Origin of the sequence: Marinobacter sp. HL-58 (genome assembly GCF_001314605.1) — a bacterium.
Taxonomy (GTDB): Bacteria; Pseudomonadota; Gammaproteobacteria; order Pseudomonadales; family Oleiphilaceae; genus Marinobacter.
Map to the genome: position 1 here is coordinate 227,758 of NZ_LIHP01000004.1, position 56,391 is coordinate 284,148.

General features: G+C 56.1%; 53 protein-coding genes, 1 tRNA gene and 1 pseudogene (2 of these 55 cut by a window edge). 28 read left to right on the forward strand and 27 right to left on the reverse strand.

The annotated features are described in order from the left end of the window. Positions 1 to 197: the end of a peptidylprolyl isomerase gene (locus HLUCCO03_RS04820; protein ID WP_027832075.1), read on the forward strand. Its footprint begins 265 nt before the window's first position; 197 of the gene's 462 nt are visible here — the last part of the coding sequence; its start codon lies beyond the left edge, outside the window; its stop codon occupies positions 195 to 197. Between the two features lie 98 nt (positions 198 to 295). On the opposite strand, the gene HLUCCO03_RS04825 is transcribed toward HLUCCO03_RS04820, so the two are convergent. Continuing rightward, the gene (locus HLUCCO03_RS04825; protein ID WP_027832074.1) at positions 296 to 1,948 is read right to left on the reverse strand and encodes an electron transfer flavoprotein-ubiquinone oxidoreductase; all 1,653 of its coding nucleotides are present in this window, start codon (positions 1,946 to 1,948) and stop codon (positions 296 to 298) included. Positions 1,949 to 2,363: 415 nt separating this feature from the next. Here HLUCCO03_RS04825 and HLUCCO03_RS04830 point away from each other — a divergent pair, with 415 nt between their 5' ends. Both HLUCCO03_RS04830 and HLUCCO03_RS04835 read left to right on the forward strand, forming a co-directional pair. After that, on the forward strand, positions 2,364 to 3,113 hold the full coding sequence (locus HLUCCO03_RS04830) for an electron transfer flavoprotein subunit beta/FixA family protein (RefSeq protein WP_027832073.1): 750 nt from the start codon (positions 2,364 to 2,366) through the stop codon (positions 3,111 to 3,113). Beyond that, positions 3,114 to 4,055, forward strand: a complete 942-nt coding sequence (locus tag HLUCCO03_RS04835; RefSeq protein WP_027832072.1) for an FAD-binding protein — start codon at positions 3,114 to 3,116, stop codon at positions 4,053 to 4,055. A gap of 56 nt (positions 4,056 to 4,111) precedes the next feature. Here HLUCCO03_RS04835 and HLUCCO03_RS04840 read toward each other — a convergent pair whose 3' ends face one another. After that, positions 4,112 to 4,573, reverse strand: a complete 462-nt coding sequence (locus HLUCCO03_RS04840; RefSeq protein ID WP_027832071.1) for a hypothetical protein — start codon at positions 4,571 to 4,573, stop codon at positions 4,112 to 4,114. Between the two features lie 8 nt (positions 4,574 to 4,581). Beyond that, positions 4,582 to 4,911, reverse strand: coding sequence for a hypothetical protein (locus HLUCCO03_RS04845; RefSeq protein WP_027832070.1), 330 nt, complete (start codon positions 4,909 to 4,911; stop codon positions 4,582 to 4,584). Positions 4,912 to 5,037: 126 nt separating this feature from the next. On the opposite strand from HLUCCO03_RS04845, the gene HLUCCO03_RS04850 reads away from it, so the two are divergent. Beyond that, positions 5,038 to 5,463: a hypothetical protein gene (locus HLUCCO03_RS04850; protein ID WP_027832069.1), complete on the forward strand. Its 426-nt coding sequence runs from the start codon at positions 5,038 to 5,040 to the stop codon at positions 5,461 to 5,463. Between the two features lie 16 nt (positions 5,464 to 5,479). Then, positions 5,480 to 6,721, forward strand: a complete 1,242-nt coding sequence (locus tag HLUCCO03_RS04855; RefSeq protein ID WP_027832068.1) for a saccharopine dehydrogenase NADP-binding domain-containing protein — start codon at positions 5,480 to 5,482, stop codon at positions 6,719 to 6,721. 7 nt (positions 6,722 to 6,728) lie between these two features. Here HLUCCO03_RS04855 and cydC read toward each other — a convergent pair whose 3' ends face one another. The 4 genes from cydC to HLUCCO03_RS04875 are packed head-to-tail and all read right to left on the reverse strand — an operon-like array spanning position 6,729 to position 12,442. Beyond that, a complete protein-coding gene (gene cydC / locus HLUCCO03_RS04860) occupies positions 6,729 to 8,345 on the reverse strand; it encodes a thiol reductant ABC exporter subunit CydC (protein WP_027832067.1) in 1,617 nt (538 codons plus the stop codon). Then, positions 8,338 to 10,008 (reverse strand): thiol reductant ABC exporter subunit CydD, encoded by a 1,671-nt coding sequence (cydD, locus tag HLUCCO03_RS04865; protein ID WP_027832066.1) that lies wholly within the window; start codon positions 10,006 to 10,008, stop codon positions 8,338 to 8,340. The genes cydC and cydD overlap by 8 nt, the downstream gene beginning before the upstream one ends. Continuing rightward, positions 10,009 to 11,010 carry a cytochrome d ubiquinol oxidase subunit II gene (cydB, locus tag HLUCCO03_RS04870; RefSeq protein ID WP_027832065.1) on the reverse strand — a complete coding sequence of 334 codons (1,002 nt, stop codon included), beginning with the start codon at positions 11,008 to 11,010 and terminating at the stop codon, positions 10,009 to 10,011. A 1-nt stretch (position 11,011) separates the two neighbouring features. Beyond that, the gene (locus HLUCCO03_RS04875) at positions 11,012 to 12,442 is read right to left on the reverse strand and encodes a cytochrome ubiquinol oxidase subunit I (protein WP_027832064.1); all 1,431 of its coding nucleotides are present in this window, start codon (positions 12,440 to 12,442) and stop codon (positions 11,012 to 11,014) included. A gap of 183 nt (positions 12,443 to 12,625) precedes the next feature. Here HLUCCO03_RS04875 and HLUCCO03_RS04880 point away from each other — a divergent pair, with 183 nt between their 5' ends. From HLUCCO03_RS04880 to HLUCCO03_RS04900, 5 genes are all read left to right on the forward strand, one after another. Further along, positions 12,626 to 13,255 carry a class I SAM-dependent methyltransferase gene (locus HLUCCO03_RS04880; protein ID WP_027832063.1) on the forward strand — a complete coding sequence of 210 codons (630 nt, stop codon included), beginning with the start codon at positions 12,626 to 12,628 and terminating at the stop codon, positions 13,253 to 13,255. A gap of 87 nt (positions 13,256 to 13,342) precedes the next feature. Beyond that, positions 13,343 to 13,429: transfer RNA gene (locus HLUCCO03_RS04885), tRNA-Leu, on the forward strand. A gap of 202 nt (positions 13,430 to 13,631) precedes the next feature. Beyond that, positions 13,632 to 14,531 (forward strand): sce7726 family protein, encoded by a 900-nt coding sequence (locus HLUCCO03_RS04890; protein WP_197025678.1) that lies wholly within the window; start codon positions 13,632 to 13,634, stop codon positions 14,529 to 14,531. A 2-nt stretch (positions 14,532 to 14,533) separates the two neighbouring features. After that, positions 14,534 to 15,478 (forward strand): sce7725 family protein, encoded by a 945-nt coding sequence (locus HLUCCO03_RS04895; protein ID WP_027832061.1) that lies wholly within the window; start codon positions 14,534 to 14,536, stop codon positions 15,476 to 15,478. Next, positions 15,478 to 16,500, forward strand: a complete 1,023-nt coding sequence (locus tag HLUCCO03_RS04900; protein ID WP_081813549.1) for an RES family NAD+ phosphorylase — start codon at positions 15,478 to 15,480, stop codon at positions 16,498 to 16,500. The genes HLUCCO03_RS04895 and HLUCCO03_RS04900 overlap by 1 nt, the downstream gene beginning before the upstream one ends. Before the next feature lie 14 nt (positions 16,501 to 16,514). Here the strand turns inward: HLUCCO03_RS04900 and HLUCCO03_RS04905 are convergent, their stop codons facing one another. After that, the gene (locus HLUCCO03_RS04905) at positions 16,515 to 17,432 is read right to left on the reverse strand and encodes a replication endonuclease (RefSeq protein ID WP_081813548.1); all 918 of its coding nucleotides are present in this window, start codon (positions 17,430 to 17,432) and stop codon (positions 16,515 to 16,517) included. A gap of 137 nt (positions 17,433 to 17,569) precedes the next feature. Between HLUCCO03_RS04905 and HLUCCO03_RS04910 the strand changes: the two genes are divergently transcribed. From HLUCCO03_RS04910 to HLUCCO03_RS04950, 9 genes are all read left to right on the forward strand, one after another. After that, positions 17,570 to 18,508 carry a LysR family transcriptional regulator gene (locus tag HLUCCO03_RS04910; RefSeq protein ID WP_027832058.1) on the forward strand — a complete coding sequence of 313 codons (939 nt, stop codon included), beginning with the start codon at positions 17,570 to 17,572 and terminating at the stop codon, positions 18,506 to 18,508. Positions 18,509 to 18,644: 136 nt separating this feature from the next. Then, positions 18,645 to 19,637: an ABC transporter substrate-binding protein gene (locus tag HLUCCO03_RS04915; protein ID WP_051603863.1), complete on the forward strand. Its 993-nt coding sequence runs from the start codon at positions 18,645 to 18,647 to the stop codon at positions 19,635 to 19,637. A gap of 2 nt (positions 19,638 to 19,639) precedes the next feature. After that, entirely contained in the window at positions 19,640 to 20,428 is a 789-nt protein-coding gene (locus HLUCCO03_RS04920; RefSeq protein WP_197025677.1) for an ABC transporter permease, read from the forward strand. Next, positions 20,428 to 21,231 (forward strand): ABC transporter ATP-binding protein, encoded by an 804-nt coding sequence (locus HLUCCO03_RS04925; protein ID WP_081813546.1) that lies wholly within the window; start codon positions 20,428 to 20,430, stop codon positions 21,229 to 21,231. The genes HLUCCO03_RS04920 and HLUCCO03_RS04925 overlap by 1 nt, the downstream gene beginning before the upstream one ends. Positions 21,232 to 21,243: 12 nt before the next feature. Further along, positions 21,244 to 21,939 carry a nitrile hydratase subunit beta gene (gene nthB / locus HLUCCO03_RS04930; RefSeq protein ID WP_027832057.1) on the forward strand — a complete coding sequence of 232 codons (696 nt, stop codon included), beginning with the start codon at positions 21,244 to 21,246 and terminating at the stop codon, positions 21,937 to 21,939. Further along, entirely contained in the window at positions 21,939 to 22,544 is a 606-nt protein-coding gene (gene nthA, locus HLUCCO03_RS04935; RefSeq protein WP_027832056.1) for a nitrile hydratase subunit alpha, read from the forward strand. The genes nthB and nthA overlap by 1 nt, the downstream gene beginning before the upstream one ends. 10 nt (positions 22,545 to 22,554) lie before the next feature. After that, the gene (locus HLUCCO03_RS04940; protein ID WP_051603862.1) at positions 22,555 to 22,926 is read left to right on the forward strand and encodes a nitrile hydratase accessory protein; all 372 of its coding nucleotides are present in this window, start codon (positions 22,555 to 22,557) and stop codon (positions 22,924 to 22,926) included. Continuing rightward, positions 22,923 to 23,651, forward strand: coding sequence for a cysteine hydrolase family protein (locus HLUCCO03_RS04945; RefSeq protein WP_027832055.1), 729 nt, complete (start codon positions 22,923 to 22,925; stop codon positions 23,649 to 23,651). Before HLUCCO03_RS04940 ends, HLUCCO03_RS04945 begins: the two co-directional genes overlap by 4 nt. After that, entirely contained in the window at positions 23,648 to 24,244 is a 597-nt protein-coding gene (locus HLUCCO03_RS04950) for a HupE/UreJ family protein (RefSeq protein WP_051603861.1), read from the forward strand. Before HLUCCO03_RS04945 ends, HLUCCO03_RS04950 begins: the two co-directional genes overlap by 4 nt. A gap of 122 nt (positions 24,245 to 24,366) precedes the next feature. Here the strand turns inward: HLUCCO03_RS04950 and HLUCCO03_RS04955 are convergent, their stop codons facing one another. From HLUCCO03_RS04955 to HLUCCO03_RS04965, 3 genes are read right to left on the reverse strand one after another with little or no spacing between them, the layout of a single operon-like run. Next, positions 24,367 to 25,239: a DMT family transporter gene (locus HLUCCO03_RS04955; protein WP_027832054.1), complete on the reverse strand. Its 873-nt coding sequence runs from the start codon at positions 25,237 to 25,239 to the stop codon at positions 24,367 to 24,369. Positions 25,240 to 25,241: 2 nt separating this feature from the next. Then, positions 25,242 to 26,708 (reverse strand): patatin-like phospholipase family protein, encoded by a 1,467-nt coding sequence (locus HLUCCO03_RS04960; protein ID WP_036197488.1) that lies wholly within the window; start codon positions 26,706 to 26,708, stop codon positions 25,242 to 25,244. A gap of 35 nt (positions 26,709 to 26,743) precedes the next feature. After that, entirely contained in the window at positions 26,744 to 29,341 is a 2,598-nt protein-coding gene (locus tag HLUCCO03_RS04965) for a DUF6351 family protein (protein WP_027832052.1), read from the reverse strand. 195 nt (positions 29,342 to 29,536) lie between these two features. Here HLUCCO03_RS04965 and HLUCCO03_RS04970 point away from each other — a divergent pair, with 195 nt between their 5' ends. Next, the gene (locus HLUCCO03_RS04970; RefSeq protein ID WP_155939944.1) at positions 29,537 to 30,322 is read left to right on the forward strand and encodes an enoyl-CoA hydratase; all 786 of its coding nucleotides are present in this window, start codon (positions 29,537 to 29,539) and stop codon (positions 30,320 to 30,322) included. A gap of 6 nt (positions 30,323 to 30,328) precedes the next feature. Here HLUCCO03_RS04970 and HLUCCO03_RS04975 read toward each other — a convergent pair whose 3' ends face one another. From HLUCCO03_RS04975 to HLUCCO03_RS04985, 3 genes are read right to left on the reverse strand one after another with little or no spacing between them, the layout of a single operon-like run. Beyond that, positions 30,329 to 30,832: a DUF192 domain-containing protein gene (locus HLUCCO03_RS04975; protein ID WP_051603860.1), complete on the reverse strand. Its 504-nt coding sequence runs from the start codon at positions 30,830 to 30,832 to the stop codon at positions 30,329 to 30,331. After that, positions 30,832 to 31,593: an ABC transporter permease gene (locus tag HLUCCO03_RS04980; RefSeq protein WP_027832049.1), complete on the reverse strand. Its 762-nt coding sequence runs from the start codon at positions 31,591 to 31,593 to the stop codon at positions 30,832 to 30,834. Before HLUCCO03_RS04980 ends, HLUCCO03_RS04975 begins: the two co-directional genes overlap by 1 nt. Positions 31,594 to 31,608: 15 nt before the next feature. Then, positions 31,609 to 32,529 carry an ABC transporter ATP-binding protein gene (locus tag HLUCCO03_RS04985; RefSeq protein WP_027832048.1) on the reverse strand — a complete coding sequence of 307 codons (921 nt, stop codon included), beginning with the start codon at positions 32,527 to 32,529 and terminating at the stop codon, positions 31,609 to 31,611. A gap of 122 nt (positions 32,530 to 32,651) precedes the next feature. Between HLUCCO03_RS04985 and HLUCCO03_RS04990 the strand changes: the two genes are divergently transcribed. Next, positions 32,652 to 33,134, forward strand: a complete 483-nt coding sequence (locus HLUCCO03_RS04990) for a hypothetical protein (protein WP_027832047.1) — start codon at positions 32,652 to 32,654, stop codon at positions 33,132 to 33,134. A 69-nt stretch (positions 33,135 to 33,203) separates the two neighbouring features. Then, entirely contained in the window at positions 33,204 to 33,521 is a 318-nt protein-coding gene (locus HLUCCO03_RS04995; RefSeq protein WP_027832046.1) for a hypothetical protein, read from the forward strand. A 20-nt stretch (positions 33,522 to 33,541) separates the two neighbouring features. On the opposite strand, the gene HLUCCO03_RS05000 is transcribed toward HLUCCO03_RS04995, so the two are convergent. From HLUCCO03_RS05000 to HLUCCO03_RS05015, 4 genes are all read right to left on the reverse strand, one after another. Continuing rightward, the gene (locus HLUCCO03_RS05000) at positions 33,542 to 34,132 is read right to left on the reverse strand and encodes a hypothetical protein (protein ID WP_027832045.1); all 591 of its coding nucleotides are present in this window, start codon (positions 34,130 to 34,132) and stop codon (positions 33,542 to 33,544) included. A 142-nt stretch (positions 34,133 to 34,274) separates the two neighbouring features. Beyond that, the gene (locus tag HLUCCO03_RS05005; protein WP_027832044.1) at positions 34,275 to 35,741 is read right to left on the reverse strand and encodes an ABC transporter permease; all 1,467 of its coding nucleotides are present in this window, start codon (positions 35,739 to 35,741) and stop codon (positions 34,275 to 34,277) included. Between the two features lie 15 nt (positions 35,742 to 35,756). Next, on the reverse strand, positions 35,757 to 36,407 hold the full coding sequence (locus HLUCCO03_RS05010; protein WP_027832043.1) for an ATP-binding cassette domain-containing protein: 651 nt from the start codon (positions 36,405 to 36,407) through the stop codon (positions 35,757 to 35,759). Then, positions 36,407 to 37,276, reverse strand: coding sequence for a putative selenate ABC transporter substrate-binding protein (locus tag HLUCCO03_RS05015; protein ID WP_027832042.1), 870 nt, complete (start codon positions 37,274 to 37,276; stop codon positions 36,407 to 36,409). The genes HLUCCO03_RS05010 and HLUCCO03_RS05015 overlap by 1 nt, the downstream gene beginning before the upstream one ends. A gap of 174 nt (positions 37,277 to 37,450) precedes the next feature. Between HLUCCO03_RS05015 and senB the strand changes: the two genes are divergently transcribed. Next, positions 37,451 to 38,425, forward strand: coding sequence for a selenoneine biosynthesis selenosugar synthase SenB (gene senB / locus HLUCCO03_RS05020; RefSeq protein WP_027832041.1), 975 nt, complete (start codon positions 37,451 to 37,453; stop codon positions 38,423 to 38,425). On the opposite strand, the gene selD is transcribed toward senB, so the two are convergent. From selD to HLUCCO03_RS05040, 4 genes are all read right to left on the reverse strand, one after another. After that, on the reverse strand, positions 38,415 to 40,691 hold the full coding sequence (selD, locus tag HLUCCO03_RS05025; protein WP_027832040.1) for a selenide, water dikinase SelD: 2,277 nt from the start codon (positions 40,689 to 40,691) through the stop codon (positions 38,415 to 38,417). The two genes, senB and selD, sit on opposite strands and share 11 nt — an antisense overlap. Further along, positions 40,691 to 41,407 (reverse strand): helix-hairpin-helix domain-containing protein, encoded by a 717-nt coding sequence (locus HLUCCO03_RS05030; protein WP_027832039.1) that lies wholly within the window; start codon positions 41,405 to 41,407, stop codon positions 40,691 to 40,693. The genes selD and HLUCCO03_RS05030 overlap by 1 nt, the downstream gene beginning before the upstream one ends. 48 nt (positions 41,408 to 41,455) lie before the next feature. Beyond that, a complete protein-coding gene (locus tag HLUCCO03_RS05035) occupies positions 41,456 to 41,854 on the reverse strand; it encodes a hypothetical protein (protein WP_027832038.1) in 399 nt (132 codons plus the stop codon). A 121-nt stretch (positions 41,855 to 41,975) separates the two neighbouring features. Next, positions 41,976 to 43,523 (reverse strand): bifunctional GNAT family N-acetyltransferase/carbon-nitrogen hydrolase family protein, encoded by a 1,548-nt coding sequence (locus HLUCCO03_RS05040; protein ID WP_027832037.1) that lies wholly within the window; start codon positions 43,521 to 43,523, stop codon positions 41,976 to 41,978. 330 nt (positions 43,524 to 43,853) lie between these two features. On the opposite strand from HLUCCO03_RS05040, the pseudogene HLUCCO03_RS05045 reads away from it, so the two are divergent. Both HLUCCO03_RS05045 and HLUCCO03_RS05050 read left to right on the forward strand, forming a co-directional pair. Further along, positions 43,854 to 44,732: pseudogene (locus HLUCCO03_RS05045) on the forward strand (cache domain-containing protein); the annotation flags it as partial. Between the two features lie 153 nt (positions 44,733 to 44,885). After that, complete coding sequence (locus HLUCCO03_RS05050; RefSeq protein WP_292016631.1) at positions 44,886 to 45,590, forward strand: methyl-accepting chemotaxis protein; 705 nt, start codon at positions 44,886 to 44,888, stop codon at positions 45,588 to 45,590. Here HLUCCO03_RS05050 and HLUCCO03_RS05055 read toward each other — a convergent pair. Beyond that, entirely contained in the window at positions 45,573 to 46,529 is a 957-nt protein-coding gene (locus HLUCCO03_RS05055; RefSeq protein WP_027832036.1) for a hypothetical protein, read from the reverse strand. The two genes, HLUCCO03_RS05050 and HLUCCO03_RS05055, sit on opposite strands and share 18 nt — an antisense overlap. 204 nt (positions 46,530 to 46,733) lie before the next feature. On the opposite strand from HLUCCO03_RS05055, the gene HLUCCO03_RS05060 reads away from it, so the two are divergent. Next, positions 46,734 to 47,282, forward strand: coding sequence for a DUF4442 domain-containing protein (locus HLUCCO03_RS05060; RefSeq protein WP_051603858.1), 549 nt, complete (start codon positions 46,734 to 46,736; stop codon positions 47,280 to 47,282). Between the two features lie 12 nt (positions 47,283 to 47,294). On the opposite strand, the gene recQ is transcribed toward HLUCCO03_RS05060, so the two are convergent. Then, positions 47,295 to 49,154: a DNA helicase RecQ gene (gene recQ / locus HLUCCO03_RS05065; protein WP_051603857.1), complete on the reverse strand. Its 1,860-nt coding sequence runs from the start codon at positions 49,152 to 49,154 to the stop codon at positions 47,295 to 47,297. Between the two features lie 152 nt (positions 49,155 to 49,306). Here recQ and HLUCCO03_RS05070 point away from each other — a divergent pair, with 152 nt between their 5' ends. Together HLUCCO03_RS05070 and HLUCCO03_RS05075 are read left to right on the forward strand one after the other, a co-directional pair. Continuing rightward, positions 49,307 to 50,512, forward strand: coding sequence for a 1-acyl-sn-glycerol-3-phosphate acyltransferase (locus HLUCCO03_RS05070; protein ID WP_027832033.1), 1,206 nt, complete (start codon positions 49,307 to 49,309; stop codon positions 50,510 to 50,512). Between the two features lie 15 nt (positions 50,513 to 50,527). Then, complete coding sequence (locus tag HLUCCO03_RS05075) at positions 50,528 to 51,187, forward strand: alpha/beta hydrolase (protein ID WP_027832032.1); 660 nt, start codon at positions 50,528 to 50,530, stop codon at positions 51,185 to 51,187. Positions 51,188 to 51,206: 19 nt separating this feature from the next. Here the strand turns inward: HLUCCO03_RS05075 and glgP are convergent, their stop codons facing one another. The 3 genes in view from glgP to glgB are tightly spaced (at most 32 nt apart) and all read right to left on the reverse strand, a layout consistent with a single transcriptional unit that may run on beyond the window. Continuing rightward, entirely contained in the window at positions 51,207 to 53,759 is a 2,553-nt protein-coding gene (gene glgP, locus HLUCCO03_RS05080) for an alpha-glucan family phosphorylase (RefSeq protein ID WP_027832031.1), read from the reverse strand. Positions 53,760 to 53,791: 32 nt separating this feature from the next. Next, positions 53,792 to 55,255: a glycogen synthase GlgA gene (glgA, locus tag HLUCCO03_RS05085; RefSeq protein WP_027832030.1), complete on the reverse strand. Its 1,464-nt coding sequence runs from the start codon at positions 55,253 to 55,255 to the stop codon at positions 53,792 to 53,794. Beyond that, positions 55,252 to 56,391: the 3' portion of a 1,4-alpha-glucan branching protein GlgB gene (gene glgB / locus HLUCCO03_RS05090; RefSeq protein ID WP_027832029.1), read on the reverse strand. It continues 747 nt past the right edge of the window; 1,140 of the gene's 1,887 nt are visible here — the last part of the coding sequence; its start codon lies off the right edge, out of view; it ends in the stop codon at positions 55,252 to 55,254. The genes glgA and glgB overlap by 4 nt, the downstream gene beginning before the upstream one ends.

Below are 56,391 nucleotides of genomic sequence, written 5' to 3' on the forward strand. Positions count from 1 at the left end.
CCATCGAGCCGGGCATGCAATTCCAGGCACAGACTCCGGGTGGCCCCCAGGTAGTCCGTGTTGTGGAAGTAGGCGACGAAACTGTCACCATCGATGCCAACCACCCGCTGGCAGGCCAGACCCTGCACTTTGACGTGGAAGTGGTTGAAGCTCGCGAAGCAACCGACGAAGAACAAGAGCACGGTCACGCTCACTGATTTCGTCCGAGTTGTTCGAAAACGGCCCCTTGCGGGCCGTTTTTTTTGGCTGGATGAAAAACGGCCCTGAAAAGGGCCGTTTTTGACAAGCTTCCGAATTACATGTTCGGATAATTCGGACCACCACCGCCTTCCGGCGTCACCCAGGTGATGTTCTGGGACGGGTCCTTGATGTCGCAGGTCTTGCAGTGAACGCAGTTCTGGGCGTTGATCTGGAACTTCTTGCCGCTGCCGTCCTCGGCATCAATCACTTCGTACACACCAGCAGGACAGTAGCGCTGTGCCGGCTCATTGTACTTAGGCAGATTCTCCTTGATGGGAATCTCCGGGTCCGTCAGCTTCAGGTGAATCGGCTGGTCTTCCTCGTGGTTGGTGTTGGAAATAAACACCGAGGACAGTTTATCGAAGGTCAGCTTGTTATCCGGCTTGGGATAATCAATCTTCTTCGCCTGGTCAGCCGGCTTAAGCGTTGCATAGTCCGGTGTAGTGTCGTGGAACGTAAACGGCAGACTGCCCCGAAGGATATTCTGCTCGAAATAGGCGATGGCACCGCCCACGATATTGCCGAACTTGTGCATGGCAGGGCCGAAATTGCGCTCGGCGTATAGTTCTTTGTACAGCCAGCTGTCCTTGAAACGATCCTCGAAGCTGGTGATTTCCTCACCGCTTTTGCCTTCCTTCAGTGCTTCAAACACGGCTTCGGCGCCCAGCAGTCCGGATTTCATGGCAGTGTGGGAACCCTTGATCTTGGATCCGTTCAGCGTGCCGGCGTCACAGCCAAGCAGCAGACCACCGGGAAAGCTCATTTTGGGCAGGCAATTAAAACCGCCCTTGGTAATGGCGCGGGCGCCGTAGGCCACTCGCTTGCCACCTTCCAGATGCTTCTTGATTTCCGGATGCAGCTTCAGGCGCTGGAACTCATCGAACGGGCTCAGATGTGGGTTGCTGTAGGACAGATCTGCAATCAGGCCGACGTATACCTGGCCACCCTCAAGGTGATAAAGGAAGGAGCCGCCGGTAGACCCGGATTCATTCAGGGGCCAGCCGGTGGTGTGAACAACAAGGCCTGGCTCGTGTTTGGCCGGGTCGATGTCCCACAGTTCCTTGATGCCGATGCCGTAGTGCTGTGGATCCTTGCCTTCGTCCAGTTTGAAGTCGTTGATCAGGCGCTTGCCCAGGTGACCACGGCAGCCTTCGGTGAACAGGGTATACTTGGCGCGCAGTTCCATACCGGGCATGTAGCCGTCTTTTTCGGAACCGTCGCGGGCAACGCCCATGTCGCCGGTGATGATGCCCTTTACCTGACCGTCTTCAACAATGGTTTCAGATGCGGCAAAGCCGGGATAGACCTCAACACCCAGGCCTTCGGCCTGTTCGGCGAGCCAGCGGCACAGGTTGCCCAGGCTGATAATGTAGTTGCCGTGGTTGTGCATGTTCTTCGGCACAAAGGCATTGGGGATCTTGCTGGCGTTTTCCTGGTTTTTCAGCAGGAAAATGTCATCACGGGTGACCGGAGTGTTCAGCGGAGCGCCTTTCTCTTTCCAGTCCGGGAACAGTTCGTTGAGGGCAGTGGGCTCAAACACGGTACCCGCCAGTATATGAGCGCCGATTTCGGAACCCTTTTCAACGACACAGACGGTCAGTTCCTGTTCGGCTTCCTTGGCCATCTGCATGATGCGACAGGCTGCCGAGAGGCCAGCTGGGCCACCGCCGACGATCAGAACATCAAACTCCATCGATTCGCGTTCCACGTTGGTCTCCTCATCTTTTTTAGTGATGCCAACAGGCAATTTCTCAGGGGCGCCATCATACCGGTAAAACGGCCTGCAGACGACTCCCCCAAAGCGAAAGCCCCTGTTCTGTTAAATGAAAGGATACCGCAATTTAATAATCAAACAAACGTTTGTTTGAAATTTGGCGTCACCTTTGGCATTGTTTAACGGCGCTGGGCCAAAACGTGTATTTTGAGTCGTTTTCTAGTATCGTCTCACGCTCAGGTGGAGTCAACTGGCGTTCATTGGCCGCAAACGCGGTTGGGTAACGGCTGGCGGGGCTATTGACCCCGGTGTGCTTTGCCTGCAGTATTATGACGCCCTGACAGACAGCAGGTCCCGCAAGCATGTGCTGTTCTCAAATGTAAACTCATCGTAGAAGAACGAGGAATCTATGAAGGTTCTGGTCGCTGTAAAACGAGTTATCGACTACAACGTAAAGGTGCGCGTCAAGCCGGACAACACCGGCGTTGATCTCGCCAACGTCAAAATGGCAATGAACCCGTTCTGCGAAATCGCTGTTGAAGAAGCGGTTCGCCTGAAAGAGAAGGGTGTTGCCAGCGAAATCGTGGTGGTTTCCATCGGCCCGAAGGCCTGCCAGGAGCAAATCCGTACTGCTCTGGCCCTGGGTGCCGACCGTGGTATCCACGTCGAAACAGACGAAGAGGTTCAGTCTCTCGAAGCGGCCAAGCTGCTCAAGAGCGTGGTTGAGAAAGAAGAGCCCAAGCTGGTTATTCTTGGCAAACAGTCCATCGATTCTGACAACAACCAGACCGGCCAGATGCTCGCAGCACTGACTGGCATGGGGCAGGGTACTTTCGCCTCTGAAGTGGTTGTTGAAGGCGACAAGGTCAATGTTACCCGTGAGGTTGACGGCGGCCTGATGACCGTTGCCCTGAACCTGCCTGCGGTTGTTACCACGGACCTTCGCCTGAACGAGCCGCGTTACGCATCCCTGCCTAACATCATGAAGGCCAAGAAGAAGCCGCTGGATTCAATGACCCCGGCTGACCTGGGTGTTGAGCTCGCTCCGCGTCTTTCCACGCTGAAAGTTGAAGCGCCGGCTTCCCGCCAGGCGGGTGTGAAGGTGGCTGACGTAGCTGAGCTGGTCGACAAACTGAAGAATGAAGCGAAGGTGATCTAAATGAGCATCCTTGTAATTGCTGAACACGACAACAGCAGCCTCAAGCAGGCTACCCTGAATGTTGTAGCTGCTGCCAAGGCCATCGGCGGCGACATCGACGTGCTGGTTGCCGGCGAGAACTGTGGCGCTGTTGCTGAAGCCGCGGCCAAGGCCGAAGGCGTTAACAAGGTACTGGTTGCCGACAACGCCGTTTACGGCCACTTCCTGGGCGAGAACCTGGGTGAGCTGGTCGCTGAAGTTGGTAAAGGCTACAGCCATATCCTGGCTGCCGCCGGCACCGTCGGCAAGGATTTCATGCCACGGGTTGCCGCGCTGCTGGACGTAGCCCAGGTTTCCGACATCATGCGTGTGGAGTCTGAAGATACCTTCGTTCGTCCGATCTACGCCGGTAACGCCATTGCGACGGTCAAATCCACCGACAGCATCAAGGTCGTTACGGTTCGCCCGACGGCCTTTGATCCTGTTGCCGCTGAAGGTGGCTCTGCCGCCGTGGAAGCCCTGGATATCGTTAAAGACGCAGGCCTGTCCTCCTTCGTTAGCGAAGAACTGGCCAAGTCTGATCGCCCTGATCTGGCAAGTGCCGGCATCGTGGTTTCCGGTGGTCGTGGCATGCAGAATGGCGAAAACTTCAAGATGCTGGAGCAGGTCGCCGATCTGCTGGGTGCTGCAGTTGGTGCGTCCCGCGCTGCGGTAGACGCCGGCTTCGTTCCCAACGACATGCAGGTTGGCCAGACCGGCAAGATTGTTGCGCCGCAACTGTACATTGCTGTTGGTATCTCCGGTGCCATCCAGCACCTGGCCGGCATGTCTGATTCCAAGGTGATCGTTGCGATCAACAAGGATGAAGAAGCGCCGATTTTCCAGGTTGCCGATTACGGCCTGGTAGCGGACCTGTTTGAAGCGGTTCCGCAACTTGAGGAAGAGTTGAAGAAAGTTCTGTAACTTTCTGGTTCTTCTTTAAAAGGCACCTACGGGTGCCTTTTTTGTTGGCCTGTATTCTATTTTTTCTTCTGTTCTTTCCGGGCAGTCAGTTTCTTTTCTTTCTTACCGATAAACAGCGTATCCGCCAGTATATGCAGTGCCTTGTTGGTGGTGTGAACGGTACGGTAGATCTGATCGCTGGTGTAATCATGGCTGTCCCGGGCCTTCCGGGCATTTTCACGGAATTCCTCGCTGGTGGAAAAGCGATCGATCAGGCTGAAGGTTGTGGTGGTTATGGCCTTGTGAACTTTCTCGACCGCGCTGGTGCCATTCTTGACAGTCTCCTCCAGCAAGCGGGCACGATTGCGGGTTTCCATCAGGTCCATACGGGATTTCTGGATATGGCTGTTGGCGGAAATCTGCCGGGCTCTGAGCCGCCGCAGGTCCCGCGTGTTATGGATGTGCTGCCTGATGGCTACAGACATAACCCCGGCACTGGTACAGGTAACAAGCAGGCTGATCAGGGCTGTTGCGTCCATGAGGGCTCCTAGCGATACTCCAGCTTCATTTCCACATCGATTTCCCGTTCCGCCAACTCCATTTCCAGCTCTTTCATTACTTCCTGGTAGACCAGCCGTTTCACCATTACCGGCAGCCGGTCTGCCAGCATGCGCGCCGATTTGGACTCCCGCTTGGCCAAGGCAATCGGATCCCGCACCTGCAGCGTAAGTAACATTTCCGGATCCCGAGTATTATCAGGGCCATAGGATTCAGCCAGCGCTTCCTTGATCATTTTCTGCTGAAGGGTTATGCGCCAGAATAACCAGCCACTGACGATGGCAAGTATGAGGCTCAGTACCAGAAGCAGTGTGTTCAATGGGGTAACCTCCGGGATTCGGGTTTATCAATCCTGACAGAGTGTGCAGCATCGGCCAGGTAATGCGATTGGCCGGTGCGACGTTTTTGTCGCAATTTCCAGAGCACCAACCGTAAGGATAATGACATGATCTGGTTAAAAGCGTTTGTCAGTGGCTTTCTGGCAACCCTGATTTTTCATCAGGGCCTGTTCACCGTGTTCTACCTCGTGGGCATGGTGCCATCTGCGCCGTTCAACATGAATCCGGTACCACCTATGGGCGTTCCCGCCGTGTTTTCACTGGCTTTTTTTGGCGGCCTCTGGGGGCTGGTACTCTGGGCGGCTCTGAGACGACTGAATGGCTTTAAGTTCTGGTTGGGTAATGTAATAGTAGGCGCCATCGGGCCAACCGCCGTTGCGATGCTGGTTGTCTTCCCGCTCAAGGGACTGGCGGTGTCTGCCCAGACCGTGATCGGCGGGCTGATGCTCAACGGCTTCTGGGGACTTGGCGTAGCGCTTTTCCTGGTAATAATGGGCGCGAAAACGGCCCGGCCCGCCACCGGCAATTCTTAATGGACAAGGATAACCAATGAGCAAAAAAACTGACGCCACCTATGACATCGTGGTATTCGGTGCCACCAGTTTCGTGGGGCAGATCCTCACCAACTACCTGCTTGAAAGCTACGGCTCTGGCAAAGAGGTTCGCTGGGCCATTGCGGGGCGCTCCGAAAGCAAACTGAACGCCCTGAAACAAAGCCTGGGCAAAGGCGCAGCGGAACTGCCGGTGATAGTGGCGGACGCCAGCGACGAAGGCGCCCTGAAGGCCATGTGCGACCAGACCCGGGTGGTGATCTCAACAGTGGGGCCTTACGCCCTGTATGGCGAGCCGCTCGTCAAAATCTGTGCCGAAACCGGCACGGACTACTGCGACCTGACCGGTGAGGTCCAGTGGATCCGCCGGATGGTGGAAACCTACGAGGACAAAGCCAAGGCCTCTGGTGCTCGCATTGTGCATTGCTGCGGATTCGACTCGATTCCGTCAGACATGGGTGTCTGGTTTCTCCAACAGCAGGCAGAAGCAACCTTTGGTGCGCCCTGCCAGGACGTACGCATGCGGGTAAAGGTCGCCAAGGGCGAGTTTTCCGGCGGCACCGTGGCCAGCATGATGAACGTAGCCAAAGAAGCAGCGGCTGACTCGAAGCTGCGCAAGGAGCTGGCCAATCCGTTTTCCATCTGCCCGCCGGAGCATCGCTCCAAAACCCGTCAGCCCAGCCTGAAAGGGGCGGAGTTTGACAGGGACTTCGGTGTCTGGCTGGCGCCCTTTGTAATGGGGGCCATCAATACCCGGATTGTTCACCGCTCCAATGCCTTGCAGAACGCGCGCTATGGCCGGGAGTTTACGTACGATGAGGCCATGATGACCGGGCGTGGCCTGAAGGGCCGCCTGGCCGCTTACGCCATCACCGGCGCCCTGGGTGGTTTCTTTACGGCCTCTGCGTTCAAGCCGTCCCGCTGGGTGGTTGAAAAGTTTGTCCCCAAGCCGGGTGAGGGCCCGGGCCCGGAAGCGCAGAGAAACGGCTTCTACGATCTGCGCTTCGTGGGCAAGACCACCGACGGCAGAACCATCAAAACCAGGGTGACCGGTGACCGTGACCCGGGTTATGGTTCTACCGCCAAGATGCTGGGCGAAGCCGGCATGAGCCTGGCGTTTGATGTGGAAGACGACAAGCAGGGCGGCTTCTGGACACCGTCGTCCCTGCTGGACGGCAAGCTCTTTGACCGCCTGACCAGCAAGGCAGGCCTGACCTTTGAATTGCTGGAAACCAGCTGAAGGGATATCAGCTTAGCCTGAGGGTACGGTCGGAGGCTGGCAAGGCCTCCGGCGCGTGCCCCAGCGATACAACCGTTTTTCCCGCCAGCCACTGTTTCATTGCGGCTGCAATCCGGTCTCTGGTTTGCGCATCCACACCGGTAAACGGCTCATCGAGAATCAGCAACGGTGATTCGTTCAGCATTACGCGAGCAAGGGCAATTCGCCGGGCCTCGCCCCCGGATAGCTGGCTGCCCATTGAGCCTAGCCAGGTATTCAGCTGTGCCGGTTCATGAGTAAAACGATCCGCCATGGCCACCAGCTCCAGAACCCGCCAGAGCTCGCCATCAGAGGCATCCGGCCTGCCAATCAGCAGGTTGGCTTTCAGGGTATCCTCGAACAGTACCGTCTGCTGCGTGAGATAGGCCGCAGGCAGATGCCGGGCATTACCAGAGGCAGGTTTTTCCAGACCCGCCATTACCTCGGCGATGGAGGATTTACCAGCGCCGGAGCTGCCGATAATACCGACCCATTCTCCGGTACCGACTGTCAGGTCGAACCGGCTGATAACGGGGGAATGATCGCCGAAGCGGATGGTTACCTGCTCCAGTTCCAATGCATTGTGACTGTCCAGTGGTACCTGACGGACATCGGATTCAGGGCTTGTGTCTGGCGCACAATCGCGATTGAGCCTGGCTGCTGAAGCGAGGGTTCCGCCCAGCCTGGCAAACGCATCCGGGAGCATTGAATAAACCTCCAGCAAACCCAGCAGTGCCACTGGCAGCAGGACCACCACCGGCCCGGTAATGACACCCTGCTGAAACAGCTGCAATCCCATCCAGAGGGCAAGCACTACAGCCAGATTGACCATGACCTGTGCCAGGCCCAGGTTCCAACCAGTGCGGGTATCTGCACGGGAATCGTTACTGGTGATCTGGTCTGCCTGGCGCAGGCAGAGAGCGGCGTGTTTGCCGGTACGCCCTGCCGCAGTCAGCTCCGCAAAACCTTCGACATGCTCGATAACATCGGTTCGCAACCGTTCCCGGGCATCTGTCTGCCGGTAAACCAGGTGACGGGTGCGCAGGTAAACCACAAGTGTCGCGATCAGGAAGCCAGGCAGCAGGGTAACCAGAAGGCCAATGGCAAGATCCTGGCTATAGAAAACCCCGGCAGCAATGACAAGCATGGCCGTGACCAGTGCGGCAAGTGCTGCGGGAGCGATCAGGCGCAGGTACAGCGTGTCCAGGGCATCCACGTCATTGGTCAGCCGGGACAGCCATTGGGGGCCCTGTAAGGCGCTTCTCTGGCGTCGTGCCGAAAGAGAAAGCTGACGGAACAGCGTAACCCGTATATCGGTCAACAACCGCAGGACGGTGTCGTGGTTATAAACCCGCTCTGCATATCGGGCCACTGTGCGGGCCACGGCAAAGAAGCGTATACCACCGCCGGGAACATACAGGTTGAGCGACGCCTGCACACCGGCGGCCAGCAGCAGGCCGGTGAGGGCAGTGGCGGTAATAAACCACCCGGACAATGCCAGCAACCCCATGCCCGACAGCAGGGTGGCCAGGATCAGCAAGCCTCCCACCGTCAGCCGGACCGGCCGCCTGAATATGAGTGTCAGCCAGGGCCAGAGTTCACGCATCGCGCACACCCCCTTCGGTTACCAGCAAGGTCCTGTTCGCCAGAGTAAGCAGCGCCTGATGGTGGGTCGCAAAGACAAGCGTCTTGCCGGCCCGGGCGAGCTTGTGAAGGGCTTCGAGAATGTAGATTTCACTGTCGCTGTCTAGCCCTGCGGTGGGCTCGTCAAGCAGAATCAGGTCATAGTTGGCCACGAACACCCGTGCCAGGCTCAGCCTGCGGGCCTGGCCACCGGACAGTCCCTGGCCGTCCTCGGTGATCTTGCTGTAGATACCTTGCTCCCTGCTGTTGAGCAGGCTGCCAAGGCCAACTTGTCGCAGGGCCGTTTCTATGGCGACATCGGTGGCATCCGGCGTGGTCAGTCGGAGATTGTCGGCCCAGGTACCATGGACCAGAAACGGAGACTGACCAAGCCAGCCGAAAGGCTTCTCTCCGGCCGGCGCACCAAACACCGAAATATGGCCCTGATCCGGTTGCATGAAGCCTGCCATCAGGTACAGCAAGGACGATTTGCCACCGCCGGAGGGGCCGGTAAGGGCGATGACATCGCCTTTTTTTATCTCCAGTGAAATGTGGTCCAGCACCGGCCGTTCGGCATCGTAGGCAAGGTAAAGGTCCTGCACCGAAATGATGTCCGGCGCTTGCGGTTCAAACCCTGTCTGCGCCGCTGGCCTGGTGTCTGTACTACTCTGCAGTCGCTCGACAATCTCGGCTCCGGCACCCATGGCCGCGGCCCGGTCATGATAGTGCTGCGACAACAGGCGCAATGGCTGGAAAAATTCCGGTGCCAGCAGCAGCACCAGCAAACCAGAGAACAGAGTGAGGTCGTCAGACGGCCCATACGTGATATAACCCAGCAAACCAAAGCCAATGTAGATAGCCACCACTGCAATGGCTACCGATGCAAAGAACTCGAGTACAGCGGAGGACAGAAAAGCAATCCTGAGTGTTTTCATGGTCACGCGACGATAATCATCGGAGCGTTTTCGCAGGGTTTCTGCCGCAGGCGCTGTCTGACCAAACAGCTGCAGGGTTGTCAGGCCACGAACCTTGTCCAGGAACTGGCCCGACAAACGGCCGATGGTCTGAAAATGCTGCTGATTGAGTTTTTCCGCTCCCATACCCACCAGTGCCATAAACAGGGGGATCAGCGGAGCGGACAGAAACAGGAATATACCGGCCAGCCAGTCCAGCGAGAAAACTACCCCCAGGATGAGCAATGGTACGATCACCGCCAGTATCATCTGGGGCAGGAAGCGTGCGAAATAACCATGCAGGGCATCGGTGTGGTCGAGCCATTCCCGTGCCAGCGTGCCAGCCGATACCTGCCCGATGGCAACGGGGCCGGTCGTCTGCCAGCATCGATTTATCTGATGGCGCACTTCACTGCGCACTTTGCGGCTGCAACGGGCTGCAAAACGGGCCTGAAGCCCCTGGGCAACACCCCTCGCCAGAATGGCCGAAACCAGACCGGTGAACAGCAGGGAAAGCTCCTGTACCGGTACTTCCGCAACGACGCCCTGATGAACTATGCCTGCCAGAAACGCCATCTGGGCGATGGTGGCTATCCCTGCCACCACGCCCGCAGATACCGTGGCCAGTATCAGCGGGCGGCCATGGATTGCCAGCCCGCCTAGCCAGGTGCGGGCAGAAGCCTGTTCTGACACTTAGTGGTAGCCCTCGCCGGCACGAACCTTGCCCCGGAATACCCAGTAGGTCCAGGCGGTGTAGGCCAGCACGATGGGAATGACAAACACCAGACCAATCAACAGGAACAGCTGTGATCCGGGGGCCGATGCGGCGTCCCATAGTGTGTAATCCGGTGGTACAACATAGGGCCAGCGGCTCACTACAAGGCCAAGATACGTCGTGATGAACAGCCCCATGGTAGCGACGAAGGGCATACCTTCAGACCGGTTACGCACCGAGCGGAAAATCTGGAAGGCGCAGATCAATGTCAGCACTGGCAGAATCCAGATCACCGTCAGGTTTGAGAACCAACGTTCCTGGACCATCTCGTCCACGAAGGGCGTCCAGACGCTGATGATGGCGAATACCGCCAGTACTGCAGCCAACAGCGGCAGGGTGATCCGGTAGGCCCATTCCTGCAGTCGACCCTCGGTTTTCATGATCAGCCAGGTAGATCCCAGGAGCGCATACCCGGCCAACAGGCCAAGTCCGGTGAGTACTGTAAACGGGGTGAGCCAGTCCAGAGCGCCCCCTACATATACCCCGTTGGCAGTTTCGAAGCCCTGTATATAGGCGCCAACAACCGCACCCTGTGCAAACGATGCAACCGTGGAGCCGCCTGCAAACGCCCAATTCCAGAGGTAGCGGGATGTCCGCGCCTTGAAGCGGAATTCAAAGGCAACACCGCGGAATATCAGCCCCGCCAGTAGCAGGAAAACACCGATATACAGCGCTGGCAGGAAGATGGAATAAACCATGGGAAAGGCCGCCAGAAGGCCTGCACCACCGAGCACCAGCCAGGTCTCGTTGCCGTCCCAGACCGGGGCGACGGTGTTCATCATGACGTCCCTGCTTTCTTCATTGGGTGCAAAGGGGAACAGAATCCCCACACCCAGATCAAAGCCATCCATCAACACATACATGATGATGCCGAAGCCGATAATAAATGCCCAGATGAGGGGCAGATCCAACAGTTCCATATCAGTGACCTCCCTGGTTCAGTGGCTTGCGGTTGTCATTGTCGTCCATTTCAAACGGCACATGAGCGGCAGACAACGGCCGTTTCGGTCGGTCATCTCCGTATTCTTCGTCAATGCTACTGTCCTCCAGTCCCACATACAGCACCCGCATCAGATAATAGACGCCTGCCGAGAACACCATGGCGTAGACCACCACATAACCGATCAGCGTAAACAACGCCATACCGCCGGTCAGGGAGGGGGTAACAGAATCGGCCTGGTTCATCATGCCGTGAACCAGCCATGGAGCCCTGCCTATTTCCGTAACAAACCATCCGGCAAGCACCGCCACAAAGGGCGTAAGGCTCATTAAGCGAAGACCCTGCAGGAACCATGGTGTTTGCCAATACCGGCCCTTCGCCCGGAGTACCAGGCCGGCCAGTCCGAACAGGATCATCAACATACCCAGAGCAACCATGACACGGAAAGACCAGAACACGATTGCCACCGGCGGCTGTTCTTCAACCGCCACCTCATTCAGGCCGGGTACTTCGCCGTTCCAGTCATGAGTCAGAATAAAGCTGGCAAGACTTGGAATGCCCACTTCGAAATGGTTCGTCTGGTTGGCCTGATCCGGTATCGCGAAAAGCAACAGCGGCACATTGCTGGATGTTTCCCAGTTACCTTCCATGGCCGCTACTTTCATGGGCTGGTGCTCCAGAGTGTTGAGGCCATGAAAGTCGCCCACCACCAGCTGGGCCGGAGCGATGAACAGGATAAGCCATAAACTCATGGACAGTGCTTTCCTGTTGGCTTCAACCTCACGTTTGCGCAACAGATACCAGGCACTGACACCGGCCACCACGAAGGAACCGGTAAGGAAAGACGCCAGCCCCATGTGCATGAACCGATAGGGGAAAGAGGGATTGAAAATTGCCTCCTTCCAGGAAGTCACATAGAACACGCCGTCCCGTAGTTCGGTACCTGCCGGGGTCTGCATCCAGCTGTTTGCCGACAGAATCCAGAAAGAGGAGATAAAAGTGCCCAATGCCACCATAATGGCAGCGAACAGGTGAACGCCCGCAGGAACCTTATCCCGGCCAAACAGCAGCACACCCAGGAATGCCGCTTCCAGGAAGAAGGCGGTAACAACCTCGTAACTCAGAATAGGGCCAAGATAGTTCGCCGTGGCCTGGGAGAAGTTACTCCAGTTGGTTCCGAACTGGAAAGACATCACAATGCCTGACACCACCCCCATACCGAATACAACGGCGAACACTTTGGTCCAGAAGGCAGAAAGCTTGATCCAGGCCGGATTACCGGTTTTGAAGGCAAGCCCCTCAAGCACTGCAATGAAGGAAGCAAGGCCGATGGTAAACACCGGAAAAATGGCGTGAAAGGACACCACGAACGCGAACTGGATTCGCGAAAGGATAAGGGGATCTAGTTCCATGGGAACCCTCCGGTAACGTTCACATCATAACAAACGGGCCCAGCGAACCCGTTCAGTCGCTGCCATGGCTCTGTTTGTTATATTGTTGGTTCCGGCAGATAACGAGCATGTTACTCAACATAGTTTTAAAAACCATAGGGCGGTTTGTCGCACCCTTGATTTATAACAAGTATGGGGAAACCAATGAGCTTTTACGAGGACCGGATACTTCCACACATCATAGACCGTGCTTGCTCAATGGGCCAGGTGATGAAGCTGCGGGGCCAGGTGGTGCCACACGCCAAAGGCCGGGTGCTGGAAGTCGGCATGGGTTCCGCCATCAATATGGCGTTCTATAACCCGGAAAACGTTGAAATGGTCTATGGCCTTGAGCCTTCTGAGGGCATGCGTCGCAAGGCCCGGGCCAATCTCGCCAGGTCCCCCATCAAGGTGGAATGGCTGGACCTGCCCGGGGAAAAGATCCCCCTGGAAGATCACTCCATCGATACCGTGTTACTCACCTTCACCCTGTGCACGATTCCCGACTGGCACACCGCGCTCCAGCAGATGTGGCGGGTTCTCAAACCCGGCGGCGAACTGCTGTTTCTGGAACACGGTGAATCCCCCCAAGACAGCACCCGAAAATGGCAACACCGCATCACACCGGGCTGGAAGAAACTGGCCGGCGGCTGCCATCTCAACCGCCATATCGCCGACCTGATCCGGCACGCCGGGTTTGAAATTCTGGAACTGGAAAACCTCTATATCCCCAAGGCACCGAAAATTGCCGGGTACATCTACAAGGGCAGGGCCGTGAAGCCAACCAATGCCTGACGGCCAGCTGCGAGCCACAGTCGCATTCCGAATTGCGTTACCGTACGCGGCCTTATACAATCCTGCCCGTCACAACCCCCTCCGAATGCCCGGATGGTGGAATAGGTAGACACAAGAGACTTAAAATCTCTCGACCGTTAGGTCGTGCCGGTTCGATTCCGGCTCCGGGCACCAATTAAATCAATAGGTTAAGAGTTCGCTTGTTGGCGATTAATATTTTTGACCGATCAGTGTAGACGCAATGTAGACAATTTGGGGGCGACTGAAGGGCAAGCTCACCCAATTAGATTTGGCAGCTTTTGTATCGATTGGCTATTGGATTTCATTAATGATTAACTACACTTGGCATATCAAAGATGAACCTACGTGAATGCTTATGAGCCAAGCGCTAACATCACAGAACCCCAAGGATAGAGAAGTCGCGCTCGCGAGGTTCTTTTCGCCTTCCATCTATAAGGACATCGCTACAAGAGGAAAATCGTCGGCGTTTTCTCGACTAGCTGAGCAGTGTGGCATTTTTAGTCAAGGCTCTATTGGCAATGTCGCTGATGCTTTTGAGTTTGCATTCCGTGAGCTGAAACGCGGGAATAGATCGGAATATATCTACAAAGCTGTTCTTGCTCAAAAGACTGTTCTCGGCGTTCACAACTTAAATACAGCCACTTTGCTCTCAGAGTTTAGAGCGGGCTCCTCTAAAGCCGACATAGTAGTCGTAAATGGCACTACAACGGTTTACGAAGTCAAATCTGAGCGAGACAAACTCAGCAGGCTGCCCAGTCAAATTTCAGACTATTTGAACGTTTTTGGCAAAGTTAATGTTATTGTCGCTGATAAGCATATTGAATATGCTGAAAAGGTTTTGCCGGAAATTGTCGGCATCCTTAGCCTAACCAAGCGAAATCAAATCTCCATTATTCGTCAAGGGCTTGATAATTCTAGCAACGTACAGTCGCTTTCGATTTTTAATTCATTGTCGCTAAATGAAGCTTCAAAGGTGCTAGTAGAACTCGGAATCCGAGTCCCAGTGGTCCCCAATACACAATTGTATTCTGAGCTCGCAAAGATATTTGAAGACTTGCCTGGAAAAGTCGTTCATGAGGCGTCAGTTAAGGTTCTTAGGGGGTCCCGTTCACAGACGCACTTGAGAGATTTTCTTGCCGAGCTGCCCCAGTCGTTGAAAGTGAATGCCCTTACGACACCGGTTAGAGTGAGGGATCGGTCTAGGGTATTGAAGACTTTAGACCTGCCAATTGAAACTGCTAAAAAATGGATTTAGGCATGTATTTTCCTTTTTTTCGTGGCAAGCAGTATGATCTGCTTACCATCAGAGAGAGCACTGATACTTTGGTAAATGCAGGCTTCATTCCTATTATTGAGCCTGTTAAAGAATCCCTTAGTAGCCTGAATAGATGCTTGGCATCACTAGATGAGGCAAAAGCCGAATGCATTCTTATTGCCAATCCCAGGTATGGCGACCATGCAAAACAACATGATAACTTGCAGGACTTTATTGCTGAGGATGCGAATGCATCCAATTATATTACCATTGGGATACTTTTGCTCGAGACCACCACAATTGAGGAAATAGATCGTCTATATAATCTATTTTCGAAAAAGAAACTTTCGTTTATTCACAGCGGATTCAAGAAGCCCAAAGAACTCTCTCAATGGCTCTCCGATAACGATGTAGACGCTCGCCACGTTTTCATTGAAAATAATTGCGGAAAAATTTATCGCCGGAACTTTAAAAATTATAGCCGTGTACTTATACGTGATGGATTTATAAAAAGAACAAATAGCAAACACCCTGAGATTGAAGAATTTTCGGATTTGCACCTAACCTATACTGAAGATGGCGTAGATGGGTTCGGCGACTTTTTGATTGTTGGAGATGACTACTCCGAAGGCGGTGGACCCGCATATGCAGTAGCCATACATCTTACCTATATTGATGACGACGAAGATAGCATCATGTATGTCCATCACTTTAAGTCAATAAGGCAAGATTCTCCTACTGACCCTGCGGGTAAGTTTCTGGAAGCACTTGATAAATTAGTCGATGCTGTGAATGATCCAAATACCAAAATTTGGAAAACAGAAGCAGTTAAAGAATTTATCCGATTACACGAGAAAAAGCATTTCCCTGGTCTTGGTACTGTTAAAAAGCTCTCTATGCTTCATCATCTAGAGACGATGGCTATTTTTGCAATGCGAGAGCAGTGATGCGTTTTTGTTGCGGTAATTGCATCGGCGATCGGTATATCAGGCGAGATATAATACCATCTATCTCTGAGGTTGATGGTACATGCTCATTTTGTAATTCAGCTAACGTTCAGCTCGTTGAACCTGTTTCTCTTAGAGAACGTTTTGAGTTACTTCTAAGTATTTACACGCCAGATCCAGAGGGAAAAATTCTTGTTGAGTGGCTGCGTGAGGACTGGGCCATATTTGATCTACCTCAGATGCAAACAGCTCATGCGAAGGAATTATTGGCTGAAATACTTGATGATGGTGACATAGTTCGTAAGCCATTTTCACCACTAAGAAACTGCCATACCAATAGTCTTGAAGAGTGGTCCGGCTTGAGAGAGGAGCTTAAGCACAGAAATCGCTTCTTTCCTGAAATGGGCTTGGATCTTGCTCGACTGGAAGAATTATTTCCTCACTTAATATTCGACGAACTCACACCGGAAAAACCTTTTTATAGATCTAGAATTCAGTCTTCAGGCGGGCCATACGATAAAGATCAAATGGGCGCTCCGCCAGAATTTTTAGCCACTCACGGCAGAGCAAACCCTGCGGGAATACCGTATCTGTATCTTGCGTCAACTCCATTAACCGCAATATCTGAAATAAGGCCTCATACGGGTGAGAAAATATCCGTAGGGGAATTCATTATACCTGAAGGCTTGAAATTTGTTGATCTTCGACAGCCCAGGAAAACAGTCTCTCCTTTTATTCTCGATGATGAAAACGATGTAGCGACTTTGAGAGGCGATATTATGTTCTTGGAGCGTCTCGGCGAGGAGTTGACGCGTCCCGTGCTTCCTAAAGCGGCTGCCATTGACTACATTCCGAGCCAATTCCTCTGCGAGTTTGCCAAAAAATGTGGTTTTGACGGAGTGGTGTATCGTAGTTCTGTGGGTGAGGGCATGAATATAGCTTTATTCAACCCGACAATATCCGAGTGCCGTAGCGTATCTGAATATAGTGTTTCCCGAGTATCCGTTGAAGCTCACACCTAGTTGGTTTTCAAGCCTTACGTACAGTTATTGACAGAACTCCAAGGTGGCGGGTGCATCTCACTGTTCAGTTTCTCCCAGGCATAAGCGGTATCTGCAGGCAGAGCGTCGATTTCCGCTTGTGTAACTGCCCGAATCTGGGTGAGGTGAGAAAGCCGTTCTAACCAGGCAATGCTAGATGGATCGTGTAATTCTCTGGTGTGCGTGGGGCGCTGAACTTCCCACCGGAAGAGCCTCGTTAACCAGTATTGTTCGTTGGCATAGAGACCGAACAGTTTTCCCTTCGAAGGCTCGCCGTATTGGTTTACCGGGCAATCAAGGCACTCTCCAGTATCTTGATCGTACTCGAGCCATTTAGCGGTTTTGATGGGCTGGTCGACTCGTTTGGCGCAGGGGCCATTCATAGCCTCGATAAAGCCTGCCCAATCGCTTTTGTCCGCTGGCTGACGGGCTGCTTCGACAATTTCATCATCAGCATGGGGGAGCCTGTGAAGTTCACGCCAAACGGTCACGGGCGGCCCGCCGAGTTGCTGGAACTGGCGGATACCGTGAATGCTTGCCCAGGCACGAACTCGGGGTGCGACGTTTTTTGAAAGGTTGCCGTACCAGTCCTGGGCGTCCTCGCCATTCTTCTGAAACTCACCATCAATGTTCTTGCAGATGTAATTAACAATATAGCCCGTGGCGGAACCGCGTTCATAGTCAATATCAACCGCCTGAAACCTTGCATCTTTCGCACCTGGCTCGTCACCTTCCTTGAGTAGCGCATAGGTGCGCATAAGCTCATCCAGGTGATGCTTCAGCTCTGGCTCGACAAACAACATGAGGTGCCAGTGGGGAATGCCGTCATGGTGTGGCTCGGCGATTCGAAAGCCATAGGTGCGAATTCCGTCCCGATCAAGCTGGGCACGTATCTGACACCAAAGATTGCTCAGGTACTGTTAAGCGTGACCGAACCCCAAGATTTCGGTCCATTTAAAACTAGAAAATCCGGCCTGAGACTTTAATCCTATCGTGCACGTGGCAGATAAATTGCTTATTGCCCTGACATAGAGTCCATCGGGTGGTAGGTATGAACCTTTCTGATATTGATATTCGGCTATTGCGTGTCTTCAGGGCCGTTGTGGAAGCCGAGGGTTTCCATAAAGCCCAGGAGCAACTGAACATCAGCACGTCTACAATCAGTAATCACATGAATCAGCTGGAAGCCAGGGTTGGCTTTCGGCTCTGTCAGCGAGGGCGCAGCGGGTTCCGGCTTACTTCAAAGGGAGAGAGTTTTCACCAGGCGGTGATGGAGTTTTTTGCTGCCATCCACAGTTTCCAGTCAAAGGCTGACCAGCTTCGTAACAGCCACCAGAACGCTATTCACCTTGGTATCCTGGACAACCTGGCCACGGACGATCAGTGCCCGTTGCACAGTGCCTTGTCCTGGTTCTACGGTCCTTGTCAGTCGGTTGAACCCACCAGTCTAACGATTGAGGTACTGGCGCCGGATACCATCGAGAAGTGTCTGGTCAATCAAAGCCTGGACATCGGTATTGGCATTTTTGATCACCACCACAGTGATCTGACCTACCAACCGCTATACCGGGAGCGGGATCTTCTTGTTTGTCGACCGGATCACCACTTGTCCCGGATGGCAGACCCCAGACAGCTCGCGAACGCGCTCGCGAAGGAAAAGAAAGTTGTGCGCCACTTTATGCAAAAGCGGGAATTCCCGTTTATTGCTGAGAACCATGATAGCGTTGTCGCAACTGTATGCAATGTTGAAGAAGCAGCCCTGATGATCCTGCACGGACCGTTTATCGGCTTTCTGCCCTGGCATTTCGCTCGTCGATGGCTAGACGAAGGTCGCCTCGTTGCCCTGATGCCAGAACGTTTCGTACGTTATTCACAGATTTTTCTTGCATATCACGAAGAGAACATTTCGCAGAAACCTACTGCCAGAGCACTGATTGATCGCACCAAAAACGAGCATGACAGAATTGCAGAGCGCCTTCTTGGGGCGTAACTAGCCATTTGCTTTTCTTACCTCGTCGCTGGTCAAAGTAAACATGGATTCACGGCTATTTTTTGCACTGACAGGGCAGGCTAGCCTTTGAAGGTAATTTCAATCCGATTCATATTTTGAGATCTGGAGAAGTGACATGGCTATCCGACCCACCGTTTCCTCGCTAGGCGCCGCCCTGGTGGTCACCTTTGCTTTGCCCGCTCACGCCAGTCAGGACCTGACGGCTGTGACTGTTGGGCATCTGGTTGCTCTGGATATGGCGCCCCTTTTTGTCGGCGTCGAAAGTGGCTGTTTTGAAAAGCAGGGGCTTGCAGTTGATACGCGTTTCTTTGCCAATCCGGGAGATAATAACGCGGCTCTTGCGGGTGGTTCTCTGGATTTCAATATCAATCCTTTCACACTACCGTTTTTTGCTGCCAACAGCGGTGTTCCGATTCGCGTACTGGCCGCAGCAGGGGGGTGGGGTGTCATGGAAGTGATAGCTCAGGGCGAGTCCAAATTGGATTCAATGGAAGATCTGAAAGAACATGTAGAGTCTGATGGTAAAAAATTGAGTGTTGCTGTTCTTCAGGGCGACACCCTTGAGTTGATAATGGTCACGGAGTTGGCGAGGGTGGGGTTGTCCACGGAAGACGTTGATTTCATCTACTTCGACGACCTGCTGGCAATGGTGGAAGCCTTCCGCAGCGGGGACGTGGACATGCTCAGCCACATTAAGCCCTATACTTCCGAAATGGTGGAAAATCGTGGCGCAACCATGATCACCAATAACGCCACCGCATGGGCTGAAAAAGCCCCCAACACCGTTATCAGCACTCTTCAGTCCACACTGGATGAAGAGCCAGAAATGGTCGAATCTTTCATGAACGGCATGCTCTGTGCCGCGAATATCATCAATAATGACGTGGATCAGGCGCTTGAGTTGCTGGACGGCGGCAACTATTTCCGGGTATCCGAGGATGTTCTCAGGCAGGCCTTCACCAGCGCACCGCAGCCTATTTCCTTCAACCCCGATATCGATTCCGTTCAGTTTGTGGTGGATGAGTTAACCAGCATGGGTTATGTCAGTGGCACTACTACGGCAGAAGATATTTTCCGCACTGACCTGATCGAGTCACTGGAACAATGATAGTGAAAGCCATTGGTTGGGAGCGGTCTGGCCCTTGGGTGCTTGGAACCTTGTCTTTCACGCTACTCGTGGTGCTCTGGGAGGCGGCAGGGCGTACCGGATTAGCTTTCACAACGGTCGCGCCGCCACCCAGTCAGTTTCTAAGCATGGTGGTGGACAGTGGCTTTCGGGTGGGGCTGGGTTCCCAGGCGTCTTCTCTGGACGAAGCCATATTATCCACTTTTGGACGTGTTTTTGCGGGCATGGCGTTGGCCTTCGCCGGTGCGCTGTTGACCGGGACACTGATAGGGCTTTCCCGCTACGCAACCTGGTGCATATCGCCTTTCCTGTACGTTCTGGCACCTATTGCACCCATTGCTTGGATTCCGCTGGCCATCGTGGTGTTCGGAATCAGTAATGTAACAGCTGTGTTCATCGTCTTTATGGGTGTTTATTTCATTCTGACTATTGGCACGCTGGCGGAGATCCGACGGGTCCCCGAGGAATACCTGACGGTCTCCGGAAACCTCGGGGCCAGTAAGTGGCAACGTTGGGTCTACGTCATTCTGCCCGCAATTCTTCCCGGCGTGTTTACTCTGTTGCGTACCAACTTCATTGCTGCCTGGATGGCCGTTCTGGTGGCGGAAATGGTTGGTATGCGGGATGGATTGGGCGCGATCATCATGATGGGTCGAAACCTGTTCAATAACGAGTTGATCATGTTTGGCATGCTGGTGATCGGCATTTCTGGTTTCTTGGTGGATCGCGTTCTGGCTTTTATCGGCCAGCGCATCCTTTGGTGGAGGGTTTAATGAATAGCCTTAATACCGTGAGACGGGGTGCCGCGGCACCAACGCAGGTTCAACCGGGCCCTGTGTTTCACCTGGACCACCTGACAGTCAATTTCCCCGCACGAAAGGGCGTCGTTCCAAGCCCCCTGCAGAATCTGAACCTTAAGATCGAAGCAGGGCGCATTACCACGATTCTTGGCCGGTCCGGTTGTGGTAAAAGCACCCTCCTCAGAGCGTTAGGTGGTTTTATTCGGCCCGAGGATACTGGCGGAGTGGTATACCGGCAGCGATTCCTGACAGGACCTACGCCAGATATCGTCATGATCTTTCAGGAGAACAACCTTTTTCCCTGGTTAACCGTGGAGGGAAACGTGAAGTTTGGCCTGCGCTTTCGCCAGAACGACAAGCGCGATCAGGCTCAAGCCGTCCGAGATATCCTCGCCAGCGTCGATCTGAAAGGAGCTGCCAGGCAATACCCCCACGAGCTATCCGGCGGAATGAAACAACGCACCGCCATCGCCAGGGCACTCATTACCCGACCGGCAGTACTTTTGCTGGATGAGCCTTTCAGCGCACTCGATATAAGTCTGAAACGACATATGCACACTTTGATCCGGAATCTTCAGGAACAGACCGGAACATCCATGGTGATGGTGACCCACGATGTGGAGGAAGCTATCACTGTGGGGGATCGCGTTCTGGTGCTCGGTGGTGATCCTGCGCAGATTCTGATCGATGAAGATACCATCAGCCCGGGCATGCGAGATCGCTATTCAGAAGAGTACCTGGAACTTCAGAAGAAGGTGGAAAACGTCATCTACTAGCAGGAGACCGCGATGAACGGCATTCATGATATGGGTGGACTGCACGGCTTTGGACCCGTGGAAATTGATCCCGACGAACCGGTGTTCACTACCGAGTGGGGTAGCCGTGTTTTCTGCATGACCCAGGTTATTGATGGGCTGGGGGTCTGGAATCTGGATGAGCATCGCCATGAAATTGAGTTAATGGCTCCTGAGGATTATCTCACCCATTCCTATTATGGCCGCTGGCTGTTTGCCATGGAGCGCATACTGGACCGTCGCAACATCGTGCGCAGGGAAGAAGTGGATCTGCGTGCAGCTGAAATTGCCAGCGACAAACGTCAGTTTACTCCGGTTCGAAAAACCGACCGTAATTGGCCTATGTCGGAGGATGCCAGGGTGCGCTGGGGCGCCTGGCGCAAGGAAGAGTCGGTAACTCCGAAATTTGACGAGGGGCAGCGGGTGAGGGTGAGAAACATTCATCCTCCCGGCCACACTCGTGTCACGAATTACACTCGTGGTAAGAGCGGTGACATCTACCGGGTAAATGACCAAGCATGGGTTTTTCCCGATACACGCGCGCATTACCAGGGCGAAAACCTGCAGGCAGTATACACCGTGCGGTTTGATGCCCAGACGCTCTGGGGCGAGTCACAGGCCGAACCCAATCTTTACGTTTATATCGACCTCAGCGAAAACCACCTGGAAGCTGATCAGGAGAATGAGTAATGGGCCACAAGCATGCGCACCCCGAGAAAGCCTGGCAAGCGATTCGGACCGAGGCCATTGAAAGTCTGCTTAATGAAATCAATGTGCTGACTTCCGAGGATATCGACAAAGTGGTCCGGCATTATGAAGAGAATGTCGGACCTAAAACCGGCGCCAAGGTTATTGCCCGTGCCTGGGTTGATCCAGAATTCAAGAAACGGCTGCTAGCTGATGGACTGGCAGCCTGTGCAGAACTCGGGATTGGGGGCCCTGAGACGGAGCTGCTGCACGTAGTAGAGAATACGTCTAAGGTTCACAACGTGGTGGTCTGCACCCTTTGTTCCTGCTATCCCTGGCCGATTCTGGGGCTGCCACCGGTTTGGTACAAGTCGAGCGCCTACCGATCACGCCTGGTAAGGGAACCACGTAAGGTGCTGTCTGAACTGGGCGTTGAGCTGCAGGAAGACGTCGAGATCCGCGTTTGGGACAGCGTTTCCGAGATCCGCTATCTGGTCATGCCGGAAAAGCCCGACCATGCTGAAAACCTTAGCGAAGCCGAACTTGCCGAGCTGATAACCCGCGATCACATGATCGGGGTTGCCCGCCACATTCATCAAGCCGGTTAGGAGGCTTGCCATGCAGTCAGAAACACTTTCAGCCGCCCTCCGTCAGTCAGGTTTTGAAAACCTGACTTTCAGCACACCTTGGTCCGCGCGTTTGTTCGGCATGACCCTTGCCGCAAGCGAGAAGGGTTTTTTTACCTTGCAGCAATTCCAGTCCGCGCTAATAGGCCGTATCAGTGAAAAGGAAAGGTTTGGCTGTATCAATACTGATGACGACTACTACACCTGCTGGCTGGAAGCACTGCAGGGATTGCTGGAGGAAAAAAATCTTTGGCAGGTCCACCAGCTGCGTGAGCGTGAGGTAGAAGTCGTGGAAGCCGCAGAGCACCGAAAGGAGTACCAGCGACAGGGCCAATATACAGTCCAGCCGGAGGTGGTCAAATGACGATCCCCGGCAACCCCTACGATTTCCCTATAGAAGGATCGCTGTTGCCAGAAAAAACAGCCTTGATGATTATTGATATGCAGCGCGACTTCTGTGACCCGTCTGGCTATATGCATACCCGCGGTGGCGACGTTGGGTTAGCGCGGGCCATTGTTCCCCGAATCAGCGCGGTCAGGGATGCTTGTCGGGAAGCGGGCATTGCCATTATCTACACCCGGGAGGGTCACCGCTCGAACCTGTCTGATCTGCCCCGCAGCAAACGTATAAAAACTGCTTTGGCGGGTGCTGAAATCGGTAGCCAGGGCCCTCTAGGAAGGCTGTTGATACGTGGTGAACATGGTTGGGATTTTATCGATGAGTTGCAGCCTGACGAGACCGAGATCGTGATTGACAAGTCCGGCACGGGTTCCTTCCATGGTACCGAACTGAACGACATCCTCTGCAATAGAAATGTAGAGAACCTGATCATAACCGGCGTGACCACAGGTGTCTGTATCAACTCTACGGTTCGGGAGGCTTCCGACCGTGGTTATAACGTCTTGGTGTTGGAAGACTGCTGTGCAGAGCCGGAGCAGAAGACCCATGACATCGCCATTGAATTGCTCAAGGTGGAGGGTGGTTATCTGTCGACTATCTCTGACTCACAGCAGTTTTTGACTGCGATAGCGCGAATATCAAGGCTGTTAGGAAGTCAGCGCCTTAAATCATCGGAGATGCCACGATGAAATATCAATTCCTCAGTTTGCTCGTTCTGTTTTTTCCCATGGCCAGCCATGGGCATCATCCAATGGGCGGAGAAGTCCCCGAAACGGCGATCCAGGGGCTTCTGTCCGGGCTTGGTCATCCGATTATCGAGCTGGATCATTTTCTGTTTGTGGTCGGGTTTGCGTGTTTGTTGGCGTTTTGCAGCCGACAGATCATCACCCATACCGGCCTTTTTCTGGCGCTGACGATTGTGGGTACCTTGGGGCACCTTGCCCTGCCGGATCTCCCGTTTATAGAAACAGGCATCTTTCTGACGATCGTCATTGTTGGTGGTTTCCTGCTGGCTCAGAGGCTCGATAGTGCCAGGCTGTATTGGTTTTTGGCACCTGTCGCAGGACTTCTGCACGGTTATGGCTATGGCGGTGCAGTTGTTGGCGCTGAGAACACTGCCGTCTTTGCCTACCTGATTGGGTTCACAATGATTCAGGCGGTGCTGATGCTATCACTGGTTTATCTGGTAAGACGCTTAGCCCGTAATTGCCCGGAAGGAAAGTTTGCACTATACCGTTCGATCAATGGCGCGATGCTTATCGGCTTTGCTTTTTTTGTTTGATTAATTCGTTGAGGCGCGCAAGAGTTTCGAGGTTATGCCAAGGTTTAAGGCACCTCCGGTTAACATGAGAGTCTTGAAACCTTTCGGTCGTTTGGCTGTGCCGGTTCGTTTCCAGCTCTGTCTCAGGCCGCGCGGGCTTTCCGATAACGCCTCACTTCTATCCACCCGTGCACAGCCAATGCCGAGAACACGATCACCCCACCAACCAGGCTGAGATCCGGCGGTACCTCGCCGAGGAACAGCCACACCAGAAACGATCCCAGTACGGTCTCCAGCAACAGCATCAGGCTCACTTCCGCCGCCGGAATGTAGCGGGGGCCGATCTGTATGAGGATGCAGGCCGTTGGCAGGAATACCAGGCAGAGCAGGGCGATGAAAAAGCCGTCCCGGGCAGAGAGCATTTCGGCACCGCCCATTGCCGCTGCCACAACAGCCAGCGCCAGGGCACCAAACATCAGCATGACACTCATGTCGCAGTCCGGGCGGGAGCGTGCCACGTTCAGGTTGGAGGCAAGGGCAGTGGCGGCGATGCCGGCCATCATCAGGCCCAGAGGGTCGCCTTTGCCCCATTCACCAATGGCCATGAAGGTTGCGCCGGTCACGCATACCAGAATGACAACCCAGGTGCGCCAGGGCAGGGTTTCCCTCCATATCAGCCAGGCGATCAACGCGGCAATGACCGGGGCGGTGTTGAGGATAACCAGCACGTTGCCTGCGGCGGTGTTCTTCATTCCCACCACGAACCCCAGGGTGCTGACTGCGAAGGCCCCGGCGCAGAACACACCTTTCCAGCCACAGCGTCTGATTTCGGTGGTCAGGCGGTGCCGGTATCTCGCCCAGCTGATTACCAGGAAGCTGATGGCCAGCAGCAGTCCACGCCAGAACAGGAAGACCACCGGCTCAACCGACGTGATTTTCACCAGCAATGCGTCCGGTACGATAAACAGCACGCCCAGGGCGGCAATGGTCAGGCCTTTGATCCGTGTGCTCTGCAAGGCTACTCCCCGGGCCTGGCGTCTTCTGCGCAGGTTTTCTCCAGCCGTGCGATGCAATTGCTGAAGGTGCGGCTGATGCGTGTCTGGTCCCGGATCATGGCCAGGCGTGGCCAGGTGGCCTGTTCTCCGAGGCGGATAAACATTTCCAGGTCCCGGCGGCCGGGGTTGGTGAGTATCTTGCGATAAAGCAACGGCCGGAACGGGAACTGGATGTTGATATCTCCCAGGTAGGTCTGCGTAGCCATGGCGTGGGCCTGTTCCAGCAACGGCCGTAGTATGGTGGATGACCAGCTGTTACGGGTCAGATTCAGGGTGGTGGCCACCTGGGCATGCATCAGGGACGCTGCGGCCTGTTTGGCGGATGCCCCCGGCCCGCGCTGGTGGTGATGGCTGATAAACGGCAACACATGGGGATTGGCCTGGCTGACAATGGTGCGATTGACATTATGGAGCCGTGCCATTCGCATCAGTGGCAGGTCTCCGTGGACGCTGCCGTCAATCCAGCGTTCCGTGGGCATGTAGGGTTTGCGACCGTTGGGCCCTCTGTCAGTGTCCCTGGCCTGAAGCGTGACCGGCGGATAGATACCGGGCACGGCACAGGAGGCAAGAATGGCCGAGTCCACCAGCACTTCCGGCGATGCCAGGTTATTCAGCAGCCTTGGTTTCTGGCGTGTCCGGGTGGGTGACACCGAGATGTTGAGGGTTCGCCCGCTGTGTTCCGCGGCTTCAAGAAAGCTGGTGCTGCCAATGTTGGTATGGATATGGTGCAGCAACTGGGACTGATCCATGGCATGGCGTTTGCGCCAGATCCGGCGGGGTTCCAGCCAGCGAAACGCATCCAGGTGGATCTCACCGGGTTCATTGAAAAAGCGCTCGAGTTCCTCATTATTGCGTGTGCAGATGGCGCCTGCCACGATCGCGCCCATGCTGGAGCCGGCGATCACATCCGGTAGCAGCCGCTGTTGCCAGAGCGCGCGGGTAACACCAATGTGATAGATCCCGAAGGCGGCACCGCCGCTCAGCATCAGAGCCGGGCGACCGTATACCTTTTCGGCATCCCGGAACAGGCGAAGTTTTTGCTGTTCGGTAATCCCCGGCATGTCGTGGTCGCAGATGAAGTTCATCGACCGTTCCACTTCATCCAGAAACTCCGTCACCAGGTACTTGGTACCCGTCCAGGCGACGGCGTAAAGGTCCGGATTGGCGATTTCGCCCAGATGGCGGTAGAGGCTTTCCTGCAGCACACGGGTCAGGCCCCGGGTATCGCTTTTTTCGCGACAGCGAACCATGGCGTCGATGTGTTCACGAATCAGCTTCTCGTGAAGCAGTTCGCTACCGCTGTCCTCCCGCCACGCCAAAGCGCCCTCCAACTCATCCAGTTGTTCGGCGATGGCGTGCCAGTGCTCATAGGACGTGGCTTCAGCAAGTTGTTTTTCCAGTTTCCGGCGTTGTTTCTTCGAGTCTCTCATGATGTACAGGATACATCATGAGAGCGGATCCGGAATTACAGGTCGGTTCGCGGGTTCAGGTCCACCGCAAACGCCGGCGAAGCCCAGCCTGAAACCTGTCCATCCAGGGTGGGCAATGGCTCGCCCCCGGTTACTACGGATTCTTCGTTGCCGTATTGAAGCCATGTCAGCGTGGGGCCCTGACCAACAGGTGGTTTTGTGTAATCGCAGACTCCATCCGGAAAAATCTCAGCCACCTTTTTTGCGAAACCTTCAGAGGTGTATACGCCATTGAGTATATTCACCGGGTAGTCTGCAGGATCTACTGGTTTCAGCTGGCACTTGTTATTCAGAGTGGTCACCGAATCACCCGCCACCGTGCGAGGCGTTCCGAACCGGGTCTGGACCACCAGCTTCTGGGCTTCCACCACTTCGTCGGTAATGGGTTCGAGCGGGTCGGTGATAATCTCGGGCAGGCCAAGTTCGCCAAGCTTCAGGCCACAGGTCTGCCCGGTGGCAACGTCCAGGATCTGGCCCAGCTCGGCGGGAAGGGTGGGAATCTGTTCGGAGTCCAGCCCGGACACCTGCGGTTCCGGGTAGAGCAGGTTGCCGGTGTAGGGGGCTTTCGGGCCTTCCTCTGAAAATGGCGCGGACAGGGACAGACAACGGTCCCTCGCGGTCACTGGTTTATTGCTGACCACTTTATTCGCTACCGGCTCCGGTTCGCCGTCGGCTTCGATCGCGGCCAGCCACTGATCCATCACCAGCAGGGCTTCGGTGGTGAAGATTGTGTCCCCCGCAAGTGGGAACGCGCCGTACCAGATCACATGATTGCGCGCGTGGCCCTGGGTCTGTTCCAGCCTTGCCCGGACCTGCCAGGAATGGAAAGCATCATGGGCAATGCCCGGGTCAGGGCCACGGAGATCAATGATGGGAACGTTGGCAAGGTTCTCGGCGGTATTGATCGCACCGGTGCGATAAGCGTTCTCCAGCGCTTCCAGGTCGGCAACGGTGCGTTCGGGCTGGTAGTTGATGTCGATATCCAGTCCACCGATGTCCCGGTTCACGGCGAGGAACTGGTCACCGGTAATGACGCCATCCTGCAAGGCCTTGAGGCCGTATTGAACTCCGGCGTTGTCCAGGGGAATTCCGGTGAACCCCTTTGCCAGCAATTGTTCATTGGGAGACCAGGCCTCGGGCGGGCGTTTGCCAAACTGATTGGCCATGTAATCAATCAGGCCGCAGCGTAGACCGTCCGGGTGCGTTTCCGGGTCATACACGTCGGCCTGTCCCGCCAGGCCCGGGCAGTTCTCCTGATCCGGTTCTGCGGAAGGGAAGAACGCCAGGTCGGATACGACCGGGTTGAGTGGCAAATGCCCGTAAAGAGCGGGCCACTGAACAGCCAGCACCGGCGAGGCAAGCAGGCTCTCGAAGAACGCCAGCAGGTCGTCAGGATCTTCGGATACCTGGTTGCCCAGGTATTCGTTGAGCAGGTTGTAATCCGCAAACTGGGTCGCAGTGGTCCACACATCCGGGTAGGAACACTGAACGATCAGGCCCTGGTAGATGCCGGGGTAGGCGTTGGCAATGTGTTGCTGTGCAATGGCGCCGCCGGAACATCCGGTGTCAATGGTGTAACGCACTGGCCCGTACTGCTCGATGATGTGCTCCTTTGCCATCACCAGGGATTCCGCAGCGGTCACCAGATTCACGTTGTGGCCAAGATTAGCCTGGGCTGTGGAGAGGGTAACGAACCCACGAGCCAGAGCAACCGAAATGCTGTCTCCCAGGACGGTTTCCGCACCCTCCGGCGCGGTACCGGCAATGTCTCCGTTGGGCGGTTGGCCCATGCCATAACTGACTCCCACGTTGCCACCGTGGTGGATCAGTATCTTGCCATTCCACTGTTCCTGCGGCGACAGGGCGGTCCACTCCTGGTCCGGCTGATAGAGGGACATCACCTGGTAGCGATCCCGGTTCATGACACCTCTTTCGACTCTCACGATATAGGGCACCGTAACGCCTTCGTCGGTGGTCACCCGGGCGATGTCGTCGGAGGGCGGCGGGTTCTCCGGATCATAAGGCAGGAAGGCCCCCGGAAGACCGGGAGACTGGGGATCGAAACTTTCCGCAAACAGATCAAATTTCGACTGCGGCACATACTTCAGTTCGAACTCCGGTGGCTGATTGCACTGGTCGTCCACCGCATTGGCATTGGTGCAGTCCCAGGGTTGCACCTGGGGGCCGGAAAACACGGGGCCACCCTTGGGGTGGTTAATGATCGTTTTACGCAGTACGCCCCCTTTGCCGGCAACAACCTTCAATTCGTTCTCACCCCGTTCCAGGCCGGTAATCAGCCCCCGGAGCGCACCATTTTCTATGGCTGAAAAGGCGCTCGTAACGTCTTCCCCGTTCAGGTGAACCTTGGTTTCATCTGTCTGTGCTGAATCTATCTCGATCAGCGCGTCACCACCGCTGATCAGGTCCGGGCGGTTTGAGAGCACACGGATCACCCCGCTGCCGGAGCCGTCTTCCGTTTGTTGGTTGGTGCTGTCGTCTGAGGATGCGACACTGGAAACGGATGATTCGCTGCCTCCGCAGCCTGTGAGTGCTATTGTGATGGCAAGGGGCAGTGCGCGGTGGATCAGTCCCATGGTTACCTCTTTTTTGTAATTTATGATTTATCGGTACGATTTGCTTGCATAAGACCACAATGGCGACAGCCCTGGCGTTGGCCAGATGGACAATCGGGTGCGTCACATCTGTGAGAAGGGGCCCCGACGAAAGTCGGCTCGACGCGCTGGTACCGTCACTGAATACTGTGAGAAAAGATGAGGAGTGATATCACCATGTCGACAGAAGAAATGGTTACGGTTGCCACCGAGAAAGGCATTACAACGCTGACACTGAACCAGCCGGATCGTCGCAATAGTCTGTCCATGGCTATGCTGGAAGCCCTGTCCCGGGAACTTGAAGTAATTGCGGAAAACACCGAAACCAGGGTGGTGGTACTCGCCGCCGCGGGGCCTGTGTTCTGTGCCGGGCACGATCTGCGTGAGGTCAGTGGCCAGTTCGATAGCCACGAATTCCAGCTGAAACTGTTCAACCTGTGCAGCAAGGTGATGCAACAGATAGTGAACCTGCCCAGGCCGGTCATCGCCCGGGTGGCAGGGGTTGCCACCGCAGCCGGGTGCCAGCTGGTTGCCAGTTGTGACCTGGCGGTCGCCGCCGACACCGCCCGCTTCGCCACGCCCGGAGTGAATATAGGGCTGTTCTGTTCCACACCCATGGTGGCTCTGTCCCGCAACGTATCCCGCAAGCATGCCATGGAGATGCTGCTGACCGGCGAGATGGTGGGCGCTGAAAAAGCCGAGCGGATCGGGCTGGTTAACCAGGTGGTGGACGAACAGGTGCTGGATGAAACGGTATATCGCCTTGCTTCCACCATAGCGGGTAAATCCGGTTACACCCTGAAAATTGGCAAGGAAGCCTTCTACAGGCAGCTGGAAATGGGCCTGGCAGAGGCCTACGACTATACGTCGGTTGTTATGGCGGAAAACATGCAGGCTGCCGATGCACAGGAAGGAATCTGCGCCTTTCTGGAAAAACGAAAACCGGACTGGAAAGACGAGTAGGGCAGGCTAGCGGCAGTCCGCGGGTTCCATGGAAAGCCGGTCGCCAACGCCGATTCCCCGGCTTTCAAAGTACCCCTGGTTCATCTCGAGAGCCAGGTAGAATGGCACGCCGGCCCGGTAAGTGGGGCAGTCTCTGCCCTGGTCTGAGGGGCAGGGTGCCATCTGGCGGATCGCGCGGATGTTGCCGTGGCGATTCATGTAGGCAATATCCAGCGGAATCAGTGTGCGGTACATCCAGAAGCCGTGGTCAGCACGGCGCTGGTTACTGTAGACAAACAGCATGCCTGCATTTTCTGCCAGTGCCTCCCGTTCCATCAGGCCATGGCTGCGCTCCTCAGAACTGGTGGCGATCTCAACGGTAATGGGAATCGCCTTTTGATCATTTATCAGACAGGCCTGCACGGCGGGCAACGCATCGTTATCCGGCAGGGCAGCCAGGCATCCGGAGAACAGCAGGCCCAGTACGGGTACCAGGGCTTTCAGGCTGAACACCGGTGTGTGCCGGTTCATCAGGAGCGCAGCCGGTAGCCGGTTTTGAAGATCCACCACACGGCAATCATGCAGGCGGTCAGGAACATCAGGGTCATGCCCACGCTGATGCCCACGTGCACGTCAGACACCCCATAGAACGCCCATCGGAAGCCACTGATCAGATACACCACCGGGTTGAACAGGCTGATGGTTTGCCAGACCTCCGGCAGCATGTCGATGGAGTAGAAGGTTCCGCCAAGAAAAACCAGAGGCGTGACGATCATCAGCGGAACGATCTGCAGCTTCTCGAATCCATCTGCCCAGATGCCGATAATAAAACCGAACAGGCTGAACGTGATTGCCGTCAGTACGAGGAAGGCAAACATCCAGAACGGATGCAGCACGTCGTAATCGACAAAAAGCCTGGCAGTTATCAGTATGATAACGCCCAGTATCACCGACTTGGTCGCGGCCGCACCGACATAGCCAAGCACGACCTCCACATAGGACACCGGCGCGGACAGCACTTCATAGATGGTGCCGGAGAATTTCGGCATATAGATACCAAAGGAGGCGTTCGAAATGCTCTGCATCAGCAGCGACAGCATGACCAGGCCGGGAATGATATAGGCCCCGTAACTGATGTTGTCGATGTCGCCCATGCGGCTGCCGATGGCCGAACCGAACACCACAAAGTACAGGGAAGTGGAGATCACCGGCGAGGCGACGCTCTGCATCAGGGTGCGGCGCATGCGGGCCATTTCAAACTTGTAGATTGCACGAACGCCGTACAGGTTCATTGCGTCACTCCCACATTATTCATTGACCAGGCCCACAAAGATTTCTTCCAGGGAGCTTTCCCTGGTCTGGATGTCCCGGTATTCGATGCCCAGGTCACCAAGGGTTCTCAGCAGCCTTGCCACCCCGGCCTGTTCCTGCTGGGAATCGAAGGTGTAGATCAGCTCATAGCCGTCCTCGGACAGTTCTATGGGCTCCAGGGCAAGCTGACCGGGCATCTTTTCCAGCGGGCTCTGCAGGTGCAGGCGCAGCTCTTTCTTGCCCAGCTTGCTCATCAGCCGGGATTTGTCTTCCACCAGAATGATCTCACCATGGCGTATGACCCCGATGCGGTCGGCCATTTCCTCCGCTTCTTCGATGTAGTGGGTGGTCAGGATAATGGTCACGCCGTTCTCACGGAGCTTGCGCACCATTTCCCACATGTCGCGCCGTAGCTCCACGTCCACGCCTGCGGTGGGCTCGTCCAGAAACAGGATACGGGGCTCATGGGACAGTGCCTTGGCAATCATCACCCGGCGCTTCATGCCCCCTGAGAGCGACATGATGCGGTTGTTACGCTTGTCCCACAGTGAAAGGTCTTTCAGGACCTTTTCAATATGGTCCGGCGCGGGTGGCTTGCCGAACAGGCCACGGCTGAACGATACGGCGTCCCAGACGGTTTCGAACGAATCCGTGTTGAGCTCCTGGGGTACCAGGCCGATGCTTTCGCGGGCTTTACGGTAATCCCTGATAATATCGAAACCGGCGGCTTTCACCTCGCCATCAGTGAGGTTCACAATGCCGCAGATGATGCTGATCAGCGTGGTCTTGCCCGCGCCATTGGGGCCCAGGAGTGCAAAAATTTCTCCCGGTTCAATATCAAGGTTGATGTCTTTGAGGGCCCTGAAACCATCAGCATAGACTTTGTTCAGGTGCTTTACGGAAATATCCGGTTGCACAGGCATATCCTGTTGGTGGTGAATCAAAGCGCGGTATTTTCTCACGACCGGTGATGATTTAGAAAGCTTTGCCTTGTGGGCAATAGTCTCCATAATGCCTGCCCTTACTCGGAGGAACGAATGTGTTGAAAGCACTGGTGGCTGTTATGGCCATTGCAGGCGTGGTCGCCCTTGGCGTTTTCGGGCCGGGCTGGCTCATGTCGGATGCCGATAGCAGCTCTGATCAAACCGCGACGGAATGCGACCTGCTCAATGATACGTGCCGATGGGAGCAACAGGGCACTCGCTGGAATGCACAGCTGAAAAAAGCTGGCGTGAAGGCGGAAGGTACCGAGTATCACCTTACGGTCACCACAGACATGAGTGAGCCGGGATTACTGGCCGTTTTGCGAGGGGAATCCATGTATCTGGGGGAATACCCGGTACCCATGACCCGCACAGGGCTTGCGGAGGATGGTAAGAGCCAGGTCTGGCAGGCAAGGTTTACCGCACCTTTCTGCACAACCGACCCGGAAATGACCTGGCGCATTGACCTTCAGGCCGACGCGGAAACAGATAACGATACGCCTGTGAAACTGACCTTCCGGGCCGAGGGCCGGGGGTGACGACAGGATGACAGTCGGTCAGGATTGTGTAAAATCACCGGACTGTTTCAATTGTCCAGGGAAGCACATATGGATTATGGCGATAGCGTACAAAAAGTTCTGCTGAGGAAAATCCAGAAAGCCGAACAGGATCTGCTTCAGTTGAAGCTGGATTATTGCCGCTTTATTTTCGGATTGACCCATCGCTCCAGGGTGGAGTGTGACGGCAGGCGCTACGTTGTGCGTTCTGTCGATGTGGACAGCATGGAACGGCTCGAAGACGGCAGTTTTTCCAGGCCGGAGATCACCGGTGTACCTGCCGACGCCCCGGAAACCGCAGAAGCGCAGAATCTCGGTACAGGCTGGATACTTGAAGAGGCAGCGCCCCGGCCTACGGCCCGAAGCTGAGCCCGCGGGCCCGGGCCTGGTCAGATAAAGGCGTTTGATGTAATGGCGCCGTAAAGACTGTAAGCCTGCGGGATGTGGCGGTGTTCGCTCCAGTAATCCGCGCCTTCCATGCCATTGCGGAAACAGGCCAGCCAGGTTGAACTGGCAGTGAGCGTTGACAGCACCTGAACGGCTTCCGGTTGCCGCAGACCGATTTTCCGGCTGGCGAGCTGGCTCACAAGGCTGACCAGTGCATCGGAATGACGCTGTGACTTGTCACACAGGGAGCAGGCAGCACCGTAAAGCCAGGCAGCCACATACTCTTTTACTGCGTTCGGGGCTGTCTCCAGCTCCAGACCTTTCTCTCTGCAATCCCTTTCCTGAATACTCAGCAGAATATGCAACCGGGTAATCAGCTCACACTTGTCCAGCCCATGGCCGACAGCACCCTGAGCGGAACTGAGACGGTTCGCAGCCTGTACGGTTACTGACTGCGGCGCGGAATCGGCAAAAGCAACAGAGGTTGCAGGCACGAAGGGGTCATTCCGTACCAGGGTGAGCATTCGGAAGGCAAGCACCAGCAGCAGGGCAATGAGCCCGACTTCAATAAATAAAACAAGGCCGTTTGTCATAAGCGTTCCGGATTGCCTGAAGAGTCACTGTTACATCATTCATCCGGATTGTAACCAAATGTATCTGGCGGCACGAAGGAAATGCAGGTCAATCCCCGGCACAAAATGCGGAACTGTGACGTGGTAACCATTAGCGGGGACACTAGCAGGTTGGCATGGTTTGCAATGCAAGCTTCCTGCGGATGAAACGGCCAAGTATATCAACACCGATGTTCAGGGACGCGGTGATAAGGATCAGTATCATTGCCTTGTCGAACTGGATATTCTGGATGGCGTTGTCGACATAGAAACCGAGTGTATAGATGCCCAGAATGCCCAGAATGGCAGTTTCCCGCATGATGATCTCCCACCGGTAGAAAAGGAAGGCCAGAAACGAGCGGTACACACGAGGCACCAGCTCGTAGGTGTACCGGTTAAGCCCCGTTGAGGCATCGGGACGCAGTATGATGGTGCTGGACTGGCGACCAATCAGGTGGCCAATAATGCCGCCGTTATGTAGCGCAAGCGCTACCACTGCCGGAAGCATGGACGGCCCCCACAGCTGCAGGAGAATGTAGGCGAGGATGTATTCCGGCGTGGAGCGCAGGATAACCAGAAACACATGCCCGCTTGTCCGGCGTACAGGCCCGCCAAAGTGCGTGGAAATCAGCGGAAATGCCAGCAAGGCAATAATCCCGGTCGCAACCAGGGCTATCTGGGTGAGTATGACCGTATTCCAGATGCCGGGCAGGGCCTGGGTAACAAACAGGTCCCCGAGCCAGCTGCCCATTCCGGACCAGCCTTCATCACCTTTCAGCGGCCCCGGAACAATGTCCTGGGTGAAGAACCGGGCCACATTGCCCCAGACAATGGGCATTCCCTCGCCCAGGAAAAAAGGCGCACCAATGATATACACCGGCAACAACCTGGGCTTGACCCACAGTGGCAGCGTGGCGATCAGGACGTAAAACAGGATCAGCATGGCGCCGGCTTCGGAGTAGTGCCCCTGGGAAAATGCAGACTCCAGATAGAACCCGAGAGTCGGCAGGCCCACGAACCCCAGAATGGCACTGGAGCGTAGGCCGCACTCGAGGCGATAGGCCGTGTAGGTACGCATCTGTACCCAGCAATCGGGGATACGGGCATACAGAAACGCGGAGATCACACCGGTACCGGGCGGCAGCAGGCGACCCGGCTCAGGGTCTGCCTCTTCAAGGATTTCAGCATAGACTTTGGCGAAAATACCGGCGTAGGGAATGGCAATCGCCAGGACACCGGTCAGCGGGTGGAAGCCAAAGAACTGGAGAAAGATCAGGGCCCAGAAAAGCTCATGGATGGCCCGTATAAACGCACAGAAAATCCGTACCGGGTAGGCGCGATAAACCAGCGCCAGCAGAAAACCACACACACTGCCCAGGGCCACACCCACGAACGCAAACGCCACGGTGCGGAGCAGGGCGGTTGCCAGGCCCTCGGTGCTGAAGAAGTCCGGTGTAACGACACCGAGGAAGAACCGCCCGAGATCTTTCCATGGATTCGCCGAGGTAATGGCAATATCCGCAAACAACAGGCCCACCACCGCAATGGCGGTAAAAATCAGGCTGGTTCTTACGGTCGGAGACGAGAACATAAACAGGGGTCTGGCTCAGTAAAGCGGCGTAATGTCTGCCGGTGTCAGCTTTTCGCTGGGCTCATCCAGGGCAATATGCCCATCCTGGATACCGACAATGCGTGTGCAATACGCCAGGGCCAGCTCTACATCGTGCAGAGCAATGACACTGGTGGCGAATCGATCTTTGAGCAGCTTCATGACCAGGTGGGCAGACGGCCCATCCAGTGCCGAGACCGGCTCGTCCGCAAGCAGCAGCCCGGAACGACGGTACAGAGCCCTGGCGATGGCAACCCGCTGGCGCTGACCACCGGACAACGAAGCCGCTGGAATCCAGACCTTTTCAGGCATGGCCAGCTCCGTTAACAGCGCCTTCACTTCCCGGGTGTCTTTCGCAAACGGCCGGATCAGGGTGAGTGTGTTGTACCAGGTGGCATTGGTGTCCAGCCGGCCCATGTAAACGTTGTGAAATACGGGCAACGCATTGACCAGGCCGAGGTTCTGGGGAACCAGGGAAGCTATGCCCTCTACCTGCTGATGGATCAGGCTGATCAGTGTTGATTTTCCAGCACCGCTGCGGCCAACAAGCGCAACGCGCTCGCCTTCGTGAACATTGAGGGAAAGCGGGCCAATAACCCGTTCCCCTCCGAATGAGGCCGTCAGGCCCTTCAGGTCGAATCCCGACATCAATCAATGATTCCGATTTCTTTGGCTACGCTTTCAATCGGCTCATAGTCCGAGTTTGAGGCGGGCACAAAGTCCGAACGCGGGAAGCTCTCCAGCAATTCAGGGTCGTCCAGTGCCAGCAGGGCCTCACGGACACGATCGGTAAAACCTTCGCCGTAGTTTTCGTCTACGTCGCCGCGAATACTCCACTGGTAGTTGGGGTAGGCCGGTGTTTTCCAGATGATCTTCACGTCATCGGTGTTGATGTTGCCGTCTTCCAGTTCCTTTTCCCACACTTTGTAGTTGATGGCGCCAACGTCGTAGGTGCCGGACTCAACCAGCCTGAGTGTACGGGTATGGTTGCCACTGAAGCCCACGCGCTCAAAAACCTCTTCCGGTGCTTCACCGAAAATATCCCGGATATGGTATTCGGGGATGAGACGGCCGGAGGTGGAGCCCTTGGAACCGAAGGTAAATGTCATGCCCCGGAGATCGTCCGTCAGGGTGTCGGCACGATCAAGCCCTGTGCTCTTGTGGGCTATGAAATAGTTAAAGAACGCCTGGTCTTCCTCACCCTGGGCAATGGCCTGTGAGCCGGGCACCAGGGCCCTGGCCTGAACACCGGAAAGGCCACCGAACCAGGCCAGTTGCACCTGGTTGTTCCGGAATGCGGATACGGCTGCAGCGTAGGATTTTACCGGGATGTAACGTACATCAGCATCGAGCTGTTCGGAGAGGTACTCGGCAACACCGCGAAATCGTTCAACCAGTTTGGTTTCGTCTTCGTCGGGGATTGCGGTAAACACAAAAGTCTGGGCAGATGCTGTTGCGGAGCCGACAAAAACAAGGAAGCTGGTCAGCGCCAATTTCCGTATAAGATTCAAAACCATTTGAATGTCCTTCTTTTTACCGTGTGATTCGACGAGAGTTTTGCGAACGCGCTTTACGAAGCCGGTCAGGATAACGTGATTTACCTCAACTCTGAACATCTATACGATTCAATCGGCTAAACAGGTTATGGGCATCCATCAAAAATGGATAAATTTTCCGGGGCGACTCAAACCATGAATATTTCCCTGATCACGCCTGCTCCTCCGGGTTCAAGGGCAGGCAACCGGGCAACGGCCGAGCGCTGGGCCGGGTTGCTGGAGCAGGCCGGGCACCGGGTAAACATTGTCACGGAATACGATGGTGGACCCTGTGACCTGTTCATCGCATTACACGCCTGGCGAAGCCACGAGGCGGTTGTGCATTTCCGCAGGTTGCACCCGTCTACGCCGCTGATTGTTGTGCTCACGGGCACTGATATTTATGACCATCAGCACCGGTTCCCGGGCATGACCCACGAATCCATGGCACTGGCCGATTGCCTGGTAGCGCTTCATCAACGGGTCGGCCAGGACATTCCCGCGCAATTTACCCGCAAACTGATGACAGTGCTCCAGTCCGCGGACAAGCCTGCCGCACCAACAGGGCCGAAACAGGGTTTTGATATCTGTGTTATAGGCCATCTCCGTGACGAGAAAGACCCCCTGCGTGCGGCATTGGCGGCCAGGCAGTTACCGGATAATTCCGCCATCCGGATAATCAACGCAGGCAAGGCCCACACTCCCGCCTGGGAAGACAAGGCCCTGGCCGAGCAGGCTGCCAACCCCCGCTTCAAATGGCTCGGCGAAGTGGATAAATCCGCCATTCACGATCTGATGAGCCGCTCCCGCGCCATGGTCATCAGCTCGGTAATGGAAGGCGGTGCCAATGTGGTTTCCGAAGCCTGCCGTGCGGGCCTTCCTGTAATCGCTTCTGATATCTCCGGCAATATCGGCCTGCTTGGCGACGATTACCCGGGGTATTTCCCTGTAGGTGACGACACGGAACTGGCCCGATTGTTACAGCGTGCAGAGCATTCACCGGAATTTCTGGAAGAACTGGAAGGCCGGGTGGCGGAACTGGCCGGGCGCTTTACCCCTGAAACCGAGCGGGCGTCATTACTGGCTGCAATTGAAAAGGCAATGGCCGGGCGTACCCGGCTCAATCCCTGAGAGTGATGGGTTCGATCGGCCCGCTCTCGTCCTGGGGCAATACCCTGCCAATAATGGCGGTGTGCGGATAACCCAGTGCCTTGAGCTCATCCACACAGGCCTCGGCCTGGTCTGCCGGCACACTGGCCAGCAGTCCGCCGGCGGTTTGTGGGTCAAAGATCAGCGGATAGCGGGGATGTTTTACCCATTTCTCCTGATCGCGGATGCCACGCCTCAGACGGATATTGGCAGGTTGCAGGGAGCTGAGGATGCCGGCGGCGGCAGTCTCCTCGGCGCCGGGGAGGATGGGAATTGCGCCCAGATCCAGTTCTGCGTCTACGCCTGAGGGCCGGGTCATCTCCACAAGATGGCCCAGAAGTCCGAAACCGGTTACATCGGTGCAGGCCCTGGAGCCGTGCCGGCGCAGACATTGCGCTGCATCCTTGTTGGACTGAACCATGGAAGCCAGTGCCGAGTCTATCCAGCGGCCCTTGGCCGCAAGCCTGGCGTGCGCCGCAAACAGGGTGCCGGTACCGATGGGTTTGGTCAGCAGCAGGACATCACCGGCCCGCAAACCGCCCTTGCTCATGACTTCTTCAGGATCAATCAGGCCGTTTACCGCAAACCCCAGTGCCAGCTCGCGGCCTTCGCCGGTGTGGCCGCCTACCAGCGCACAGCCTGCTTCGTTGAGGACTTCCACGGCGCCGGACATCATCTGGAATACCACGTCTTCCACTTTGGATTCGATACCGTAGGGTACCGTGGCCACTGCCGTGGCACTCTGGGCTTCGGCACCCATGGCAAATACGTCGCCCAGTGCGTGGTTGGCGGCTACCTTCCCGAACACATAGGGGTCGTCAATAAATGCCCGGAAGAAATCGACCGTGTGCACTACCGCCTTGCCGGGAGGTACCGTCAATACGGCCGCATCATCCGGTGCGTGCAGGCCGATAAGAATGTCGTCCCGCTCGATGGGACGAAGCTCACCCAGTGCCCGAGACAGCACCGTGCTGCCCACCTTGGCTCCGCATCCGCCGCAGCGCATGGCAACGGCTGATATGGCCTGGGATGCTTCCTCGGCGTTCTGCGCGGCGCCAGTATCGGGCAGGGCGGAGTTCTCTTCCATCGCCGGAAGGTCATTGAACTTCGCCATGAACCGCTTATCAATATGGTTTTTCCAGCGCCAGACCCAGGTACCGGCGAAGGACATATCACCGCGGGAAGCTACGGCGAATTTGTCGCCGGTACTGATCAGTGCCAGCCATTTTTTCTGGGGGCTGAAAGGCTTTACCGTCTTGCCCAGGGCGTAACGCCTGAGGTTATCCGCCAGGGGGCGACCCTGACGCACAGCAAATACGCCGGCTTTTTCGCGGGGGTGATTGATCACATTGGCGATGTCGCCTGCGGCGAAGATGTCATCGTCGGATTCCGCCTGCAGGGTATCCCTCACGCGGATAAAACCACCTTCATCCAGCGCAAGGCCGGTATCGGCGAGCCACGCCGGCCCGCCGGCCCGGGTAACCCAGAGCACTTCATCCACAGGGAAGGTCTCGCCGGACTCGGTCATCAGGTGCCTGGCGTCCACTTTGGAAACCGACGAGCCCAGATGAACCTTTACACCACGGCTCGCCAGTTTTTCCTCGAACACGGCACGTACTTTGGCGTTGTGGGTCGGCAGGATCCGGTTTTCAGCGTCAAACAGATGAAAGTGCAGCTGGTCCGGGTCGTGGCCCCGTTTTTCAAGCTCGTTCCGGAGCCGGAACTGCATTGCCAGAGTGAGCTCCACGCCACCTGCGCCTGCGCCTACCACGGCGACCGTCATCGGCCCCTCGTGGTTCTCCAGACGGGACAGCAGCGACAACCAGCGATTGTTGAAGCCGTTGATGGGCTTCACGGGCACTGCGTGCTCGGCGGCACCGCTGACGTCACCGACCCTGGGAGAGGAACCGATATTGACCGAAAGGATATCGTAGGGGACATCTGGCCGGGAGCGACACGTCACCCGCTTGCTGGCCCGGTCTATTCCTGAAACTTCGTCCCGATAGAAACGTGCACCGGCAAATTCTGCCAGTTTGCTTAGATCAATATGGACGTCATCGTAGGAGTAGTGCCCGGCCACGTAGCCAGGCAACATACCGGAATAGGGTGTATGGGTGTCTCTGCAGATGAGAGTGAGGCGGACACCCGGAACGGGATTCATGGCAAAGCGCTTCAAGACCCCTACATGGCTGTGCCCGCCGCCAACCAGGACAATGTCCCGTAATACAGGCTGTTCGGATTGTTGCATCAAGAAAGTTTCTTGGCTTCGTCACTGAAGGTGCTGAACCCCTTCACTTTGGAGAATGCCTGTAGCTTTTCCTGATCAGCTTCAGACGGATTGGCAATCTGGTCGATGGACGTGATGCCCGCTTCTTTCATTTTCGTCGCGGTAGCCGGGCCGATACCCTTGATCCGGGTCAGATCGCTTTTGTCTGCCGGCTTCGGGGTACGTTTGGCTGCTGCCGGCTGTTTTGGTGCAGCGGGCTTTTTGCTGGCGGCCTTTGCCGCAGTGGCAGGGCTCTTGGCAGCGCTGGCGGCCTTCGGCTTGGGCGTTTTTGCTTTCGCGGTCTTCGGTTTGGCGGCTGCTTTCCCGGCGGCCGGCTTCTTTGCACCGGACTTTTTGGCGGGCGTTTTCTGGCTGGCCTTGTCGGCCGCCTTCTTCACTTCCTTTTTCGCCTCTTTGCTGGCGAGACCGAGCCGGTCCAGAAGGTGGTTCTGGAGATCATGGAACTCGCCAAGACGGCGTTCAAACTCGTCATTGAAGCGTTTCATTTCGCGGTCGCGCAGTTCGTCCACTTCCTTGAGCAGTTTGCGAACGGGTTCCTGAATCTGGTTCTGAAGGCTATCGAACTGTTTCAAGGCATCATTGATCAGAGCTTCAATCTGGGACGAAGTTTTCTCAAATTCCTTGTTCACTTTCTTTACGACTTTATCAACGCTTGGCTTGTTGGCTTTCTTGGCCATGAGGAATGTCTCCTTACGGTACGGTTTGAATGCAAATCGTGCGTGGGTTCAGGCCATCTGCCGAAGGCTGGAGGAGGGCCCTGAGGAACGTCTGGATTTCAGTAACTGTTTTTTCCTGACCACGTCCCGTATCCGCTTCAGTTTGTCCGAGAGGGCGGTTGAGGACTGGTCATTAACATCAACAAAATCAACAGAATAAAAGAAATTGCTACAGTGCTTTCTACGCTCAGTGACAAGACCGGCTATGCCATCGGCCCGGATGTTATCGAAAGGCATTTCCATGATCAGATCGAGCACAACCGTATCGCCCGGATTGAATACCTTGTCGGTTTTCATCACACAGCCAAAGTTGTCCAGCTCAAACAGCGCCGCTTCAACCCGTTCACGGCGAAACAGGCCACGCTTGACGTGAAACTGTGCGACAAGATCCGGTAGTGCTTCGTTCATTTACAAGTGATCTCTGGTTGTTCCGGGGCAGCGACCTGAGTGTGCTTGGTTAAACAATAGCCACACTCAGGGTGTTTGGCAACGTGTTCAGTGTCATACGATAGGGCTTTCACACGGTTCATCAACTGTCCGGATTATTTTGGCCCTTTTGCAGGGTATTGAGGGCGTAGATATCCGTGCGTCTGTCTTTCAGATTCGTAACAGAGCCTTCGTTGCGCACCAGCTTGAGTTTTTCAAGGTCCATATCCGAGAACATGATCATTTCGGTGTTCGGGGTTGTTTCCGCCATTACCGCATCATGGGGGAAAGCGAAGTCAGAGGGCGAAAACACCGAGGACTGGGCATACTGGACGTCGAGGTTCTCAACCTTGGGCAGGTTACCAACACTGCCGGTGATGACAACGTAGCACTCGTTCTCGATCGCACGGGCCTGGGCACAGTGGCGAACCCGCAGATAGCCGTTCTTGGTGTCTGTCCAGAAGGGAACGAGAATGATGTCCACTTCGTCACTGGCAGCCAGTCGCCCGAGTTCAGGAAACTCGATATCGTAGCAGATCATGATGGCGACCCGGCCGGCGTCGGTTTCGAACACCTGGAACTTGTCGCCACCCTCGATAACCCAGTCCCGCCGTTCGTGGGGCGTGATATGGATCTTGCGCTGCTCGTCCACGCGCCCGTCACGATGGCAGAGATAGGAAACGTTATACACCCGGTCGTTTTCAAGCAGGGGCATGGAACCGGTGATGATGTTGATGTTGTAGCTCACCGCCATTTCCGACATCTGGTTGCGGAACTGCTCGGTAAAGCCTGCCAGGAAGCGGATAGCGCGAGTCTGGTCCATCTGGTCCGTCAGGCCCATCAACGGCGCGTTGAAAAACTCCGGGAAGAGCGCAAAGTCACTTTTGTAATCGGACAGCGCGTCAACGAAATACTCAACCTGTTCAAGTACCTCGTCCACGGACGTGAATTCCCGCATCTGCCATTGCACGGCGCCCAGCCGCACCTGGGTCTTCTTTACACTCAGCACCGGCGACGGCGGGGTATAAAGAATGTTCCGCCACTCGAGCAGGGTGGCGTAACCAAGGGACTTCTCGTCCTCCGGCAGATATTTGTGCATCAGCCGGGTAACCTGGAAATCGTTGGACAGCTGGAAGCTGAGGATGGGATCGTAAATGTCCTTGCGGTCCACCCGCTGGATGTACTCCTCGGGCGAGTACTGGTCGGAATACTTGTGGTAACCGGGAATCCTCCCACCCGCCAGGATGGCACGGAGGTTCATGGACCGGCACAGCTCCTTGCGTGCTTCATAAAGCCGGCGCCCCAGGCGATAGCCGCGGTAATCGGGATGAATGAAAACATCCAGGCCGTAGAGGGAATCACCCTTGGGGTTATGCCAGATTTTTTCGTTGCGCAGGATCAGGTCGTCGTAGGTGTGGGGGTTACTGAAACGCTCATACTTCACACACACCGTCAGCGCCACCGCAACCAGTTCACCGGATTCCTCGATACAGATCTGGCCATCCGGGAACTGCTCAACCAGGGCCTTGATGGTCTCTTCAGGCCAGGCACCACCTATGTCGTCATACACCCTGTCCATGAGCTTCTGGAGCTGGGCATAGTCATCGGTGGTGAGGTTACGAAGGTTAAGGTGCAGTTCTTCGTGGGCCATAGACGGCGGCTCCGGTTGGATGCAGGGAAATTGCGCAGAATGCGTTAAACAGATTTTTCATTTTATCAGATCACACTAAAGACTTCGCACCATAGGCCGAAACAAAGTTATACAGAACAAAGAACGTAATGGCGTTAAGCTCACACTATCGGCATCAAATTACTGAAAAGGACCGGGAAAACGAACCTGAGTTTCGGCCAGAAGCTACTCATTGCCTTCGGAATACTGCTTGTGTTGGTTATGGGGGCCTTCACGCTCAGTGGCAACATCAGGCTCAAGAACACCACCGATACCTATGTTGAAGCGCTGATTTAGGACACGGTCGAACAGAGTACGTCCAGTATTGCGGATTGGCTCAACACCCGCCTGACCATGACGGAAGCGACGGCAAAAGCGTTTGAATCGGTAACGAATGACCGGGATGCCCGGGTCATTCTGGCCGCTGCGACCACCGGTGGCGGTTTTATCGATGTGTATGTCGGCCGTGACGATGGTTACATGCTGATGAAAGATGACGCATCGGAAGCGACCCTGCCTGATGATTTTGACCCCCGCACCCGCCCCTGGTTCAAGCAGGCCAAAGAGAGCGGTACGGCGTCTTTTACCGAACCCTACCTGGACGCCGGCACCGGCGGCACCATTATCTCCACCCTGGCTCCGGTAAAGCGGGGCGAGTACGAGGGGGTAATCGGAGGTGATATTGCACTGAAAACCATCGAACAGACCCTGTCCACCATTACCCTGGCAGACACAGGGTATGCCGCGCTGATCAGCGACGACGGCACCGTGCTTTATCATCCCGACCAGGACCTGGTCGGCGAGGACATCAGCGAATTACTGGGTGAGGACCCCGGCCTTCGTGGTGACAGCCACCGCTATGAGGCAGAAGGCGTAAGCTGGACGGCAAGTTTCCATCCCATCACCGATGCCCGCGGTGTGGACTGGTACCTGGGTACCTTTATCAATGAAGACAAGATCAACGCACCGGTTCAGGCGGCTCGGGTTACCGGGCTGATTATCGCTGTGATTGGTCTGCTGGTATCCCTGGTGGTGCTCCATTTCGGCATTCGGGTACTGATGGCACCGGTACGCAAACTCAACCGCGCCATGTCATCCATCGCCAGTGGTGATGCGGACCTGACCAAGCGCCTCGACGACAGCGCCAGTGACGAGTTCGGTACACTGGCACGGGAATTCAACAGCTTTGTTGAAAACATCCAGACGGTTGTCCGGGACGTCCAGCAGGGTACGGCAGAGCTTGGCGATAATGTTACCTCGCTGAGGGAGACCGCCAGCACCAGCCGTGGCAGTGTCGAGAAGCAGCAGGCCGAAGTGGATATGGTGGCCACGGCAATCAATGAAATGTCCGCTGCCGCCGGCGAGATTGCCCAGAATGCCCAGCAGACGGCGGATGCGGCCAATACAGCAGATTCCGACAGCCGTGCGTCCCTGGAGACCGTTGCCGCATCCAGGGATGCGGTGCAGAAGCTGTCAAAAGAAGTGAATTCGGCTGCCGAAGTCATCGACAAACTTGGCAAGGATGTTACCGATATTACTTCGGTACTGGAGGTCATCCAGGGTATTGCCGAGCAGACCAATCTGCTGGCACTGAATGCGGCAATTGAGGCGGCCAGGGCAGGGGACGCCGGCCGCGGATTTGCCGTGGTGGCAGACGAAGTGCGTAATCTGGCTCGCCGAACCCAGGACAGCACCGAGGAAATCAACAATATGATTGAACGCCTGCAGAGTGGCGCCGCCAATGCGGTGGAAGTCATGAAAGCCTCAACTGCGGTTTCCAATGTCAGCATGGAAAAGGCCCAGGATGCCATGGAAGCGCTCAACCGGATTGCCGAGGCCATCACGTCCATCAGCCAGATGACATCCCAGATCGCCACGGCATCAGAGGAACAGACGTCGGTGACGGAAGAGTTGAACTCATCCATCACCCGGATCGCTGATGAAGGCCAGGAAGCAGCCAAAGCGGCCAGCGAAAACGACGTCTACAGCGGGCAGATCGAATCGATTGGCAGAACGCTCAGTCAGAATGTCTCACGGTTCCGGGTCTGAAGCGGGCGCTTCCGGCCTCGACAGTAACAGGATGCGCTGACGCAGATTTCTCAGGGTGTAGCGTCCGATCGTACCGGATTCATCCGTCAGGTAGGGGTTCGCAAGAACGAGTACGGTACGTTCTTCGAGCGCCAGCTCCCTCAGAGCCCTGCCATAGAAGTGATCGAGGTATTCACCGAAACTGCCATCCTCGATCGCCCGCTCCATGCCCAGCTGGAGGCGCTGGGCCGTTTCATGGTCATGCTTGCTGACGAAAAAGTACGAGGGCATGGCGTAGGCCAGCAGAATATCGGGTTCTATCACCAGGTCCGGATTATCTTCCAGTTCCAGGTCGAACAATACTTCGCTCACACCCCGGGCAAAGCATTCAAAACGCTGGTTTTCCAACATACGGAAGAGAATTTCATAACGGGAGTGGGTAATGACCGGTATCCCGTTAACCTCCAGTATCGGGGTATCTGGCCAGTGAGCACCCTGACCGATGCGTATGCCTGCCTTCTGAAAGTCCCGGATGGTCCTGATGCCCTCAAACATCGGCAGCGATTCCTTCAACACCACGCAAACCCGGAATCCCAGCAGCCCTCCATCAATCGGAATGGGAATGGCCAGCAGATTGTCTTCCCGTTCATTCGAGGTGGCTACATTGGCAATATCCACCAGCGATGAGCGTTGCTGCTCCAGCTCACGAATGACACGCCCCTGGGGCATCTCGGGGCTTCGGGATACGGTGTATGGGCCATACTCGGGAGTCTTGTCGAATGCCAGGGAAACCAGTGCACGGACAGGCGGGCTGTCGTAGTTCCGGTACCACAGCCGGTATTCCTTCACGGCGTCAGCGGCCTGCGAGGCGGCGTTGGCGGGTTGATCCGCGAACAGAACAATGCCTGCGCCAAAATACATCAGGCCTGCAAGCAGCCAACGTGCCCGTCCCGAGCTCATTGGGCGCTGCCTTCCCTATCCATGCCTGGTCTCCTGTTTCTGCAATTCTTTAACACCAGAGCAGTTTAGGTGAATTTCCCGGAAGCAACAGGAACTGTCCGCAGAAATCGACAAAAATAGTTGCGAAGGCTTCTGTCGCACTGTAAACATCTACGCCTGTTGGCCCGGCCTGCCGGGAATCATTGCGTTCGGGAGAGTAAATACATGGCGATAATCGATAATCTGATCGGGGCGACAGGGCAGTGGGTCTCTGCGTCTGATCCCAAAGCACGGATGACCCAGCCATTGGCCTGGCTGAGGAAAACCACGGGTTACGCTGCGGTGAACCGGATTATCGGGCTGTCGATTCCGTTTGCGCCCCGTAACGGCTTCAGCGTGGAAGAAGTGCGGCCCGGTTTTGTGAAAGCGAAGATTCGTCTCAAGGGCAACAAGAATCATTTTGGCAGCCTGTATGCCGGTGCCTACTTCCTGGTGGCTGAAATTCCCGGTGGTGTGCTGACGCTGTTCGACCTGGGGCCGGCCTACACCCCCATCCTCAAGGAAATGACCCTGCAATTCCTGCAGCCAGCCAACTCGGATGTATTCGTAGAGTTTTCCCTGGATGAAGCAACGGTTCAGGCCATAAAAACCGAAGCGGATGAGATCGGCAGGGCTGCATTCGCGCTGGAAGGCACCCTGTACGATCAGGAGGGCAATCATGTAGCTACGTCGATTGCCCAGTACCGGGTACGGAAGAAAGGATTCAAGGCGTAGTAAATCAGCTCGTTACAGGCCGTCCAGCTCCCGCAGGGCGGCGAGGAAGGTGTCGCCGTACTTCTCAAGCTTGGCGGCACCCACACCATTGATCTCCGCCATTTCCGCCAGGCTGTTCGGTCGTTTTTCCAGAATCTCGAACAGGGTCGCATCGTGAAAGATCACGTAAGGCGGCACGCCTTTTTCTTCCGCCAATGCCTTGCGGCAGGCCCGCAAGGCCTCCCAGCCGGTTTTGTCGGTAATCTGATCCACGATCTTGCGACGCCCGGATGCACCAGCGGAACTGCGACCGCCGGATGATTTGATCACCGGGTCCTTGCGTAGCTGGATGGGTACTTCGCCCTTCAGCAGTGGCCGGCACTCCTCCGTAAGCTGCAAGGCACCGTAACCCTCCGGGTCCGCCCGCAGGTAGCCGTTGGCCACCAGTTGCCGGAACACGGATTTCCAGTCGTTGACTGACAGCTCCGTACCTATGCCGTAGGTGGACACCTTGTGGTGGCCAAATTGCAGTATTCTCTCGTTCTCCGAACCACGCAATACATCGATCAGGTAGGTAACCCCGAAGCGCTGGCCCGTTCTGAACACGCAGGAAAGCGCCTTCTGGACAGCCACCTTGCCATCCCAGGTTTCCGGTGGATTCAGGCAGGTGTCACAGTTGCCACAGGGATCCTCAAGGGTGTCGCCGAAGTAGCGCAGCAGTACCTGCCTTCGGCAACTGGTCACCTCGCAAAGGCCGAGCATGGCATCCAGCTTCTGGCGTTCAACGCGCTTGAAGTGGTCGTTGCCCATGGAGCCTTCCAGCATCTGCCGCAGCTTGATCACGTCCTGCAGGCCATAAACCATCCACGCGGTTGAAGGCTTTCCATCCCGTCCGGCACGGCCGGTTTCCTGGTAATAGGCTTCCAGGCTTTTGGGCAGATCCAGGTGGGCGACAAACCGCACATCCGGTTTGTCGATGCCCATGCCAAACGCAATGGTGGCCACTATGATAACCCCGTCTTCCCGCAGGAACCGTTCCTGGTGCCGGGCCCGGTCACCGGCATTCAGGCCCGCATGATAGGGCAGAGCGGTGTAGCCTTTGTCGCTGAGCATCTTTGCTGTGGCATCGACCTTGTTGCGCGACAGGCAGTAAACGATACCGCAGTCGCCATCATGTTCCGCTTTAATAAAATCCAGTAACTGTTTGTTGGCGTTTGTTTTCGGAGCGATACGATACTGGATGTTGGGGCGATCAAAGCCACTGATGAAGTGACGTGCTTCGGTAAGGGACAACCTTTCTCCAATTTCCTTGCGGGTACGCTCATCGGCAGTGGCCGTCAACGCGATACGGGGCACACCGGGGAATTCGTGAGCCAGCCGGCTCAGCTCAAGGTAGTCAGACCGGAAATCATGCCCCCACTGGGATACACAGTGGGCCTCGTCAATGGCAAACAGGGAAATGGACGCATGGTGCAGCAGGTCCAGGGTGCGGGGCTGGATCAGTCGCTCCGGCGCACAGTAGAGAAGGTCCAGCTCCCCGGTCATCAGGGCATTTTCGGTATCCCGGGCCTGCTCGAAATCCATGGTGGAGTTCAGGAACGCCGCCCTGACACCCAGTTCCTTCAGGGCGGCCACCTGGTCCTGCATCAGCGCGATCAGCGGGGAAATAACGATGGCCGTGCCCGCGCGCACGAGGGCAGGCACCTGGTAACACAGTGATTTGCCCCCACCGGTAGGCATCAGTACCAGCGCATCACCGCCATTCACCACTTCACGGATAATGTCACCCTGCAGTGGCCTGAAGGTCTCGTAGCCGAATATCCGGTGCAGGACTTCTTCCGGGTCCTGATCTGAAACACGGGGGCGCTCTGTGCTTAGCTGTGCAAAATCCATGACTTGGCCGGTGGTGTTGGTTAACGGTAAAAACCAGACATTCTGGCAGGCGAGCAATGATACCAGAATCCCGTCACGGAATCGGCGGAGACAAACAAACCCTATTGCGGCTACAATGCGGCTTTTTTCTGCACTCAACAAACAGGATTTCCATGCAGGAATTTGATGCCATCCGTCCCTATTCGGACGAGGAAACCGCAAACGCCATCAATAATCTGGTTCGGGACCAGGAATTTCTGGACATGGTCGGCCGCTTCAAATCGCCAACACTGGCGAAATGGGCCCCGGCGGTTCTCCGGCTGTGGGTAAAGCGCTGGCTGATCAGCCACTTCGGCGGCATTACCCGGATTGACGATCTCCAGGCCCGGTTATCCGGCTACGTTGGCGAGCTGGTGAGCAACACCACGACCCGTGTTACCCACAGTGGCCTGGAAAATCTCAACAAACACAGTGCTCATCTGTTTATTTCCAATCACCGGGATATCGTGTTTGACCCCATGGTGGTGAACTACCTGTTGTTTGCCAACGGCTTCAAGACCACACGCATTGCCATCGGAGATAACCTGCTGGCGAACAGGGTGTTTGCCGAAATGATGAGGCTCAACAAGAGTTTTGTGGTGCGCCGGAACATGACCAGCCCGCGGGAGATGCGGGATGCCTACATCATGCTGTCCGCATTTATCAACCACAGCATCGACAACAACGAGAGCATCTGGATCGCGCAGAGGGAAGGCCGGGCGAAAAACGGCCTTGATTTCACCGATCCGGCCATCATCAAGATGTTCTACATGAGCAAGAAGAAGAGCGGGCTGGCGTTTGGCGAGGCCATGAACCGGCTGCACATCGTGCCGGTATCCATTGCCTATGAGTACGACCCTTGCGATGTGGACAAGGCCCGGGAACTTGAAACACGGGCCCGCACAGGGGAATACGTCAAGAAGGAAGGTGAGGATACCGATCAGATCATGAAGGGCCTCACTGGCTTCAAGGGCCACGTGCACGTTCATTTTGGCGCACCCATTGCCGATGCCGAAGACAACCCGAAAGACCTGGCAGCCCGGATCGACCGGGAAATGCACGCCAACTATCACCTGCACACGTCGAACCTGGTGGCCTATCAGCAAAGGGGCATTCATCCGGATTCACACGCCACCCGGGATTCGGTCAGTGATGCTGTGGTGACGGCGGAAGCCTGGTCAGCGGCAGAAATCGAGGCGGCGGAAGCGGAGATGGAGCGACGGCTGGACGCTTGCGATCCGGCCATCCGGCCATACCTGCTGGACATGTACGCCAACCCCGTTGTAACGGCCCTGGAGGCTCACAACGGCAAACCGGATTCACCAACGGAACATTCCTGATACCCGAGGTACTTTGTGCAAGAGCTTCAATACATAGAGCTGGAAACCAGACCCAATCCTACTGCAGCGGTTATCTGGCTTCATGGCCTTGGCGCCAGTGGCCACGACTTCGAACCGGTGGTGCCGGAACTCGGGCTGCCGGAGGACGCCGCGGTCCGTTTCATCTTTCCCCATGCCCCCAACATGCCCGTGACCATCAACGGCGGCATGACCATGCCGGCCTGGTACGACATCAAAGCGATGGACATCGACCGGGTCGTTGATACCGACCAGTTGATGGCATCTTCCGATGCCGTCGCAAGACTGGTGGACCGGGAAATTGAACGCGGTGTAAACAGCGAGAAGATTATTATCGCAGGGTTCTCCCAGGGCGGGGCCGTTGCCTACGAACTGGGGCTGAGCTATCCGAAACGCCTGGGTGGCATCCTGGCCCTGTCCACCTACTTTGCGACCGCAAAAACCGTCGAGGTTTCCGACGCCAACCGTGGCATCCCCATCAGCATCTACCACGGAACCTACGATCCGATGGTACCCGAGTCACTGGGGCGGCTGAGCGTGGAAAAGCTGAAGGAGCTGGGATTCGATCCGACGTACCGAACCTTCCCGATGGAGCACAGTGTGTGCCTTGAGGAAATCCAGGACATCGGCAGGTTTATCCGCAAGTACGTTCTGTAATACCGCGCCATGCCCGGGTTCATACCCAGAGCATGGCGCCCATTTCCAGGGGATGTGTCAGTGCGTCGTGGTAGGGATACATTCTGAGTCTCAGGGTCTGAAGCCCGGGGTACGATGGCTGGACCCGGGTAGCAAATACGGTTGTGCCGTCGGCCTCGCTTTCCCGTTCCAGAAAGAAGCTCGCGGGCCCGGGGTTCTCATGGGTTCCCGTGCACTCCGGGCTCACCAGGCACTCAACGCGCACATCGTCTGCACTCAGCCCGTTTAGCAATGCCTCCACCCGCAGTTCCACGGCTCCGTCATGGGGGCAACGAGCGTTCACACATCCGACAACCCGCAGCTCTACCTCCGGCCATGCCTCCCGGACCCTTGCTTTCCAGTCCGCAAGGCCGTTGGCGATACTGCCTTGGTCAGCCATCAGGCGGGCACCCTGGCTGGATGCGGGCTGGTAATAACGGGTCACGTAATCCATCACCATGCGCTGGCTGTTGAACCTTGGCGTAATGGTTTTCATGGAGGCCTTGGATCGCTTGACCCAGCCTTTGGAGTAACCCAGGGATGCCCGTTCGTAATAGAGCGGCACCACTTCATACTCCAGCAGGTCCAGAAGGTCGCGGGCTTCTTCCTGGTTACGGAACTCGGCATCCAGCTCGGTGTCCCTTGGCGGAATGGCCCAGCCGTTCTTGCCGTTGTATCCCTCGCCCCACCAGCCGTCCAGCACGCTCAGATTGAGAGCCCCGTTCAGGGCAGCTTTTTCACCGGAGGTACCGCTGGCCTCCTTGGGGTATTCAGGAGTATTCAGCCACACGTCCACGCCGCTGAGCAGCCTTCTTGCCATGGCCTGGTCGTAATCCTCCAGCAGAATCAGGTGGCCCATCAGGGAAGGGTGCATGGACAGGTCGTGGATAACCTTGATCAATTGCTGGCCGGGCTTGTCCCGGGGGTGGGCCTTGCCGGCAAAAATCAGCACCACCGGGCGATCGGCGTCGGTGATTATCCTCTCAAGGCGCTCAAGGTCGGAAAAGATGAGGGTGGCGCGCTTGTAGGTGGCAAACCGCCTGGCAAAACCGATCACCAGGGTGTCTTTCTCCGTGGAAATCAGCTGGCGCGTCATCCGCTCGGTCACCGAGTGGCCGGTACCGTTGCGCTTATGCTGGCGCCGGAGCCGGCGAACAGTGTATTCCCCCATCTGTTGCTTGAGTGCCTTGTGAACGCTCCAGTAGTGGTAATCCGGAATCTGGTCGATAAACTCCCAGAAGTCCGGATTCCTCAGTTCACTCTTCCAGGTGGGTGCCTGGATTTCAAACAGGCTGGACCATTCCGGCGCCAGGAAGGTGGGGACGTGTACTCCATTGGTAATGTAGCCCAGCGGATTCTCTTCCGGGGGTACCTGCGGCCAGATATCGCCTTCCATGCGCGACGCTACGCCACCGTGAATCCGGCTGACGCCGTTATGGAACCGCGAACCTCGCAGCCCGAGCCCGGTCATGTTGAAGGTGTCACTACCGTTTTTCTGGCCCAGTGCAAACACCCTCTCGAAGTCGAGGCCGGATTCTTCCAGGTATCTGCCCAGTGCATGGTGGACCAGATTCCTCGGAAAAATGTCATGGCCGGCCGCCACCGGTGTATGGGTAGTAAACAGGGTAGCGCCGGCAACCGCCTCGAGGGCGGCCTCAAAGCTTAATCCCGCGGCCATGGCAAGCCGGCAGCGCTCGATAATCTGGAACGCAGCATGGCCCTCGTTTATGTGCCAGACCGTCGGATTCAGGCCCAGGGCCTTCAGCACCCGGGTTCCTCCGATGCCCAGCAGCATCTCCTGGCTGATACGCGTGGATTCGTCGCCGCCATAAAGCTGCAGCGTTAATTCCTGATCTTCAGGGTTGTTTTCCTCGGTGTGGCTGTCCAGCAGATACAGACGGATATGGCCGACCCTTGCTTCCCACACCCGGGCGGTAACGTCTCGCCCCGGAAAGGGTACGGAGACCTTCAGCACCTTACCATCTTTCTCTACCGGTGCTATCGGCAGTTCGTCACTGGAATGGGACCGGTATCGTGCAATTTGCTGCCCCTGGGCATCAATGCTCTGAATGAAATATCCCTGCTGGTAGAGCAGGCCGACAGCCACGAAGGGCAGGGCAAGGTCACTGGCCGCCTTGCAGTGATCCCCTGCCAGAATACCAAGCCCCCCGGAGTAGATCGGGAAACTTTCGTGAAAGCCGAATTCGGCGCAGAAGTAGGCCACCAGCGTTGTTTCCGGGTCCAGTTTCTCCGTTACCTCCGGGCCGGGACCGGCTTCCAGATAGGCATCGTAACTGCTCAGTACCCGCCGGTATTCAGCCAGAAAAGCACGGTCTTCCGCTGCTTCATCCAGCCGGTCCTGGGCGACGCGGCGCAGAAAAAGCTTTGGATTATGCTCAACCTTCTGCCACAGGCGCAGGTCTATCCTGGCAAACAGGCTGCGAACGCCGTGATCCCAGCTGTAGAACAGATCGTTGGCCAACTCTTCAAGACGCTCGAGCGCTTCCGGAATAAGGGGGTGTGCTTCAAGTCGGAATTCCGTTGGTTTATGCATGTTGATTGCCTCCGGGCGGGCACGGGCTCGCACTAATCCAGCTGTTGATTGTCACGTTCTTTCAGAATGCTCTGATAAAGCTCACCGTAGGTATGGGCCCGCTGCTTCCAGGAATAGTCCGCGGTCATGCCATTCTGCTGCAGCAGGCGCCAGCGCTTGCGATCACGGAACCATTCCAGCGCACGGTTGACCGTGGCCAGCAACGCCTCGGCGCTGGCGCCTTCAAACCGGAAACCATTGGCCTTGCGGATGCCCACGTCATCCGGATCCTGAACCGTATCAGACAGCCCGCCGACTGCATGGACTATGGGCACGGTACCGTAGCGCAGGCTGTACATCTGGTTAAGCCCGCAGGGTTCGAACCGGGATGGCATGAGGAACATATCGCATCCGGCGGTAATACGATGTGAGAGCCCCTCGTCATAACCCAGAGTCAGAGACATCTGACCCGGCCACTGCCGTGCCAGCTGTTTCAGCGGTTCCTCGAACCGCGCTTCGCCAGATCCGAGGAGTGCAAACTGGCATCCGCCCTCCAGTAACTCTGGTATAACGGCAATCAGCCAGTCCACTCCTTTCTGTTCCACCAGGCGGCCAATAAAACCAAGCAGGGGGCCGCCGTTGACCTCAAGGCCCAGTTCCCTCTGCAGGTGTGCCTGGCATTGATTCTTGTTCTTGAGGTGGCCCGGACCATATCGGAATGCCAGCTCGGGATCCTCTTCCGGGTTCCAGATGCGATTATCGATGCCATTGAGGATGCCGGATAGCGACTGTTGACGGTGCCTGAGCACACCATCAAGACCATGTCCGAACTCGGGGGTCTGTATCTCCCTGGCGTATCCGGGGCTGACCGTGGTTATGCGATCGCTGAAAACGAGGCCGCCCTTGATAAACGACAGCTTGCCGTAGAACTCAAGCTGGTCCCACCGCCACAGTGAATCCGGCAGCCCAAGGGACCGAAAGGTATCATGGGAAAACAGGCCCTGGTAGGCGAGGTTGTGGATGGTGAACACGGTTCCTGGACGATGGACATACTGTTCGAGAAACACCGGAATCAGCCCGGTTTGCCAATCGTTACAATGGACCAGATCCGGTCTCCAGCTGATTCCGGCTTCGCCCATCGCCATCATGGCCCCGACCTTGCCAAAAAGCTCGAAGCGGTGGGCGTTATCCCACCAGTCCTGGCCTTCTTCGTTCTGATACGGGTTCCCCGGCCGATCGAACAGTGGCGGACAATCCACCAGCCAGAGCGTGACCGCCGTTCCCGGAAGCCGCGTCTGCCAGAGGCTGACTTCATACTGGCCGATCCGGAAACGGGATTTCCTGCGGGAACCGGCTTCCCTGGCAGCCTTGATGGCCTGAGGGTAACCGGGAAGCAGGATCTGGACATCGTATTCCAGCCGGCAGAGCGCTTCCGGCAGGCTGGCAGAGACATCCGCCAGACCGCCGGTTTTGACCAGGGGATAGACTTCGCTCGTGGCAAACAGAACCCGGATCATGATGCCGGCCTCAGGATAATGGCGCCCAGGGGCGGAAGGGTCAGCTCCAGCGACCAGCTGCGGTTCATCCATGACTGTTCATCTGCAGGCATGGGGAAGGGGTTGCCCAGGTTACTTCCACCATAGTACTCGGAATCTGAATTGAAGATCTCCCTCCAGGTCCCGCCCCGGGGCAACCCGATGCGATAATTCTGCCTTGGAACCGGGGTGAAATTGACCACGATGACCGACGTTTCGCCCTTGGCGGTGCGCAGGAAACTGATGACGGACTGGGGTGAGTCGTGGCAGTCAATCCATTCAAACCCCTCGGGGCGGAAACTGTTGCCATGGAGCGAGACTTCCTGACGGTAGAGCCCGTTCAGGTCCTGTACCAGGCGTTTGAGCCCCTGATGCCCCGGAGATTCAAGCAGCGACCAGTCCAGTTCCCGGGATTCACTCCATTCCCGGCGTTGACCGAACTCGCCTCCCATAAACAGCAACTTGGCCCCGGGATAGCTGTACATATAGCTGAACAGTAATCGTAAAGAGGCCCGCTGCTGCCACTCGTCACCGGTCATTTTATTGATCAGGCTGCCTTTGCCATGTACCACTTCGTCGTGGGAAAGCGGCAGCAGGAAATTCTCGGAAAAAGCGTAGACCAGGCCAAAGGTCAGCTTGTCATGATGGTACTGGCGATACACCGGGTCCTGGTGCAGGTAGTCGAGGGTGTCGTGCATCCAGCCCATGTTCCACTTCAGGTTGAACCCGAGCCCGCCGATTTCCGGTGGCCGGGTAACCCGTGGCCACGAGGTAGATTCCTCCGCGCTGATCAGGGCTCCGGGGAAACGGCTCTGGCATACCCGATTCAGTTCCTGCAGAAAATCAATGGCTTCCAGGTTCTCGTGGCCGCCATAAATATTGGGCTCCCATTCACCTTCCTTGCGGGAATAATTGAGATAGAGCATGGAGGCCACCGCATCCACACGCAAGCCATCCACATGGAAAGCGTCCAGCCAGAACAGGGCACTGCCAATCAGGAAGTTCCGGACTTCGTGCCGGCCGTAGTTGTAGATCAGTGTTCCCCAGTCCTGGTGACGACCCTTGCGGGGATCTTCGTGTTCGTACAGGGCGCTGCCGTCAAAACGGGCAAGGGCATG

What these genes read in the sequence shown, in the direction of transcription:
- HLUCCO03_RS04835 (WP_027832072.1), top strand. Translation starts at nt 3,114, where the DNA reads ATGAGCATCCTTGTAATTGCTGAACACGACAACAGCAGCCTCAAGCAG.
- nthB (WP_027832057.1), top strand. Translation starts at nt 21,244, where the DNA reads ATGAACGGCATTCATGATATGGGTGGACTGCACGGCTTTGGACCCGTG.
- cydC (WP_027832067.1), bottom strand. Translation starts at nt 8,345, where the DNA reads ATGCGTGAACTCTGGCCCTGGCTGACACTCATATTCAGGCGGCCGGTC.
- HLUCCO03_RS05060 (WP_051603858.1), top strand. Translation starts at nt 46,734, where the DNA reads ATGGCGATAATCGATAATCTGATCGGGGCGACAGGGCAGTGGGTCTCT.
- HLUCCO03_RS04910 (WP_027832058.1), top strand. Translation starts at nt 17,570, where the DNA reads ATGAACCTTTCTGATATTGATATTCGGCTATTGCGTGTCTTCAGGGCC.
- HLUCCO03_RS04855 (WP_027832068.1), top strand. Translation starts at nt 5,480, where the DNA reads ATGAGCAAAAAAACTGACGCCACCTATGACATCGTGGTATTCGGTGCC.
- HLUCCO03_RS04975 (WP_051603860.1), bottom strand. Translation starts at nt 30,832, where the DNA reads ATGAACCGGCACACACCGGTGTTCAGCCTGAAAGCCCTGGTACCCGTA.
- HLUCCO03_RS05030 (WP_027832039.1), bottom strand. Translation starts at nt 41,407, where the DNA reads ATGGCCAAGAAAGCCAACAAGCCAAGCGTTGATAAAGTCGTAAAGAAA.
- HLUCCO03_RS04900 (WP_081813549.1), top strand. Translation starts at nt 15,478, where the DNA reads ATGCGTTTTTGTTGCGGTAATTGCATCGGCGATCGGTATATCAGGCGA.
- HLUCCO03_RS04890 (WP_197025678.1), top strand. Translation starts at nt 13,632, where the DNA reads ATGAGCCAAGCGCTAACATCACAGAACCCCAAGGATAGAGAAGTCGCG.
- HLUCCO03_RS05070 (WP_027832033.1), top strand. Translation starts at nt 49,307, where the DNA reads ATGCAGGAATTTGATGCCATCCGTCCCTATTCGGACGAGGAAACCGCA.
- HLUCCO03_RS05055 (WP_027832036.1), bottom strand. Translation starts at nt 46,529, where the DNA reads ATGAGCTCGGGACGGGCACGTTGGCTGCTTGCAGGCCTGATGTATTTT.
- HLUCCO03_RS05000 (WP_027832045.1), bottom strand. Translation starts at nt 34,132, where the DNA reads ATGACAAACGGCCTTGTTTTATTTATTGAAGTCGGGCTCATTGCCCTG.
- HLUCCO03_RS04830 (WP_027832073.1), top strand. Translation starts at nt 2,364, where the DNA reads ATGAAGGTTCTGGTCGCTGTAAAACGAGTTATCGACTACAACGTAAAG.
- HLUCCO03_RS04995 (WP_027832046.1), top strand. Translation starts at nt 33,204, where the DNA reads ATGGATTATGGCGATAGCGTACAAAAAGTTCTGCTGAGGAAAATCCAG.
- HLUCCO03_RS04965 (WP_027832052.1), bottom strand. Translation starts at nt 29,341, where the DNA reads ATGGGACTGATCCACCGCGCACTGCCCCTTGCCATCACAATAGCACTC.
- HLUCCO03_RS05005 (WP_027832044.1), bottom strand. Translation starts at nt 35,741, where the DNA reads ATGTTCTCGTCTCCGACCGTAAGAACCAGCCTGATTTTTACCGCCATT.
- HLUCCO03_RS05040 (WP_027832037.1), bottom strand. Translation starts at nt 43,523, where the DNA reads ATGGCCCACGAAGAACTGCACCTTAACCTTCGTAACCTCACCACCGAT.
- HLUCCO03_RS04875 (WP_027832064.1), bottom strand. Translation starts at nt 12,442, where the DNA reads ATGGAACTAGATCCCCTTATCCTTTCGCGAATCCAGTTCGCGTTCGTG.
- HLUCCO03_RS04915 (WP_051603863.1), top strand. Translation starts at nt 18,645, where the DNA reads ATGGCTATCCGACCCACCGTTTCCTCGCTAGGCGCCGCCCTGGTGGTC.
- HLUCCO03_RS04950 (WP_051603861.1), top strand. Translation starts at nt 23,648, where the DNA reads ATGAAATATCAATTCCTCAGTTTGCTCGTTCTGTTTTTTCCCATGGCC.
- HLUCCO03_RS05010 (WP_027832043.1), bottom strand. Translation starts at nt 36,407, where the DNA reads ATGTCGGGATTCGACCTGAAGGGCCTGACGGCCTCATTCGGAGGGGAA.
- HLUCCO03_RS04960 (WP_036197488.1), bottom strand. Translation starts at nt 26,708, where the DNA reads ATGAGAGACTCGAAGAAACAACGCCGGAAACTGGAAAAACAACTTGCT.
- HLUCCO03_RS04945 (WP_027832055.1), top strand. Translation starts at nt 22,923, where the DNA reads ATGACGATCCCCGGCAACCCCTACGATTTCCCTATAGAAGGATCGCTG.
- HLUCCO03_RS04925 (WP_081813546.1), top strand. Translation starts at nt 20,428, where the DNA reads ATGAATAGCCTTAATACCGTGAGACGGGGTGCCGCGGCACCAACGCAG.
- HLUCCO03_RS04940 (WP_051603862.1), top strand. Translation starts at nt 22,555, where the DNA reads ATGCAGTCAGAAACACTTTCAGCCGCCCTCCGTCAGTCAGGTTTTGAA.
- HLUCCO03_RS05015 (WP_027832042.1), bottom strand. Translation starts at nt 37,276, where the DNA reads ATGGTTTTGAATCTTATACGGAAATTGGCGCTGACCAGCTTCCTTGTT.
- nthA (WP_027832056.1), top strand. Translation starts at nt 21,939, where the DNA reads ATGGGCCACAAGCATGCGCACCCCGAGAAAGCCTGGCAAGCGATTCGG.
- HLUCCO03_RS05035 (WP_027832038.1), bottom strand. Translation starts at nt 41,854, where the DNA reads ATGAACGAAGCACTACCGGATCTTGTCGCACAGTTTCACGTCAAGCGT.
- recQ (WP_051603857.1), bottom strand. Translation starts at nt 49,154, where the DNA reads ATGGATTTTGCACAGCTAAGCACAGAGCGCCCCCGTGTTTCAGATCAG.
- cydB (WP_027832065.1), bottom strand. Translation starts at nt 11,010, where the DNA reads ATGGAACTGTTGGATCTGCCCCTCATCTGGGCATTTATTATCGGCTTC.
- HLUCCO03_RS04980 (WP_027832049.1), bottom strand. Translation starts at nt 31,593, where the DNA reads ATGAACCTGTACGGCGTTCGTGCAATCTACAAGTTTGAAATGGCCCGC.
- HLUCCO03_RS04840 (WP_027832071.1), bottom strand. Translation starts at nt 4,573, where the DNA reads ATGGACGCAACAGCCCTGATCAGCCTGCTTGTTACCTGTACCAGTGCC.
- HLUCCO03_RS04970 (WP_155939944.1), top strand. Translation starts at nt 29,537, where the DNA reads ATGTCGACAGAAGAAATGGTTACGGTTGCCACCGAGAAAGGCATTACA.
- senB (WP_027832041.1), top strand. Translation starts at nt 37,451, where the DNA reads ATGAATATTTCCCTGATCACGCCTGCTCCTCCGGGTTCAAGGGCAGGC.
- glgA (WP_027832030.1), bottom strand. Translation starts at nt 55,255, where the DNA reads ATGATCCGGGTTCTGTTTGCCACGAGCGAAGTCTATCCCCTGGTCAAA.
- glgP (WP_027832031.1), bottom strand. Translation starts at nt 53,759, where the DNA reads ATGCATAAACCAACGGAATTCCGACTTGAAGCACACCCCCTTATTCCG.
- HLUCCO03_RS04850 (WP_027832069.1), top strand. Translation starts at nt 5,038, where the DNA reads ATGATCTGGTTAAAAGCGTTTGTCAGTGGCTTTCTGGCAACCCTGATT.
- HLUCCO03_RS04895 (WP_027832061.1), top strand. Translation starts at nt 14,534, where the DNA reads ATGTATTTTCCTTTTTTTCGTGGCAAGCAGTATGATCTGCTTACCATC.
- selD (WP_027832040.1), bottom strand. Translation starts at nt 40,691, where the DNA reads ATGCAACAATCCGAACAGCCTGTATTACGGGACATTGTCCTGGTTGGC.
- HLUCCO03_RS05050 (WP_292016631.1), top strand. Translation starts at nt 44,886, where the DNA reads ATGTCCGCTGCCGCCGGCGAGATTGCCCAGAATGCCCAGCAGACGGCG.
- HLUCCO03_RS04880 (WP_027832063.1), top strand. Translation starts at nt 12,626, where the DNA reads ATGAGCTTTTACGAGGACCGGATACTTCCACACATCATAGACCGTGCT.